The organism is Cupriavidus sp. (genome assembly GCF_057315035.1).
In genome coordinates this window covers 55,916-113,586 of record NZ_DBHKYV010000024.1, presented here as the reverse complement: position 1 = coordinate 113,586, position 57,671 = coordinate 55,916, and the positions used below count along the sequence as shown (strand labels likewise).

Below are 57,671 nucleotides of genomic sequence, written 5' to 3'. Positions count from 1 at the left end.
CCGCGCAGCCGGTATCCGTGACCAGATCCCAATGGTTCGCTTCCAGGCAGTGTTGCCGGATATGTGGGCGCTCATCGCCAGCGGACCAACCGTTCCAGTCGTGCTCGGCCGGTCGCCACTGGCTGGGCCGCTGACGCGCGTCGATGCGCAGGCATGGTACGGGCAGCGGCACGGGCTGGGGCGCCAGTGCGAGCAGGCTCATCAGATGCGCGACCAGTTCCAGGCGTTGCATGCCTTCCGCGCCGGCGGGCCAACTGCCGGCAGCGCGGGCCTGTGACAGGAACCAGTTGTCTTGCGCCGCCGCCGTCCAATGGTCGAAGGCCTCTGGCGGTTCGAGCCGTGCGGGACCCTGGCACAGCAGTCGCAGCATTGCTCCATGGCTGGCGCAGTCAAAATCCGCGCGGCAGACCGGGTCGATCAATACCACGCGCACCGCTTCGCCAGTCTCATGCAAGCGCCGGGCTACCTCGGCGGCCAGGAAGGTACCATAGGACCAGCCCAGCACGGTATATGGGCCGCGCGGCTGGATACGGCGCAAGGTTGCGAGATGGCGCCGTGCCAATGCACCTAGCGTGGCGGCAGAAAGGGCGCCTTCGGCGTCGAGCCCGTGGACGGTGTGACCGATGGCATGTGCCAGCGGCAGGTATGCGGCAACCCCACCGTCGGAGGCATGGCATGCGAACACGTTACCGGGACGCTCGCCGTGTGCCACCACATGGGTGTCCGCAGTCTCTCTGGACGCAGTTTCCGACATCGCGGCGCAGAAATCTGCCAGGCGCGGATGCTCGAAGATCTGCTGCAGCGTGGCCGGCGCCAGCCCCAGATGATTGATGCGGGCCACCATCCGCGTGGCGATCAGGCTGTCACCGCCGCTGCGGAAGAAGTCGGTATCGTCGTGTGCCGGTCCAGCCAGCAAGGTTTCCCACACCGCCCCTACCGCACGCACCAGCGCCGGATCGGCCATGGCATCGGTCCCCGGCGATTCCGCAAGGGCGGCCCCCGTTTTCGTGCCGGATTCCGAATGCACCGCAGGATCAGGTTCGGGCAGCCGCTCGCATTGCCGCCAGCGCAACGCCGGGAAGTCGGCAAACGCTGCGCGCAGGTGTGCCGACAAGTCGCTCATGTCGAGCCGTCCTGGCAGTTCCGCGCGCGCCAGTATCAGATGCTGGCGCCAGTCGGGGTTACCCGGTTCGGGCCATGTGAGCACCGTGGCCAGACCGGCGTCGTGCAGCGTTGTCGTCCATCCCGGCAGATCAAGCATCGGGTTGTTGTCGATGGCCCGGGCATCCTCGAGGCCGTTCAGCGTCTCCATGAAGCCGATACTGGCTCGCTGCAGGAAGCTGTCACGCGTGGTGGCCTCTACCAGGACAAGATGGCCGCCGGCCCGCAGCAGCCTGCGCAGGCGCTGCAGGCTACGGGTGGCATCGACTGCGTCATGGACCACATTGGCCGCGATGACGAGGTCGTAGCCTTGCGGTGGATGCACACTGAAATCGACCGGCCGGTTCAGGTCCAGGATGCCATATTGCATGGGGTGCGCATCGCCGAAGCGGCGACGCGCCTGGTCCAGGAACAGGCGCGAAACATCGGTGAAATGATAGAGGTCGATTTGCGCGCCCAGCGCAGGCATGAGCGCGCCGGTGGTGGCCCCGATGCCTGCGCCCACCTCGAGGATGCGCAAATCGTTGCGTCCGCTGCCGAGGCTGGCCACGACCACGCGCACGGCGTCGTTCAGCGCTGCGCTGACCGGATTGTCGCGATAGAACGCCTGCGCAACCAGGTCGTTATCTCCGAGCATCAACTCCAGCGCCGAAGCCCGGCCTGCGAGCAGCGCATCGTGAGTGGCCACGCAGCGGTCGAGGTATTGCGAGATGGTACGGAACCATGGCGCATCGGGTGTGGCGATTGGCGGCAATATCCGGGGAGAGGCTTGCGGCAGCGCGCGGAAGCGGCCGCCATCGAAGGCGAGGGTGCCATCGGCGCTCAGGCGTTCGAGCCACTGCCGCACCAGCCCGGCCCGCGACGGTGTGGCGCCGAGCCGCTCCATGACCGAGGCGAGGGTGTGTGCGTCGCCTGGGGCCATAAACAGGCCGTGGCGGTGCAGGGTTGCCACGATACCGGCGCGCGCGCGGTGTTCCAGCGCCTGCCACGCGCATTCATAGTCGGCCAGGGAGGCTCCATCGATCATGGGCAGTGCCGCGGTGTCGATGGCGGCATGCCGTGACGCCAACTCTGGCGGGGTATCGGACGCATCGCTGGCTACGATCCACGCAAGCGGGCATTGTCCGTCGGCGTTATCGCGGATTTCGGCGCGGCACACGCCGGCATGCCGGCGCAGGTGCGTCTCCACATCGCGCAGATCCAGTCCTGCGGGCCATGCTCCCGGCCAGCTACGCCGGGGCAGGGCCGTGGCATGCCGGTGCCATGCCACGGCAGGCAAGCCGTGTGGCGTGGACTGGCAATCGGGATGCGCGGCAATGGCGTGCAATGCTTGCATGTAGTCCGCGAACAGGTCCTCTGCCAGGCCGGGTGCCAGCACCTCGTCCATGCAATACCAGTGATAAACGAGGTCTCCGTTGATCTCCATTACCTGATGGTCGAGCCAGACCTGTGGGGTCTGTGTGGACACATGGACCGGTTCGCCCAGCCACTGCGACAGCGCCTGCCCGATGGGCTGTCCGTCCAGTGTCATGCCGAGCATGCTGGTAAATACCACCGGCATGGCAGGCTGGCGGTGGGGTGCGCCGGTGTCGGCATGCGTACGCACATAGCTGCGCAAGACCTCCACGCCATTGACGCCACGGTGCGCGAGCCGTTCCCATAGCGCTTCCTGGGTCTGCCCGATCAGGTCGCGCAGTGGGGTGTCGTTGTCGATATCGAAGTCGAGCAGGATCACCGATGTGAAATCACCGATCAGCCGGTTCACATCCGCATGCAACGGCTGGCGGTCGAAGAACGTCAGGTTCAGCGTGAAGTCGGGCCGGCGGCTGGCGCGTGCCAGCACACGGGCGAACACTGTGAGCAAGCCGGCCGACGGCGTGACGCCCCAACTGCGCCACAGTTCGCGCAACCGACTCCATGCGCGCGCGTCGATGCGTCCCTGGCGCGTCGTGACGTGCGGCGGACCATCGAGCACGGTATCAGCCAGCGGCAACTGCGGGGCGGGTGGCAATGTATGGATCACGCCCTGCCAGTAGCGCCACGATGCCTGCCATGCCGGCGTCGCGCGCTGGGCCTGTCCAGCCATGACATAGTCGCGAAAAGTCATGTCGAGCGGCTGCAGGGTTTCGCCCGCATAAGCCGCGGCCAGATCGTCCATCATCACCTTCAGGCTTTGCACATCGAACTGCAACAGATCGAGGTTCATGTGCAAACGCACACGACCGCCAGCCAGCCGCGTGACACGCACGTCGAACACCGGCCATTCACTGGCCGACGGCACCGCGCCGGCCATGCTCCGGCGGATATCCCGCAGGTTCCGGGCGCGTTCATTGGCTGAGCGGTCTTCCAGCGTCGCGATCTCAACGCGATATTGGGGTACCTCCGGCAGGACGCGCTGCATGCCGTCGGCGCCGACGACCGTGCGCAGCATGTCGTGCCGGGCGATCAATGCGTTCCATGCGTGTTCGAAGCGCGCAACGTCGAAACCGTCTGCGCCGGCGCCCCCTTCGACGGGACTGTCGAGATCCCATTCGAACAGCACGTGGCAAGCCATGCCGCCTTGCCCGATCAATCCGGTACGGCCGAGCCAATACGCGTGCTGGATTGGTGTGAGCGGGAATGGGGCATGCCGGTTGGCAAGGTCTGGCACCAGCGCCGGACTCGATGGCGCTTTGGCCGACAAGATGCCGGAGTCTGCTACCGCTTCGGCCAGCAGGATGCTCAGTCCCGCCAGTGTCATGTCGCGATATGCCCGCGCTGCGTCAAGGCGGATGCCGATGGCCCTTTGTACTGCGCCGCCGAGTTCGAGGAACTGTAGCGAATCGAGGCCCAGTTGTAGCAGGTCTTGCCGAGGTTGCAGTCGAGCGGGATCATCCATGCGCAGCTGTGCTGCAATGCGTTTGCGCAGCCACGCTTCAATGGCCAGCCGGTCGATGTCCCGCTGGCCGGTGATCGTTGGCGCCATGTCTTCGTCGCTACGCGCCTTGGCGTTGGCGACGCGGGAGCGCTGGTCCCGCATGGTGCCGTTGGCGGGCTCCAGTAACGGATGGGCGCCGGTCAGGCGCATGGCGATATGCGTAGCCGCGCCGCCGTTCATGGCCTGTTCCAGGTGCCAGCGGCCTTCCGCCGTTGTCAGTGTGCCCATGCCCGTGCGGGCCAGGCGCTGTTGCAGGCCCGGTTCGGCGGCGCGTCCGGTTTCACCCCATGCGCCCCAGACCAGCGAGATGATGGCCATGCCATTGCTGGAGTCGTTCAGGGCGTGCGGGGCGGGCGCCGCTTGCTCTGCCATGCCGTCGAGGTAGCCGCAGGCCAATGCATAGGCGCCCTGGCCAGGTGAGCCGAGCGTGGCGGCGGCAGACGAATAGAGCAGCAGGTAGCGGCCGCCGTGCGCTTGCAACGCGTCGCGCAGCGCGTCGGCACCGGCCGCCTTGACATCTGTCACCGCCGCGATGCGTGCCGGGGTCAGCTGCGCGAGCGGCGTATCGTCGATTACGGCGGCCGCGTGAATTGCGCCGATGATGCCGCCATCCGCATGCAGGGTGGCAATGCAACTGGCCACCTGCGCCGCATCGGCCGTATCGCAGGGCAGCCAGCGCAGCGTGCAGCCGTATTGTGCGGACAGACGCTCGCACCATGCGTTGCCATTGTCGTCGTGGTCGGACTCGCGCGGCGCAAGCATGGCGATGCGCGTTGCACCGTGCATGGCCAGCCACGCGCAGGCTACGCGACCCAGGCCGCCAAACGCCCCGGTGACCACATGCCAGCCCGTGCCGGATGCCCAGTCGGGCGCGAAGACGGTGGCGTGGGCCGGGGCCATTTCCAGCACCGGCGTGAACACCGTATCGTCGCGGACCACCACCCATTGTTCGCCGGCCGCTACAGCGGCGCGTCCCAGCGCCAGCGCACTCCCATCGTCAGTATCCGGTATGTCGATGACGGCCAGCGCGCGTTGTGGCTGCTCGGCGACAGCGACGCGCAGCAGCGCCCAGATGGCCTGATGCGCGGGCCAGACCGATTCGGTACCACGCGGCGCCCACGCGTTGCGTGTCACGATGGTCAGCGCACGACCGGCACAGTCGGTGCTACGGGCCAACATCGCGCGCAGCGGTTCGGCAAGTGTAGCCAGCGCGGAGGCTGGCACATCGATCGCGTCGACGAGGTACAGGTCTGCAACGTCGGCGCGTTCCACGGGCCGTGCAATCTCACGCCAGTTGCGCCGGAACCGGGTGTCGGGTGCGCACCGCGGCGGGGGCAGCGCTGCCCAGCGGTCATCGGCATCGGCGGCATCAGCAGCAGCAGCGGCGCGTGCCAGCACGATATGTTCGCTCATGGTCGCCGTAGCCGTACCATCCTCGGGCAGCCAGCATGTCTGCGCAAAGCCGGCTTCGCGGCATTGCGCAACCCATTGGTCGGTATCCAGGAACAGCTCGCCGCCACGCATGGCTTCGTCATGCAGCGGCGCTACCAGCGGACCGAATACGAAGTCGAACAGGCGCATTGGACGCGTGATCTCGCGCATCAGCAGATGGCCACCGGGGCGCAGTAGCGTGCCCAGCATTGCCAGGGTCCTTGCCACATCCTGCGTGGCGTGAATGACGTTGGCCGCCACGATCAGGTCGTACTGGCCCGCGTCGAATCCTTGTGCCGCTGCGTCCTTCTGCAGGTCGAGCTCGCGGTAGTCGACGAAGCCGAACCGGGCGAACTTGGTCTGCGCGCGCCGTGTAAACACGGCCGAGATGTCCGTGAACGTGTAGTGCACGCCGGCATGGGCGGCGAGTTTGTCTAGCAGCAGCGCGGTGGTGCCGCCTGTGCCACCGCCGACCTCCAGCACGCGGAACTCGCGCGCACGGTGCGCGCTCGCCAGACCAGCCGTCGTTGCGGCGGCGATCTGGTTGAAATAATGGCCAAAGCTGAGGTCGCGATAGAGTGCCTCCACGCCGGACTCGTCGGAGTCGGGGAAGATCACCGCCACGGGGTCCACATCGCCGCGCATGGCGCCGTAAAGCTGCCCGGCTGCCCGGGCTATGGTGTCGGCGATGACGTCATATCCTTCACAGCAAGCGCGCAGCGTTTGCAGCAACTGTTGCCGGTCCGCGTGAGGCATCGTGCCGCAGGCCACATATCGGCCGTCCGCGTCGCATCGATAGTAGCCATCGGCCACGCAACTCCTGAGCATGCGCGCCAGCAGTTGCCGGTACCTTGGCAACAGGCGGCCACGTCGCAGGATGTCGAGCAGCGTCACGCCGGCATCGATGTCGTTGCCCACGCACTCACGTACCATGGCATCGACGTATATGGCATGCAGAACCGTGGCGCAGTGTTCAAGCGTGGCCAGGCGTGCCAGATCCACCGAACTTGCTCCTGAGACCGCGGCCTGCCGGCCCGCCTTGAGGGCTGCATCGGTAGCGGCCCAGCCGTTGTTGCCGCCAGCGCCGGTATTGCTCCGCTTGCCATCGGAACCGCCGCCGTCAAACCAGTATCGTGCGGTATCGAATGGATATTGTGGCGCCGCGACGCGCGCGGCATCGCAGGGCAGCAGGCGCGACCATGGCAGCGTTGCACCGCCTGCGAACACGCTGCGTAACGCATCATCGAGCAGGTCGGCCGAGTCCTGCCCGCGTCGGGCGCTGGCGATCCATTGACAGGCGGGGATTTCGTCGCGGGGTGTGCGCGCAGTTTCTACGCGCTGCCCCATGCCGGTCAGTGGTGCGTCGGGGCCGAGCTCCAGGCATATCGTCACGCCGTCATCGAGCGCGCGGTCGAGCGACTGGTGATACAGCACCGGTTCACGTACATGGCGACGCCAGTAGTCCGGACGATTCAGGGTGTCGGTTTCGACCGTCTCGCCAAGCAGCGTGGACCACAGCACCACGCCGTTGCCGGGCCCGGCGCGCAGTGACCGCGCGGCATTCTCGAAAGTGTCGAGCATTGGATCGAGCAGGCCAGAATGGGCTGCACCGGGCACCGCGAGTCGTGCATGCCCGATACCATCGGTGTCCAGCGTCGATGCCAGTCGGTCGATGTTGGCAGCCATCCCGGTTAGCACGATATGCCGCGCCCCATTCCAGGCGGCCACCTCCACGGCGTGCGATGCAATATGGGGCGCAAGCGTGCCGTGGTCGGCAAACACGGCCAGCATCGCGCCCGCCGATGCGTGGACCTGCATCAGGCGCCCACGCGTTACCACCAGTGGCAGGATGTCCTCCGGTGCGTAGAAGCCCGCGACCACCGCAGCCGCATACTCGCCGACCGAATGGCCAAGCACGGCGTCAGGCTGCAGGCCCAGGTCTTGCCAGTGCGACGCCATTGCCAGTTCGAACGCGACGATGGCGGGCTGGGCGAAAGTCATGTCGGCCAACGCCGTGGCGGCCATTGGGTGGACGCCGTCCATCACGGCGCGCAACGGCAGCGGCAGGTGGGGATCACAGGCCGCGCAGCAGCGGTCCAGCATGCGTGTGAAGGCGCTGCTGTGCCGTGCCGGCGCGGCGCTCATGCCCGGCCATTGGGTGCCTTGGCCACCAAACAGCCATAACTGCCGGCCGCGTCCACGTCCGGTACGCAGCATGGCGTCGGAGCCGCCATTCGCGAATGCTTGTAACGCCGGCAGGGCCTGGTCGGATAGGCGCAAGGCCAGCCGGTATTCAAGATCGAGCGCGCGCCCATGCAATGCCGTGGCGGCCAGGCCGGCAGGCTTCGCGCCGGATTTCCACGTATCCGCGTAGGCGCCGGCGAGCTTGCGCAGCGCGGGTTCACTGGCCGCGCTCAGCAGCAGCGTCGGGTCATTGGGGTCATCGTCGGCAACGGTCCGCCTGGCCGGTACATGGGCCGATTGCACGATCACATGGCAATTGGTGCCACCGATGCCGAACGACGACACGCCGGCCGTGCGCACCGGGCGCGGCCATGGTTCGGGCCTGGTGACCACCGTAAAGGGTGAGTCGTCGATCCGTAGCGTCGGGTTCGGGGTCTGGAAGTTCAGGCTGGGTGGAATCGTGCCGTGATGGATGGCCAGGATGGTCTTGATCAGGCTGGCGATGCCCGCCGCGGTGTCGAGATGGCCGACGTTGCCTTTGACGGAACCGATGCGGCAGCGTGGCGCGTGCCGGTCGCGGCCGGCCAGCGCGCCGCGGAGTGCTTCGATCTCGATGGGGTCCCCCAGCGGCGTCGCGGTGCCATGGGCTTCGATCAGGTCGATATCGTCCGCATGGACGCCCGCCATGTTCATGGCTTCCTGCACGACCTCGCGCTGGCCAGCCACGGACGGTGCGGTAAAGCCGACCTTGCGATTGCCGTCGTTGTTGATGGCGCTGCCTCGCAGTACGGCGTATATGGTGTCTCCATCGTCGATGGCTTCGGCCAGACGGCGCAGCACCACGATGCCGAGTCCGTGCCCGGCATAGGTGCCTTGCGCCGCAGCGTCGAACGGCCGGCATTTGCCATCGGGAGAGAAGATCATGCCGGGCTGGTACAGGTAGCCGACGCCCATCGGAAACGACAACGCCACGCCACCGGCCAGGGCCATGTCGCATTCGCCGGCCTGCAGGCTGGCACAGGCCAGGTGCACGGCCACCAGCGAACTCGAGCACGCAGTCTGCACAGTCAGCGCCGGCCCGGTCAGACCGAGCTTGTGGGCGGTGCGGGTGGCAAGGTAATCCTTGTCATTGCCCAGTAGTGCCTGCATGCCGCGGACTTGCGATGGCCCCGCATCACGGAACATCGCCAGCGCCGGATAGGTGCTCAGGCGGCATGCGGCAAACACGCCGGTCCGGCAAAGCTCATTGCCGGGGGCATGGCCGGCATCCTCGAGCGCGTGCCAGGCAGCCTGCAGGAACAGCCGCTGCTGCGGGTCGAGCATTTCGGCGTCGGCACGCGAATAGCCAAACAGCGCCGCATCGAATTGATCCGGCGCATCGATCGGTGCAGCCATCGGGACGTAGCTCGGGTCGTCGATCTGGGCGGCATCGATGCCAGCGGCGTGCAGCGAATCGCGGTCGAAGGTGCGGCTGCATTCGACGCCGTCACGGAGGTTGCGCCAGAACGCAGCGGCGTCGGGCGATGCCGGAAAGCGGCAGGCCAGGCCGACTACGGCGATGGCGTTGCCTCGTATCGATAGTTCATGCTCCGCGTATTTCATCAGGATGGGTCTCCGAAAGGACAGCGGCTGCCGGAGTTGCTGCGCAAGCCAGGTGGGGAATAAGCCGGAAGATCGCCAGGCAACTTGCCAGTGCCAGTACAGCAAGCAGTGCCAGCACGCACCGGTAGCCGGTGAGATTGGCCAGTTGCAGCGCGCCAAGGGACATGCAGACGGCGACGGCGGCATCGATGGACTGGAACAGTGCATAGTCGGCGGCCGGGCGAGCCGGGCGCACCTGGTCCATCAGCACGCGGTAAACGACGACAAAGCCCGCGGCGGCCGCGAGATTGCCCAGTACGATCAGCACCTGCCAGCCCTCTACGCCGAGCATTGGATAAAGCAAGAATGCGATGGCAGGAATGGTGATTTGGCAAACACAGATCCATTGCAGCGCGGCACCGGGCGGCAAGCGCCGGGCCATCCAGCCGCCGGCAACAATGCCAAGCGCGCTGCCGCCGCTTGCAAAGAGCGCCAGCACGGCGCCGGTTTCCTGCAGGGACAGCCCAAGGTCGATCAGTAGCGGCGCTTCCAGCGCCATCATCGCGCGCATGGCCGGATAGGCGATGCCGGCCAAACATAGGGCTGGCCACAATGCGCGCAGCGTGCCGTGCAGTGCAGTGCTGGTCTCCGGCGGAGGCAGTGCGTGGCGGTGGGGCGTGCCGGAAAGCGGTCGGCAAAGTCGCAACGGCGGCAACAACAGCAGCAGCGACAGCATGCTCAGCGCCGCCAGCGCGGCCGTCCATCCACTGGCCTGGGCCACGGCCAGGAATAGCGGCGGGCAGGCCATATAGCCGATGTAGCTGCCGCCGACCTGTGCCATGCTGGCTAGCGGGCGTGCGGCCAGTTTGGTGGTGCCGATCACGATCCCATCGGCAAAGATGTCGTGCGTGGCCGAGATCGTAGCCAGTGCCAGCAGGGCTGCGACAACGTATACCGCGTATGCCGGCGTGCTGGCGGGAGTGAGCTGCCCGGTGACCAGCATGACTGCGGCCATCGCCAGTTGCAGCATGGCAAGGCTGCCGAGGTAACGGTTGCCGCGTAGTCCCACGGCATGCCGCTCGGCGGTTGCTGCCCATAGTCCCTTGAGTGCCCACGGCAGCATTGCCAGCGACAGGTAGCTCAAGGCGGCCAGGCTCCAGCCCTGTTGCCGGAAATAGGCGCCCGCGCCGCGCGCAATCAGCGCCGTCACCATGCCTTGGTGAATGTAGAAGCACCAGAACGGCACGCTCATGCCCCAGGCGGGATTCATCGCGTGGCTCCGTCATTGCCTGGGCCAGCATGGGTTGCCGGGAGGGTTGCCAGATGCGCCGCCAGCGCGCTCGGTGACGGATGGGAAAACAGGTCCGTCACCGCCAGCGGATAGCCGTCATCGTGCAGGCGTGTGTGCAACTGCACGAGATGCAGCGAACTGGCGCCGGCATCGAAGAAGCCGGTGCCGTCATCGATCGGATTGCCGACGATATCGCGGAACAAGGCTCGGATTCGCAACAAGGCTCCCCTGGTGCCGGTGCCGGCCGAAGGCTGTGTGGTGACGGTAGCGGCCGGGATTGGCGTATCGGGCGTATCGGGCGTAGCGGGGTGTGCGAGCGCCACCACGCGCGGAACCAGTTCGTCGAGTGGAAGCTGCCAGGCAGCCAGTGCCGCGTTCTCGTTGCTGGCCAGTCGGCGCAGCAGTGCTTCGTACTGTGCGAACATCGCGCGCAGGGCGGCCGGTGCGAACAGCGCTTCGACAACATCCCAGTTGAAGCACAGGTCGCCGTCCGATTCATACACCTGGTGATCGAGCCATACCTGGGGCGTCTGCGAGATACCCCAATTCGGCCGCAGCCAGGAACCCTGATGCAGGAAGCGACCACCGTCAAAGCCCAGCGCGCTGGTGAAGACGACGGGCATCGCGGCGGCAGGTGTGCCAGCTTCGCGAGCAATGTCGCGCATGACGCGGATGGCCCCGTAGTCGCGGTGGGTCAGGTCCTGCCACAGTTGCTCCTGCAGCCGTTGCGCGGTGGCCAGCCAACTGGCGTCAGGTAGCCACGCCAGCAGCATCAGCGAAGTAAAGTCGCCCAGCACGCGCTCGACATGAGGATGGACCGCCGGGCGGTCGAACAGCGTCAGGTTCAGCGTAAGCGCTGCGCGGGTACTCCACGCCGACAGCACGGCGCCGAAGGCACAGAGCAGCACCGCTGAAGGCGTCAGGCGCAAGGATGCCGCGCGCGATTTCAGCCGCTGCCAGTCAGCGGCCGCCAGCCGTGACGCGAGCCTTGTGAAACACGGTGGGTGAATTGCTGCCGGGTCGGCAAGCAGCGGCAATGCCGGTGCTCCGGGTAATACGGCGATCCGTTCGCGCCAGTAGCGCACCGACGTATCGGCTACCGGCCGGGCGTCGATCGCAAGCCGGCTCGCGCGGTAGCTGGTGTCGATCGGAGGCAGGCTGGCAGATGGATCGATGTATAGCTGTTCGAGTTCCGCCAGCAGGATCTGCATGCTCAGGCCGTCGAGCAGCAGGTTGTCAAGTGTCAGGTAGAGCCGCGTATGGCGGTGACCAGGGGTTTCGGCAAGTTGTATGTCGAAGACCGGCCAGTGGGTGGCGTCGAGGATCTGGCGCGACAGCCGTGTGCGCAAGGCCAGCGCATCGACGCTGTCCGGACCCGTGACAATATGGCGCGCGAGATGCAGTGGTGGAACCCGTTCCATCACCCGCAGTTGCCCGTCATACGCCACGGCGCGCAGCATGTCGTGGCGGCGTATCAGCGTATTCCAAGCTTGCTGCAGACGCTCGACATCAAGATCGATAATGTCGAACTCGACAAAGAAATGCGCCCCTACGCCACCGAGCGGGAAGCCGGGCTCGCGACCTGCCAGATAGGCTTGCTGCACATCGGTCAACGGAACCGGCAGGTAGCGATCGTTGGCGGCAGGCGCGCATGTATCGAGCGTCAGATCGCCGGTGGCAGGTGTAACAGGTGCGACAGGTGCGACAGGTGCAGTTGGGACCAGTGTCGCGGCAAACTCCGCGAGGGTCGGCGCGGTAAACAGGTCGGGCAGGGTGGCGCGGTAGCCGCGCCGCGCGAGTTCCCCAATCAGCCGCGTGGCCAGCAGGCTGTCGCCGCCGGATTCGAAGAAATGGCTGTCGCAATGTGGCGCCGGAAGGTTGAGCCATTGGGACCACAGCGCTGCCAGCACGCATTCGCGTTCACTGGCCGGGGGCTGCGTGACCGGATGGGTCGAAGCATCGGCATGGTTGGCCAGATCCGCCAATGCCTGGTGATCGACCTTGCCGTTCGCGGTCAGCGGCAGCGCATCGAGCCAGAGCAGGCGTTGCGGAACCATATATGCCGGTAGCATGTGCCGCAGTCGCTCGCGCAGTGCTTCCGCGTCTGGTGCATGGACGTTCCGCGGCGCGCGGAGCACGAAGCTGGCCACGCTGCCGTGATGCGCCACCTGTACGCAGGGCAAGGCCATATTGTTGAACAAGGTGTGCCAAGCCGAGGCCGGCAGTACCGCCGCTTCCTCTTCCAGCAATGCAGCGGTAATCAGGGCAAGCGCTGGCATCCTGCTTAGTTCCCGCACCTGCACCCACGCGCCCGGCGCGGCGAGTCGGACTGCGGACTGCAGCGCGTCCACGGGGTTGGCTTGACGGTGCAGCACATTGTTGAGTAGCACCACGTCGGCCTGATGACGACAGGCGGCGCTGGCCAGCGCGCCGGCCGGCAAGACCTGGACGTGTGGGTAGCCGCTCAACTGCGCGCGCTGCCGGAGCACGAAGTCGGGCGATGGGTCGGATATCGTGTACGCCAATTGCCGTGGCGTGAGCTGGCGCAGTAACTGTGCGGCCAGAAGTCCACCGCGTCCATGGGGTTCCATGAGCCGCACCGGTCGCCCAAGCGTGTGCGCCAGACGTGCAACAAGGGTTGCGCTTGCCATGATGGCGGCCTGTACATCGGCGCGTTGCAGCAGCAATGCTTCGGGCGTAAGCACCGGATGGTCGAGCAGTGCCTGTGGCATGACCCGTCCGGCGATGATGGCGTCGAGCGTATCGTGGAAGCCATCCAGTGCGGACGCGAGCGCATGGTCGGCCGGAGGTGCCTCCGCATCACGCAATGGGTACGGGTTCTCAGGTGCGGTGCGCAGCCAGTCGGTCCAGCGCGCCACCAATGGTGCAAACCGTGGGGCTACCCGAGGCTGTGCGGACCGTGCAAGATGGACACGCAGGAACATGGCCAAGCGCGCATCGTCGCTTGCATCGCATGCGGCCGATGTCGCCGATGTCGCCGATGTCGCCGATGTCGCCGATGCCTCCGGCGCCGGCAGGTGTGGTGGCGGTGTGTCGGCCTCGGGTAACGACGCCGGCTCGGCGGGCATTGCGGGGTCACATGGCATCGGCCGACCGGCGACCGCCGCGTCCGCGACAACGCATGCCGTGAGGCGCTTGTCGCGTTCTCCCAGTGCGATCGTGATGGCGCTGCGCACGCCGGGAATCGTCAGTAACGCCGCATCGATTTCGCCAAGCTCCACCCGGTGGCCGCCAAGCTTGACCTGGCGGTCGTGCCGCCCCAGGAATTCGAGCGTACCGTCGGGCCAGTAGCAGCCGAGGTCGCCAGTGCGATACCAGCGTTCGCCAGCCACTGCGACGAACTGCGCCTCTGTGCGCCGTGCATCGTTGTAATAGCCGGATGCCACACCGGCGCCGCCTATCCAGAGTTCGCCCGCCACCCAGTCGGGACAATCACGGCCTTCCTCGTCCACGACGCGGAATTTCTGGTTTGCCAGTGGCTGCCCATAGGGAATCGAGCGCCAGTGTGGAGGTAGCGTGCCGACTTCCTGCACATTCGACCAGATCGATGCTTCCGTGGCGCCGCCCATTGCCACCAGCAGGCCGTCGTGGCGCAGGCTTCGGTATCGGGCGGGCAGGTCGAGTCCGATCCAGTCACCGGACACCATGACGATGCGGAGTAGAGCCGGGTCTGTGCGCCCGACGCCCTCGGCATAGGTGAGCAGCATGTCGAATAGTGCCGGTACGCTGTTCCACAGCGTGATGCGATGGCGTGCGATGGCATCGCACCATGCGCCAGGATCGCGGCGCTGGCATTCGTCAACCAGTACCAGTGTGCCGCCGGCACCGAGCACACCGAAGATGTCGTAGACGGACAGGTCGAAATGCAGGGCGGACAGGCCCAGCATGCAGTCGCCGGGTCCCACCTCGTAGCGCCGGCTGATGTCGGCACAGGTATTGAGCGCGCCTGCGTGGGTGATCACCACGCCCTTGGGTGTGCCGGTGGACCCGCTGGTGAAGATCACATAGGCTGGCTGACTGGCGTCGCGCGCGGCGCCGGCCTCGCACGGTTCACCGCGCACCGCGGCTTGCCATGTCAATGCCAGTGCATCGGGCTCGACCGGGCGGCCTGCGCTGGCGCAGGTCAGTACGAGCCTGGCATGGGCATCGCTGCAGATGGCCTGGCGCCGCTGCATGGGCTGGTCGGCCGCTACCGGTACATACACCGCACCGGCATGCAGGATGCCGAGTGCCGACACGATCTGGCCGATACCCTTGTCCATGCAGATCGCGACATGGTCACCCGCGTGTACGCCATGGGCGCGCAACGTGCCGGCTAGTCGTTTCGCGAGCATGACCAGTTGGCTGTAGCTGACGACGTCATCGCCATGGATCAGCGCGATGGCGTCGGGCGTTGCGCTGGCGCGTGCAAAGACCGGATCGTGCAGGCAGCCCGCAGGCATCGGCGCCGCAGTCTGGTTGACGTTGCGGCGGATGTCGCGTTGGCGCGCGGGCATCGTGTCGGGCAGGGGACTTTGCCATGCGGAGGGAGGACCGTCGGCCATTGACTGCACCAGGGTCGTATAGCCATCGAACATGGCATCGACCAGCCCGGGCGGAAACAGCGCATCGTTGGCATCCCACTGCAGCACGGTCCGGCCGCCGTGCTCGTAGGCGAGATGATCGAGCCAGACCTGGGGCGTCTGGGAAATGCCCCAGTCAGGTTCGCCAAGCACCTGGTCCGGGTCGTGGCCGAACAGCGGGCGGCCGAGATTGCTCGTGAAAACGATCGGAGCGCCGTGCGGATGGCGATCACCCTTGCGCAGCGCGCGCAGGACTTCCACGCCTGACCACTGCCGATGCTCCCAGGCCTCGGTAAAGGCTGCCTGGTTGGCGCGGGCCATGGCGTCGAATGGCGCGCTGCCGGCTGCGAGGTCCAGCAGCACGATGTTGGTGAAATCCGCCACCATGGTGTCGACGGCCGGGTGCAACGGTTCCCGGTCGAACAACGTCAGGTTGAGCAACGCGCGCGAGGTGGCGCTCCAGCGTGCCAGGATCGTGGCAAACAGCGTGGCCAGTGCCATGGTCGGCGTGACGCCGCACGAGGTGGCGCCGGTGCGGAACCGCTCCCATATGGCAGGCGGGACCACGAACTGGCGTCGCGACATGCGCACCGGCGCGGTGTGGGCCATGTCCGCCGCCATTGGCAACGCGGGGGCGGGCGGCAGGTCGGGCAAGCGGGTCAGCCACCAGTCGCGCGCACGTTCGCGCGCGCTGGCCTGGGTATCCTGCCATTGGTGCAGGTAACTGCGGAAGTCGTAGTCGTCCGGCAGAGGCGGCAGGGTATGTCCGCCCGCCAGCGCCGCCAGTTCGGTGAAGATCTGCGTAAAGCTCGCCGCATCCGCCACCAGCAGGTCCAGGTTCACATGCAGACGGTGCCGGCCGCCAGGCAGCAGCGTGAGCTGGCAGTCGAAGGTGTCGCCGCGTTCCACGGCAAGCAGACGGTGACCTAGCCTGGTGCGCAAGGCATCGAGATGTCGCGCCACATCGGCATGCCCGGCACCACGCAGATCATGGACGGTCAATGCCTGCCACGCCGGTTCGGGTTGCCAGCGTTGCAGGCCCTCGGGCAGGAAACGCACGTGCAGCATCGGATGACGCCCGAGCAGCGTACGGATGGCTTGCTCCAGAGTTTCCGGCGCCAGGCCATTGCCACCCGTGAATTCCTGGTACAGGTGACAGCCAACGCCACCAGATGGCTGACTGGCATCGCGCCCGACAAGATATGCGTGCTGCACCGGCGTCAGCGTGAATGGTTGGCCATCGGTCATGCGCGGTAACGAGCCGGGACTGGCGTGGCCCGGACCTGCCGAGACCGTCTCGGCATCGGCGATTGCCAGCAGTTGTAGCCAGCCTGCCAGCGTGGGCGTGCGGTAGAGATCGCGCAGCCTTACCCGATAGCCGCGCGTACGCAGGCGGTTCACCCACGCCATCAGCTGCATCGAATCGATGCCAAGGCGCAGCAGGTTGTCGTCGTTACCTACCCGGGCGGGGTCGAGACGCAGATCGGTAGCCAGTGCCTGGTGCAGCCAGGCAGTCGTGTCGGCGCTCACGAAGTTCGGTGCGGGCAGGTTCATTATGGTTGGCAAAAGAGGTGGATGGAGCCGTGGCCTGTTCCTGCCGTCGCCAGAGGCATGCATAGCGGCCATCGGCGGCCAGCAGCTCGTGATGCTGACCACGTTCGACAATCCGCCCTTCGTGCAGCACCAGAATCTGGTCGACATGGCACAGGCTGTGCAACCTGTGGCCGACCATCACCACGGTGCGGTGGCGCAGGCTGGACAGATTGCGTGTGATCGCCGCATCGGTGGCGGGGTCGACGCTGGCCGTGGCTTCGTCGAGTAGCAGGATCGGGCTGTCCTTGAGCAACGCGCGGGTCAGCGACAGGCGTTGCCGTTCGCCGCCGGAGAGTGCGATGCCATCGGCACCGAGCACCGTGTCATAGCCCATTGGCAGTCTGGCGATAAACTCGTGTGCCTCTGCCAGCCGTGCCGCGGCCATGACAGACTCGCGTGTCGCATGGGGCGCGCCAAGGCGCAGGTTGTCGAGCACGCTGCCGGGAAACAGCACGACGTCCTGGAACATGACCGAAACCAGGCGGTGCAGATTGTCGGAGCCAATGTCGCGGAGGTCGGCGCCGCCAATCCGGATGGCACCACGGTCGATATCCCAGAAGCGGGCGAGCAGATGCAGCAGCGTGCTTTTGCCAGCGCCGCTGGCGCCCACGATTGCGGTGAGGCTGGCTTCCGGGAACACACACGAGATGTCAGCCAGCGATGTCGGCGCTGCTGGAGTTGTCGTAGCTGTTGCGGCATCGAGGTCGGCGTGGGCAAAGCCGACACGCTCCATCACGATGTCGAACCGCTGCGGCGCGATTGCCACGGCGGGCTCGTTCATCGGCGTCGCCTGCAGCAACGCCTCGATACGGGCCATGGCGCGCTGACCGAAGTGCAACAGCATTGCGGACAGGCCGATATCGTAGAGCTGGCGATACAGCGGCAGTGACAATACCGCGAACATCAGCAGTGTTTCACCGGTTAACCGATCCTGAACCACCAGCCATGCTGCCAGGATGGCGACTGCCACAAAGCCGCCTTCGGTGGCGGCACCGAAGGCCGCGATCCATGCGGCGGGACGTAACTCGAGCGCCAGCGTGTGCTGCAGGTGGCGGTCCAGCGCCTCGGCCAGGCGCCGCCAGCCATGGCCGAAGCGGCCGTTGTAGCGGTGCATGCGCAGACCGGCCAGATAACCGTGCAATTCCGCCTGCATCGCGCCGGTGCTGTCGAGCGCCTGTGCACCCGCGCGCGCGGCCATACGCTGCCCGCGGCGGAGGGCCAGCAGGGCCAATGGCAGCACCATGGCAGTTGCCAGTGCAAGCCATCCATCGATCCATGCAAGAAAGGCGAGCAGGAACATCATGGATGCCACGCCGCTTGCGAACACGCCCAGGCAATGTGCCCAGAGGTGTTCCACGGTTTCCATGTCGCTGTTCAGCCGAGCGCCGAGGTCGCCTTCGCGCGCATCGTGGAACCAGCCTAGCGGGAGTCGCAACAGATGGTCGGCCACGTGAAGCCGTGCGCCAGCCATCATCGCGTAGGTACCGGCGAAGATGCATTGCATCGACTGCGCACCGACTGCAATGCGAGCCATTGCCAACAGCACGAACGACGCGGCGATGACTGCGGTCGTATCCGGGACGAGGCGGCCGCGGATGACGTCGGCCAGCAACAGGTAGAGCAGTGGATAGGGTGCGGCGCTCAGCAGGCCGTCCAGCATTGCCAGCGCCAGTCCGACAGCGAGCCGCGGATCGCGCGTTGGTGACAGCCGGTATCCCGCGCGGAACAGTAGCGTGATCATCGGCGCGTCTCCCGCGCGACGGCGCCATGGCAGGACCAGAGCAGCCGGTAATGTTCGCAAGTTGCCAGCAAGGCGTCGTGCTGGCCGCAGCCGACGACGCGGCCGCCGTGGAGCACCACGATGTGGTCGGCATCCATGATCGTATGCAGCCGATGGGCGACAACGAGGACGGTACGGTTGGCGCGCAATGGTGCCAGTGCATGCTGCAGCAACGCTTCGTTTCCGGCATCGGCAAATGCGGTGGCTTCGTCGAGAATCAGGACCGGGGCGTCCTTCAGTAATGCCCGGGCGATTGCCAGGCGCTGGCGTTCGCCACCCGACAGCCGCGCGCCGCGCTCGCCAATCGGTGTATGCAAGCCAAGCGGCAGACCGGAGACAAGTGCCTGCGCCTGCGCGGTGCGCAGCGCGGCGCCGATCTCCTCCGACGTGGCGTGTGGGCGTGCGGGCAACAGGTTGTCGAGCACGGTGCCATGCATCAGTTCCACGTCCTGGGTCACCACCGCGATGCGTTCGAGCAACGCATCGAGCGGCCATTCGCACAGGCTGCGTCCGCCGAGCAGGACGTCGCCTTCCGAGGGATCGAATTCGCGGGCAGCCAGGCGCGCCAGCGTGGTCTTGCCCGCGCCGCTGGCACCCACGATGGCCGTCAGCTGGCCGGCTGGTGCCGTGAAGCTGATATCGGTGAGCGCCCGGCGGGCGCCATAGGCATGTCCGACATGGTGAAATTCGAGATGCAGCGGGCCGGTCGGCACGCATGCATCGGCTGGCGCAGTGAGAGGTGGTTCATCGAGCAGCGCGTTGATGCGTGCCAGTGCGTCCAGGCGTTGCCGTTGTTCGCCGATGACGAAGGTCAGCCGCAGCAACGGCATCAGGACTGCCGGTGCGACCAGCAGGAACAGCACGAAAGTCGCCACATCGAGCGTACCCTGGCCGATCCGCCAACTGCCAGCCACCGCCACGCTGAGCACTCCGGCGGACAGTGGCACGCTGAAGCAGCACCATGCCCATGCGCCCGAGCGTGCGATGCCCGCCACCCATTCCGCCGCGGCCCGGATCGGGTCTTGCAACGCGCCAAGGGTCCGGGTGGACAGGCCGAAGCTGCGCGCTACGTGGATGCCACGCACAAAGCTGCCGGTTTGCACGCTGATCCGTTGCTGCAACGCGGCCCAGTGCCGCAGGCGAGGGTAGCTCCGGTGCAACAGCATGGCTTGCGCCGCCAGCGCGACCGGTAGGGGTGCAAGCGCCGCTAATGCCAGTGGGGCATCGACGGCGAACAACCATGCCATGGCGACCACAGGAAGCACCGACGCGGCAGTCATGTCCGGCAGCAGGTGGGCAAGCAGGCCTTCCAGCATGCCAACGTCATCGGCAACGGTACGGCGCAAGCCGCTGGTCTGGTGACGATCGATCGTGCCGAGCGGTATATCGCCAAGATGCCGCGCCAACCGCAGCCGCAGCCGATGCATGGCATGTAGTGCACCAGCGTGTGCCGCGGCATGGCTGGCAGCCATCATTACCCAGCGTAGCGTGATGGCTGCCATGGCCGCGGTGGCCGTCATGGCCAGTGCGAGGGGCGGCGCTCCGACGCCTCCGGGTGTCGGAGACATTGGAGGCATTGGAGGCGTCGGAGGCAACAGTGACACAGCCATGCGGTACAGGCACCAGAGCGGCACCAGGCTAAGCGCGGCGGACGCCGCCGCGGCTGCCATGGCACCGGCCATCTGCCAGGGCGCCAGCCGGACCAGTGCGGCAAGTCCGAGTGGCGCAACCGATGGCTGTGCCCGACTCACAGGATGTCCCAGCGCATGTCGAGACCGACAATGCGTCCCATGTTGATGGCTGCAAGCGGGGTGGTGGGCCCTGCACGGAACGCCTGGGTGCGATAGATGCGGTCGAAGACATTGAGCGCATACGCGCCGATCTCCAAGCGCTTGTGCGGCCGCCACCCGATGCGAAGATCGACGACGGTGTACGACGGTTGCTGGAGCGTATTGGCAATGTCAAGGAACTGCGGTCCTGTCAGACGTACGGCCATGCCCGGGGTCACTGTTCCAATGGCGGTTGGCAGCGTGCCCTGCATGTTGAAATTGAGGCCGTAGCGCGGCACGTTGGGGACGAGGTTGCCCGACAACGCAAAGCCGTCGAACGAGCTGCCGGAGTTCTGGAATGCCGAACGATTGACATAGCCGCCGATGGAAACATTCAGGCGCGGATCAATTTGAGCCCGCACATCGAACTCGGCGCCATAGGCTCTCGCACGGCCAGCATTGCGCAACGTCTGCATGCCCATCGGCCCGGCATAAAGTTGCATGTCCTGCGTCTCGGTATCGAACAAGGCGCCGGTTGCACTCAGCCGGCCGCGATGAATGCGGCTGCCCAGTTCATAGCTGACCGAGCGCTCTGGACTGAAGGCATCGGTATCCATCGCGCCCCTGGGCGCCAGGTTGAAACCGCCGGGCTTGTAGCCCTGGGCCACGCGCGCATAGACGCGCCAGTCGTGCGCGAGCAGGTAGCCGGCCGACAACTGGCCGAGCACGCTGGTGCGGCTGTCTTGGTTCGTGGCCGTACTGCCGCCGGACTGTGTGACCTGCGTGTCAGCCTTGTCGTGCGATACGCGCACGCCGGCGCCGATGTCGATTGCACGCGTGACATGCCAGGTGCCGTCGGCATAGGCGGCAAGCGCGTCCTGCGAATTCTCCGACGAGGTTGCGCCAGGGTATGGACTGTAGGAGGACTCGCGCGCTAATGATGTGTGCTGGCGGTACAGGCCCACGACGCCATCCCACTGGCGCTGTTCCCCTTGCGTGGCCAGGCGGATTTCCTGGACATCCTGCCGCCAGCGCTCCGGAGAATTTACGACCCCCGGGCCGAACGCGAAGGTCCGTGAGAAGTGGAGGTTCTGCCATGCGGCAATGGCGGAGAGCGCCCAGCCGGTGCCGCGGTATGTCGTGCCGATCGATTCACTGTTGCTGCAACGGCGAATCTTTGGATCGGGAGTGCCCGGCGTTGCCACAATGGTCCGTTGGCGTAGCGCATCGAACGGGACGTAGACATCCTGGTAGGCGCTGGTGCATTCGCCCGAGAGTGCAAGATTGACTTCCCACGGCGCGCCTTCCGGCGCTAGCCGGAGCCGGGCCGCGCCGGCTTCGCTGCGGCTGCCGCCGAGGTTGTCGCTGCCGGTGGCCGGATTGAACAGGTTGCCGGGCTGGCTCTGGGTCAGCGCGGTGACGCTGCCAAACAGTCCGTTGGCCAGCTTGCCGTTGACCGCGGCTCTTGCGTTGTATCCGTCATGGCTCGCCACGCCGCCGCTGACGTAGGCCAACGGCGTGCCATCGGGCTTGTGGCTCGTGATGTTGAGGATGCCGCCCTGGGCGCTCTTGCCATACAGCGTGCCTTGCGGACCCTTGAGCAGTTCGACCTGCGCCACGTCGGCCAGCGCCTGGTAGGTGAATACCGGCAACTGCGGGATGCCGTCGACATAGACCGTCAGTGTCGGGCTATAGAAGTCCTGTGTCGTGACGCCGCGCACGGCAATGACCGGATAGAGCAGGCTGCCCCCCTGCGACATGTACACGCCCGGCAATACGCGATCGAGCTCGCTCGAGTTCCGTGCCTGCTGCGCTTCAAGATCGTGCTCGGCGACCACGGTTGCGGCGCCATCGAGACGGTCCAGCCGTACCCCGCGCTTTTCGGCACTGACCACCACTGCCGGCAACTGGCTTGTTTCCACGGAACCAGGCGAAGCCGCCAGCGCGCCACCGGCAATCGTTTGCTGGAACAGCAGCGCGGCCCCCGGGAACCCCAAATGCGAAAAATGCAGACCCTTCTTTTGTCTCATGCTGACCTGTTGTTCATGGTTTGTTTAAAGTCTTTGCAAGTTACTTTTCGGGCTTGCGCGGCGGGAGCACGATCCGGCAAGATGCAGCACGATCCTGCTGATGAGAATCATTTACGTTGCCAAGGTGTGAGCGTGACATCGACTGCATTCCGGGCCGTTTCCTACTCCGGCCGCTATACGGACCTTCCGCCTGATTTCGCGCGCTGCGTGCTGAACGCCGGCCTGCACGTGGCTGTGGTGGACGGCGTTCTGACGCACGAGGAGCGCCGCTGTACCTGGTTCGACCGCCATGTCTCGCTGGCACTGATGGTGGAGGGCGCGGGCCACTACCAGGTCGAGGGAGCCACCGACCCCTGCGAGTACCAGCCCGGCTCGTGCTATCTCAGTTGTGCCTGGGAAAAGGCGCGTGGGGACGATGTCTTTCCCGCGCATATCCGGCGCCGCATCGTGCTGCTGCAATACTGTGCGGACTGGCTGAGCCTGTTCGAGCGCGGCGGTTATCCTCATCCGGCGGGAGGCGTGTTTCATGGCCATCCGTGGCGGGCGGCATGGGTCGTGCGCATGCCGATGCCGGTGGAGCTCCGGCAACTGGCCGAGGATCTGCTTGCCCACGGGGCGCCAGAAGATCCACTGGCGCGCCTGAAAACGGAAAGCCGGGCGTTGGCCGCGCTGGTGACGCTGGCGGAGACATTGCAGGATGGCCATTCGCATGACCCGACGGCAGCCGACACCGCGCCGGCAGAGGGCGGCGAATCCCGCGCGCTCACGGGCCGGGAACGACGGCTGTTATGCACGGCACGCAGCTATATCCAGACACACTGTCTGGAGTCGATCAGCGTGACGGGTGTTGCGAATGCCGTCGGCCTTGGCGAGGCAGCGCTGCAGAACGGGTTTCGGGCACTGTTCGGTTCAACGGTCTATGACTACGTGCTCGAGCGCCGGCTGGCCGAGGCCGCGCGATTGCTGCGCGAGGGTGCGATGTCGATTGGCGATGTGGCGTGGCGCAGCGGTTTTTCCCACGCAAGCCACCTCGCAAGACATTTCCGACGGCGCTACGGCATGTCGCCGCGCGACTATCGCGTGCGATGACGTTTATGTGTTCAGTCGGCGGCCCGCAGCGTGTACAGCGCGTAGAACGGGACGCCGAGTATCAGCCGTGACAGTGGCCCAAGCACGGAGTAGGGCAGGCCGTAGCCTTCCATGACACGATACGTGCCAGCGGAACGGAGACGAGCGTGCGCTTCGGTCAGCTCGTGCCGGGTACGCGGTCCCCACCGGAACTCGGCATCGGTGTGGCGCACCGAAGGATGTTGCCGGGCACGGCCAGCGGCAAGCCAGCACATGGCATCGAACGCCAGCACCGATCCGGCAGGTGCGCGCTCGCCGAACGTGGTGAGGACCTGGCGTACCGTTGCGGGCCGCAGGTACATGAAGACCCCTTCGCTGAACAGGAATACCGGCTGCCCTTGCCGTGTCGATGGAAGTGCCAGTGCATCCCACCAGCCGGGATCGGCAAGGTCCAGCGAACGGGTAGCATGGCGCGCGTGCGTGTCAGGCACCAGGGTTCGGCGCAGGTCGAGCACTTCGGGAAGATCGGCGTCAGTCATGCGGACCTGGCCGTTGTCGAGCCACTGCAGGTAGTAACTGAGGCCGGCACCGAGGTTGACGATGTGGCCGTCGGGGCAAGCGGCAAGATACTCGGTGGCCAGTGCGCGGAAGCGACGGGTGCGAGCCAGCACGCCATAGGTGCTGTGCCGGTCTGCGACCCAGCGCTGTCCATCGTCACCGAGCGCCGCCAGCAGGCGCGGCGCATGGGCGTCCGCCACCGCCACCTGCGGAAACATGCTGTCGCCGAGCGCCCGCGCCGCCAGTGGAATGCGCAGTGTCGATGGCACCGCGGACAATGGTGAGTTTGACGGATCGGCATCGGCCAAGGACTCGATCTTGGGGTTCGGGTTGGTCATCAGGCTGGATCTCCGCTAGTCCCTTGCTGGATGGTGCGCATCATAAACAAGAATCATTATCATTTGATTTGATCCACCGCAGAATGCTGGCGTGATGGCCGTCCAGAACCAGCCATTACTGGCTATTCAGCATGGTTTGATGGCAAATTGCCGATAAACTGTTGGGCAAATGCCGCCCGCAGCCCCCGCGGGCTTCAAGAATTTCTGTGGAAGGAGAGCGCATTCATGGCACGCAAGCCCGAACCGGCCCGCACCGCCGACACCGTATCCGAGGCCGACACGGCGCGTACTGCGCCATTGGCCCGGGCTGCTGGCGTCAACATCGTGTCGTCGTCACACCTGGTGTCGGTACGTAGTCCGGAACTGTCCGAGTTCGAATTTGGCCTGAACACCGCCTACAACGCCTACAGCCGCTGGGTAGTGCGCTGCATGGGCGCGGCTGGCGTGCGCGACCTGACCTTTCTCGATGTGCTGGTGCTGCACCACGTGAACCACCGCGGCCGGGCCAAGCGGCTGGCCGACATCTGTTTCGTGCTGAACGTCGAAGACACCCATCTGGTCACGTATTCATTGAAGAAGCTCGTGGGCCTGGGGCTGGTTGCCGGCGAGCGTGTGGGCAAGGAAGCCACCTATGGCACGACCGCGGAAGGGGCCGAGGCGTGTGCGAAATACCGGGAGATCCGCGAACAGTGCCTGACGAGCAATTTCAGCGAAGGCAGTGACGAGAATAAGGAGATCGGCGAACTGGCGCGGCTGCTGCGCGTCCTGACCGGGCTTTACGAGCAGGCGGCGCGCTCGGCGACGTCGCTTTGAAGCCCCTGCCGGCAGGCGCCGGATGGGCGTTGGATGCGCCACCAGCGCGCCATCGACTCGCCCAGGACGCGGCGCTGGGTGTCGGCGGCGTCCGTTTTTCCTGCATCTGTCTGTGACAGCCTCATTGCGCAATGCAAAAAGAGGGCGCCAACAAGGTACAATAGCGGTTTCCCGCTAGCCGGCATTCCATTCAGCAGTGTCGGCGGCCGCCTGCCCCGACTCTCCTACGCCTCCTGACCGTACCGATCATGGCGCATTTCTCGTGCTTCCCCGGCGCTTTGGCGCTGTCCGCCTTTCGCCAGCAACGCCTGCTTGCCGCTCTCCAACAGATCGACGCCGATATTGAATCGGTGCACGGACAATTCGTGCACTTTGTCGACTCGAATACCCCGCTATCCGCCGAGGACCAGTCCCGCATCGGCGCCTTGCTGACCTATGGCGCGCCGTTTGCCGCCCAGGCCGAGGGTGACCGTTTCGTGGTGATTCCGCGCTTTGGCACGATCTCGCCGTGGGCCAGCAAGGCCACCGACATCGCGCACAACTGCGGGCTGACCCATGTGCATCGCATCGAGCGCGGTATCGAAATCACCGTGATCTGCAAGAAGGGCCTGTTGCGCGGCCGCAAGTCGCTGGACGCCGGCACGCGCGCTGCCGTGGCCGCGCACCTGTTCGACCGCATGACCGAGACCGTGATCGCCACGCGCGACGAGGCGGCGGGACTGTTCCAGGAACTGCCGGCCAAGCCGCTGCAGTTTATCGATATCTCGGCGGGCCGCAGCGCGCTGGCCGACGCCAATACGGCGATGGGCCTGGCGCTGTCCGATGACGAGATCGACTACCTGCTTGAAAACTACGGCAAGCTGGGCCGGCATCCGACCGACGTCGAACTGATGATGTTCGCGCAGGCCAACAGCGAGCACTGCCGCCACAAGATTTTCAACGCGACGTGGACCATCGACGGCGTGGCGCAGGACAAGTCGCTGTTTGCGATGATCCGCAATACGCACCAGTTGAATCCGCAAGGTTCGATCGTTGCGTACTCGGACAACTCGGCGGTGATGGAAGGCGATGTGGCGGAGCGCTGGTTCCCGCGTGGCGCGGACCATGCATATGGCCGTCATGAAGCGCTGACCCACACGCTGATGAAGGTGGAAACGCACAACCACCCGACCGCGATCTCGCCGTTTGCAGGCGCTTCGACCGGCGCCGGTGGTGAAATCCGCGATGAAGGCGCAACCGGCCGTGGCGCCAAGCCCAAGGCCGGCATGACCGGTTTCACGGTGTCGAACCTGATGCTGCCCGATGCGGTGGAGGCCTGGGAAAATGCACGTGATGCGGCGCAGCCGATGGCGCATCGCAATCCCGACGACAAGCCGCGCGTGACCGGCAAGCCCGACCGCATTGCGTCGCCGCTGCAGATCATGATCGATGGGCCGCTTGGCGGCGCCGCGTTCAATAACGAATTCGGCCGCGCCAACCTGGGCGGCTATTTCCGCGTCTACGAACAGAACGTGGGCGGCACCGTGCGCGGCTATCACAAGCCGATCATGATTGCCGGCGGCATCGGCAGTATCGATGCGAACCATACCCACAAGAACCCGCTGCCGGCCGGCACGCTGCTGATCCAGCTGGGCGGACCGGGCATGCGCATCGGCATGGGTGGCAGTGCCGCCAGTTCGATGGCCACGGGCACCAATACCGCGGATCTCGACTTTGACTCGGTACAGCGTGGCAACCCCGAAATGGAGCGTCGCGCGCAGGAAGTGATCAATGCCTGCTGGGAGCTCGGTGAGGACAACCCGATCCTGTCGATCCACGACGTGGGCGCGGGTGGTATCTCGAACGCATTCCCGGAACTGGTCGACGGCGCGAATCGCGGCGCCCGATTTGAACTGCGCCAGGTGCACCTGGAAGAATCGGGCCTGTCGCCCGCTGAAATCTGGTGCAACGAGTCGCAAGAACGTTATGTGCTGGCCATCGCCCCGAATGACCTGCCGCGCTTCCAGGCCATGTGCGAGCGCGAGCGCGCGCCGTTTGCCGTGGTGGGTCTTGCCACCGAGGAAAAGCAACTGCAACTGGTGGATGCCAGCGTCGACGCCGCGCTGAAGGAACACCATGCGGTCGACATGCCGATGGAGGTGCTGCTGGGCAAGCCGCCGCGCATGCATCGTGATGTGCAGCGCGTGGCGCAGGAGCTGCCGGCGGTCGATGTGACCGGTATTGCGCTGGAACAGGCTGTACGCGACGTGCTGCGCCATCCCACTGTGGCGAGCAAGTCGTTCCTGATCACGATTGGCGACCGTACTGTCGGCGGCATGAATGCCCGCGACCAGATGGTCGGTCCGTGGCAGGTGCCGGTGGCCGACGTGGCAGTGACCACGCTCGACTACAAGGGACGTGCCGGCGAGGCGATGACGATGGGCGAGCGCACGCCGCTGGCCGTGATCGACGCCGCGGCTTCGGGCCGCATGGCCATCGGTGAAGCGCTGACCAACCTGGCTGCCGCACCGGTCAAGGACCTGGGCAAGGTCAAGCTGTCGGCCAACTGGATGGCTGCTTGCGGCGTGGCTGGCGAGGACGCCAGGCTGTATGACACCGTGCATGCCGTGGGCATGGAACTGTGCCCGGCACTCGGTATCAGCATCCCGGTGGGCAAGGATTCGCTGTCGATGCGCACCAAGTGGTCGGATGCCGATGGTGCCAAGGAAGTGGTGGCGCCGGTTTCGCTGATCATCTCGGCTTTTGCGGCCGTGGATGACGTCAACCGGACGCTGACGCCGCAACTGCGCACCGATCTGGGCGACAGCGTGCTGATCGCGATCGACCTGGGTCGTGCGAAGAACCGCATGGGTGGCAGCATCCTGGCGCAGGTGACGCAGCAGGTGGGCGACAGTGCGCCGGACGTCGACAATCCGGACGATCTGAAGAACTTCTTCAACGTGATCCAGCGCCTGAACCGCGAGGGCAAGCTGCTGGCCTATCACGACCGTTCCGATGGTGGCTTCATGGCTGCCGTGGCGGAAATGGCGTTCGCTGGCCATACCGGCGTGGCGCTGAACGTCGACATGCTGACGCTCGATCCGACGCAGGAACAGGACTACGGCGACGCCAAGAACTGGGCGCAGCAGGTTGCGGAGCGCCGCAATGACCAGACGCTGCGCGCGCTGTTCTCGGAAGAACTCGGCGCCGTGATCCAGGTACGTGCCGAAGAACGCGATGCCGTATTTGCCGTGCTTCGTGAAGCAGGCCTGTCCGCATGCAGCCACGTGATCGGCAAGCCGAGCGCGAACGATCAGATCGAGATCTATCGCGATGCGAAGCGTGTCTTTGGTGCGTCGCGTACGGAATTGCAGCGCACCTGGACCGAAGTCAGCTGGCGCATTGCACGCCTGCGTGACAACCCGGCCTGTGCCGACAGCGAGTTCGAACGCGTGGCCGATACCGAAGACCCAGGCATCAGCCCGGTACTGACGTTCGATCCCGCACAGGATATCGCGGCACCGTTTATCGCTACCGGCAACCGTCCGCGCGTGGCGATCCTGCGTGAGCAGGGTGTCAACTCGCAGATCGAAATGGCCTACAGCATGGACCTGGCCGGTTTCGATACGGTCGACGTGCACATGAGCGACCTGATTGCTGGCCGCGCCAGCCTGGCTGATTTCAAGGGTTTTGTCGCCTGCGGCGGCTTCAGCTATGGCGACGTGCTCGGCGCTGGTGAAGGCTGGGCCAAGACGATCCTGTTCAACGGCCAGATGGCCGAGCAGTTCGCTGCGTTCTTCAACCGTCAGGACACGTTTGCGCTGGGCGTCTGCAATGGTTGCCAGATGATGAGCAACCTCGCCCCGATCATCCCGGGCGCGGGCACATGGCCGAAGTTCACGCGTAACCAGTCGGAGCAGTACGAAGCGCGCTTCGTGACTGTGGAAGTGCAGCAGTCTCCGTCGATCTTCTTCGCCGGCATGGAAGGCAGCCGTATTCCGATCGCCGTGGCACACGGCGAAGGGTTTGCGGACTTCTCGCAGCAGGGCGATATTGGCAAGGTCGACGTGGCGCTGCGTTTCGTCGACAACCGCGGCGCGGTGACGCAGGCCTATCCGCTGAACCCGAATGGTTCGCCGGACGGAATCACTTCGGTAACGACGGTCGACGGCCGCTTTACTGCGCTGATGCCGCACCCGGAGCGCGTATTCCGCACGGCTACCATGAGCTGGGCGCCTGACGCGTGGAAGGATATCGCTGACGGTGGCAGCCCATGGATGCGCATGTTCCGCAATGCGCGCAAGTGGGTTGGTTAAGCATTTCCAAGCCCCTGGCATCAAACGAAAAAACGCCTGCAATTTGCAGGCGTTTTTTTGTTGGCTCCGTTAGGACGTGACCTGCAACTGATAAATGCCATAGGCATAGATGATCACGGCCAGGGGCAGGAACGTTCCAAGCGTGTAGTTCATTACCTTGGCCTGAAAGTCGTAGTCTTCGACAAACCTGATCAGGAAATTCTTCATGATTTTCTCCGGTTGGTTGTAAGGGGAGGGACATCAGTCAGGCAGTCGTAGCCTGGAATGCAATGTAGAAATGGGCCAGGCAATAGCAGGTGGCACTTGCGCAGCTCAGCCCAATGGACCAACCCAGTATCCAGTTGGGTTGGCCTTTCTTGCGACGATTGGGATATGCGTCAATGGTGCCGAGAAGCACCATCACTGACGCGGCCACGACGAATGCGCCATGCAAGGTCAGGAACATCCATATCCATTGCCGGTTGCCAATGCCTTGTTCCACCCACGATGCCAGGAGGTAGCAAGCACCCGTATTGAGGGGAATGGCGGACCAGAGCAATTGGCCGTTTTCGACAGCGCGCCGGACGATGCCGTGGCTGCGGTCGCGATAGAAGTAGGGCAGCTTTGCCATCGGCAGAAGTGCCAATGGTGCCAGCAACGGTATTGCTACGTTGAATACAAACCAGCCAATCAGTTCGATTGCCTTGGCCATGGGTTCCTCGCCAATGTTCAGGTCACGCAGTGCATGAGGGCAAACCGTCATGCCAGCAACGCAATGAGCCTAAGCGCCGGAAACACACCTGCCAAGATTGAAATTGTGAACTTTTCGTGCCTTATGTAGTGACCTTGCGGTAGGTCATGAGAATCGTCTCAGGCGACGGCGGCAGCGCGAATTTCGGGCTGGTTTTCGGCAGCCTGGCCGGCCTGCAGCGGCCGTGTCCGATGTTGGGCGCTCCACGGCAGGTACCGCGAATAGAGCAGCCGCATGCGGTCCGCACCCGGTGGCACGGGAATCTCGCCGCGCACCTCCATGAAGGCCACGGTGGCCTGCAGGATTTTCGATTGCGCATAGCGATCGCGTACGGGCAGATGAGGGTGAAGCTCGCGCCAGCGCATGCCGGTGCACTCGACATGCGGCATGCCAAGCGCGCAGTAAACAACGCCGCTCGAGTAAAGGTGCCACATTTGCCAGTATCCGCTCGTTACGCCCATGCTGTTGGCTCTCCCGTGGATCGGACCCATGATGTCGCCATGATGGCGACGAAGCCGCCGTCGAGGCGAATGGGTTAGATATTACTGAGAGAGGCAGGCAGAGGGAACCGGTAGAGTGCGCCAGAGTGTGGCAGAGCGCGCTTAGCTGCGCACAGAAACGAAAAACCGGCGCATGGGCGCCGGTTTTCTTTGCGTCAGGGCAACAAACGCGGGGCAGATTACTGGATCTTTGCCTTGTCCTTGAGCGACTTCATCATCGCCTGGAACTGCTCGCGCTGCCATGCCTGGTCACCCATCAGCATTTGCTGCAGCTGCGGCTTCACTTCCTCGAACGTCGGGATCTTGGCGTCGCGGGTGTCCACGAGCTCGATGATGTGCCAGCCAAACTGGGACTTGACCGGCGTATCGGTCATTTGCCCCTTCTTGAGGCCGGTCATGGCGGCCGAGAATTCAGGCACGTAGCTGCTGCTGTTGGCCCAGTCCAGGTCGCCACCGTTGGCTGCCGAGCCGGTGTCCTTCGACGAGGCCTTGGCCACGTCCTCGAACTTGGCGCCGGCCTTGATCTTGGCGATCAGTGCCTTGGCGTCGGCTTCCTTTTCCACGAGGATGTGGCGGGCATGGTATTCCTTGCCATTGCCGAACTGGCCCTTGATCTTGTCGTATTGCTTGCGCAGTTCGTCGTCGCTGGCGCCATGCGTGCGGACGTAGTCTTCGAACACCGCGCCGGCCAGCACGTTCAGCCGGGCCTGCTCCAGTTGCTCCTGAATGTCGTCACGCTGGATGATGCCGCGCTTGTTGGCTTCCTGCAGCAGCAGTTCACGGTCGATCAGCATCGTGCGGGCACGGTCACGCAACTCGGTAGAGGCGGGTTGGCCGGTGCCGGCGATCAGCTTGTCCACCTTGGCCGACGGGATGGGCTTGCCATTCACAACGGCGGCGTTCTGGGCGAATGCGGGCAGGCTGCCGGCAGCAAGCACAGCCGCCAGGCTGAACGAGAGGACGGTGGTCTTCATGGAGTCAGGTCTGAGAGTTGCGGGTAGCGTCGCGTGATGCTTCGCGGGATTGATATTCTTGGTCGGTGTATGCGCTGACGGCCAGCGCATGGATTTGCGAGGGGAACAGATCGCGCAGCGCATCATACACCATACGATGGCGGGTCACGCGCGAATGGCCGGCGAACCTGTCGCTGACGATCAGGACGTTATAGTGCCCCCCTCCGGAGGCTGCGCCGGCGTGGCCGGCGTGGGCCGCGCTGTCGTCATGCACGTTCAGGCGGGTCGGGGACAACGCTGCGCGCAGCAATGCCTCGATGGTGGCGGGATCTGCTGCCATCCGGATTCCTTGTAGGTCGGTTTGCGGTTTGCGTCGGAAACGTCGGGAGATGCGCGGGTGCCGGCCGGCTTACTCGGACCGGCCTTCCTGCGACGGCGTTTCCTGGATATGGCGCGATAGCCAGATGCTCTGCACCACAATGAACACGATCATCAGGCCCATGCTGCCGAACAGCTTGAAATTGACCCATGCATCGGTGGAGAACTGATAGGCCACATACAGGTTCAATACCCCCATCACGGCAAAGAACGCGGCCCAGGCGGCGTTGAGCTTGCCCCACATCGGGTCGGGCAGCGTTACCTGCTTCTCCATCATGGCGCGGATCAGGTTCTTGCGCCAGCCGATGACCGAGCCGATCAGCGTGACCGCGAAGAGCCAGTAGAGCACCGTGGGCTTCCACTTGATGAAGGTTTCGTTGTGCAGCACGATCGTCGCGCCGCCAAACACGCCGATGATCAGCAGGCTGACCCATTGCATCGGCTCCACCTTGCCATGGCGGAAGCGCACCCAGGCAATCTGGAGCACGGTGGCCCCGATGGCCACTGCCGTGGCCGGATAGATGCCGAACAGCTTGAAGGCGACGAAAAACAGGATGACCGGGAACAGGTCGAACAGAAATTTCATGCGGACGAAGTCAGATTGGCGAACCAGGCTGGTACCTGGTTCGCTGGCGATCCGCCAATGCGGATCGGACATGGCCTCCGGGGTGCGGGTGGCGTCACCCGCGCTCAGCCGGATCGCGCTCGTCGAATTCTAACGCAGCCGAGTTGATGCAATAGCGCAAACCGGTTGGCGCGGGTCCATCCTCGAAGACGTGACCCAGATGGCTGCCGCATTCCTTGCAGCGGACTTCCACGCGTGTCATGCCATGGCTCTGGTCGACATGTTCGGCAATCACTTCGCCGTTGATGGGCCGGAAATAGCTCGGCCAGCCGCAGCCGGCATCGAATTTGGTGGCCGACTCGAACAGCGGTGTGCCACAGCCGACGCAATGGTAGATGCCCTGGTCCCAGTGGTCCCAGTAGCGCCCCGTGAACGGACGCTCGGTGGCCGCCTCGCGCGTGACGCGGTATTCGATATCGGACAGCTGCTCACGCCATTCGGCGTCGGTCTTGGTCGTGGTCATCTTGTTTCCTTTTCCTTGGCAAGAATCCAGTCCCGGTCAGGACGAACAGCTGACTTCCAGGCCCGCGGCCCAATCGGGCGGCAGTGCGGCGTAGTGTTGCGCCTCCGGTTGCTCGTCGAACGGCTTCGACAATACGGACAGAAGACGGTCCACTTCAGAGAAATCCTTGTCGCGCGCGGCCCGGATCGCTGTTTCGGCCAGATGGTTGCGTAGCACGTATTTGGGGTTGACCTGAAGCATTGCAACCCGGCGTGCGCCATCGTCGGATTGCTCGGACTGCAGCCGGGCCCGGTACTCCGCAGCCCAGGCATCCCACGCGGCGCGGTCGAGGAACAGGTCGCGTACCGGTGCATCTTGGGAGCCGTCTTGCGAACCAACCTGAGCCAGGTTGCGCCAGAACAGCGTGTAATCCACGCGATTGGCATGCAGCACACGGAACAGGCTGGTCATCAGCGCCTCGTCCTGCTCGTGTTCACTGCGCAGGCCTAGCTTGGCGCGGTAGTGGCGGAAGAACGCCGCCGCATAGCGGTCACGGAACGGGTCGAGTGCCTCGCGTGCGGCCTCGACGGCAGTTTCCTTTGCCACTTCCTTCGCCGCTTCGGTGTCGTCGGCCGTGGTCTCGCGCCACAACGGCAGCAGTGCCTGGGCCAGGCAATGCAGGTTCCAGAAGGCAATCTGCGGCTGCTGGCTGTAGGCGTAGCGGCCTTGCTGGTCGGAGTGGTTGCAGATGTGGTTGGCGTCGAATGCGTCGAGGAAACCGAACGGGCCGTAGTCGATGGTCAGGCCCAGGATCGACATGTTGTCGGTATTCATCACGCCATGGCAAAACCCCACGGCCTGCCAGTGTGCGACCATGTCGGCCGTCAGCAACGACACCTCGCGCAGCAATGCCTGGTACGGACTGGACGCGTCACGACACGCAGGATAGAAGCGGTCGATCACGAAATCGGCGAGTTGCCGCAGCGAGGCATGGTCCTCGCGCGCGGCAAAATGCTCGAAATGGCCGAAGCGGACAAAGCTCGGTGCCAGGCGCGTCACCACGGCCGAGGTCTCGATGGTTTCACGGCGTACCGGCGCGTCGGAGCCAACGATCGACATGGCGCGCGTGGTCGGTACGCCGAGCGCATACATGGCTTCCGAGCACAGGTATTCGCGGATCGACGACCGCAGTACCGCGCGCCCGTCGGCCATGCGCGAATACGGCGTCAGGCCGGCGCCCTTGAGCTGGATCTCCCACGGGCCGTCGGGCATTTGCGCTTCCGCCAGGCGAATGGCGCGGCCGTCGCCGAGTTGACCGGCCCATACGCCGAACTGGTGGCCCGAGTAAACCGTGGCAAGCGGGTCAGCCCAGTCCGGCACGGTGTTGCCAATGAACGTGTCGAGGAAGGCGGGATCCCGTGAGGCATCGCGTAGCCCCGCGTCATCCCAGCCCAGCAGTGCTGCCGCGGCCGGCGCCACGCTGACCAGATAGGGGGACGGCAATGGCGTGGGCGCCAGCCGCGTGAAGAAGCGCTCGCCGAGCGCGGCAATGCCGGGCGCCGTGTCGAACGGTACGGCAAAGGCGCTGCGCGGCAGCGCGTCGTTGGATTCAGTGGGCATACAGGCCGTGCATGGTGCTAGGGGAAAACGACATATTGAGACACATCAGGGCTCGCAGTATTGTACTTGCACCGGTTTTCCCCTGTCGGCCAAGGGTTGTCCGCTGCGCGCAGACCAGACAAAAAGCGACGCAAATGGTGGACATCAATCCCGTGCATGACCGGGTTCGCGTGTGGGTATTTGAGAGAGAGCCCGGCACGCATCTAGTCCACAACTTCAACAACAGGTTTCTTCATTTTTTGTCGATGCTTTGCTGTGTGGGGTCAGTCGGCCAAAAATAAGAACGGTTGTTCGTTTTTTTCTGCGGAAACAACCATACTGGAGACCGTTTCATGGCATTGATGGGTCAAATGATGGGCGCACCGTTGCTCATTTCGTCGATCATCAAGCACGCTGCGCGCTACTACAGCAGCACCGAAATCGTCTCGCGACGAACCGAAGGCGACCTGCATCGCTATACCTACCGTGACTGTGAACTGCGTGCCCGCAAACTGGCGCAGGCATTGGGCGCGTTGGGCGTGGCGCAGGGAGAGCGGGTGGGGACGCTGGCCTGGAACGGTTATCGCCATCTCGAGATCTATTACGGCGTGTCCGGCATGGGCGCGGTCTGTCACACCATCAATCCGCGCCTGTTTCCGGAGCAGATTGCCTATATCGTCAATCACGCCGAAGACCAGTACATCTTCTTCGATGCCACCTTCCTGCCGCTGGTGGAAGGCGTGGCGCCGCACTGCCCGAATGTGAAGGGCTGGGTGATGATGAGCGACCGCGCGCATATGCCGGCGCAATCGAAGGTCGAGCTGCTTTGCTACGAGGACCTGATCGACGCGCAGGACGGTAACTACGAATGGCCGGAATTCGACGAGAACCTGGCGTCGAGCCTCTGCTATACGTCGGGCACTACTGGCAATCCGAAGGGCGCACTGTACTCGCATCGCTCCACCGTGCTGCATTCGTATGCGTCGGCGCTGCCCGATGCACTGGGATGCTCGGCGAAGGACGTGATCCTGCCCGTGGTGCCGATGTTCCACGTCAACGCCTGGGGTTTGCCATATTCGGTACCGCTGGTCGGCGCAAAGCTGGTGTTCCCGGGTGCGAAGCTCGACGGCGCGTCGGTCTACGAACTGTTCGAGCAGGAAGGCGTCACCTTTTCGGCGGGCGTGCCGACCGTGTGGCTGGGCCTGTTGCAGCATGTGCAATCGAACAAGCTCAAGTTCTCCACGTTCCACCGCACCGTAATTGGCGGCTCGGCTGCGCCGCCGGCAATGATCCGCGCGCTGGAAGCGCTCGACGTGGAAGTCATCCATGCCTGGGGCATGACCGAGATGTCGCCGCTGGGCACGTCGTGCAAGCTGCTCGCGCGCCATCTGGACCTGCCCGAGGATGCCCGCCACAAGATCCTGGAGAAGCAGGGCCGCGTGATCTACGGCGTGGACATGAAAATTGTTGACGGCGAGGGCCAGGAACTGCCATGGGATGGCAAGGCCTTTGGCGATCTGCTGGTACGCGGGCCGTGGGTGATCGACCGCTACTTCCGCAATGACAGCAACCCGCTGGTGGATGGTTGGTTCCCGACCGGTGATGTGGCCACGATCGACGAGGAAGGCTACATGCAGATCACGGACCGCAGCAAGGACGTGATCAAGTCCGGCGGTGAATGGATCTCGTCGATCGATATCGAGAACGTGGCCGCCGCGCACCCCGCGGTGCATATGGCCGCGTGTATCTCGGCCTATCACCCCAAGTGGGACGAACGCCCGCTGCTGGTGGTGGTCCGCCGCCCTGGCATGGAGGTCACGCGCGAGGAACTGCTTGGCTTCTTCGAGGGCAAGGTCGCCAAATGGTGGATCCCCGACGACGTGGCATTCGTGACCGAGATTCCGCTGACGGCCACCGGCAAGATGCAGAAACTCAAGCTGCGCGAGCAGTTCAAGGACTACAAGCTGCCAGCCGGCTAAGGCCATGCGCCCGGCACCCCATCCCTGACAGGGCAGCAGGCTTTTGCGATGCACTACCAACGGGCAGTGCATCGCAGATGCGGCCGCACGCGCGAGGAGGCACGCGCGGCCGCCATTCGCCAAAATCACAATAACTGAAGGAGACAGGCATGACCAAGTTGCGTCCGCTGGTAACCGGTATGGCTGCAGTTGTTGCACTGGGTTCCGCATTGGCTTCGGGAGTGGCGGCAGCCGACACGGTGAAGATCGCCTTCATCGATCCGCTGTCGGGGCTGATGGCCCCGGTGGGGCAGAACCAGCTCAAGAGCTGGCAATACGTGGCCGATGTGGCCAACCAGAAGAATTGGGCCGGCGCGCACAAGTTCGAGGTGGTGGGTTTCGACAACAAGCTCAGCCCGCAGGAAAGCCTGACCATCCTCAAGCAGGCGGTGGACCAGAATATCCGCTACATCGTGCAGGGCAATGGCTCGTCGGTCGGCCTGGCGCTGGAAGATGCGGTGGCCAAGCACAACGAGCGCAATCCGGGCAAGGAGATCGTCTACCTGAACTATGCGGCGGTGGACCCGGACATGACCAACAGCAAGTGCAACTACTGGCATTTCCGGCTCGACGCGAACTCGGACATGAAGATGGAGGCCCTGACCACCTACCTGGCCAAGGATCCCAACGTCAAGAAGGTCTACCTGATCAACCAGAATTACTCGTTCGGCCACCAGGTGGCTCGCGCGGCCAAGGACTACCTGAAGCGCAAGCGGCCCGATATCCAGATCGTGGGCGAGGACCTGCATCCGCTGGCGCAGGTCAAGGACTTCGCCCCTTATGCGGCCAAGATCAAGGCGTCGGGCGCCGATACGGTGATCAGCGGCAACTGGGGCAGTGACCTGGCGCTACTGATCAAGGCGGGCAAGGATGCCAGCCTGCCGGTCAACTATTACACCTACTACGCTGCCACCACCGGGGTGCCGACGGCCATGGGCGCGGCCGGTGCCGAGCACGTCAAGTACGTGGGTTACTACAACCCGAACAATCCGGGCTTCAAGGGTGGGGACATCGTCGAAGGCTACAAGAAGAAGTACAACGACGATTTCTACGTAATGGCTTCGTATACCGGTATCGCCATGCTGGCCAAGGCCATCAAGGACTCGGGTTCGACGGACCCGGTCAAGGTAGCCAAGGCACTGGAAGGCATCAAGGTGGAGAGCATGAACGGCACCGTCGAGATGCGCAACACCGACCACCAGGCCCAGCAACCGCTGGTGGTGGCCACCTGGACCAAGGTCAACGGCAAGGACATCAAGTTCGACCAGGAAAACACCGGCTATGGCTGGAAGTCCAATGCGGTGCTGGACCAGTTCGTGGCCGCGCAGCCCACGTCGTGCCAGATGAAGCGGCCTAACTGAGCATGGCTGCACTGGGCATGATCGGGTAGGCAGGAAAGGGTTCCCGCCAGCGCGGGAACCCCGGACAATATGGCTTTTGCCGGGCCAGGCCCCGGCTCCGGGAACAGGCCCTGAGGACTTGCCGTGGAATTCTTTGTCATCTCGCTACTGAACGGCATCAGTTACGGACTGCTGCTGTTCATGCTGTCATCGGGGCTCACGCTGATCTTCAGCATGATGGGCGTGCTCAATTTCGCGCACGCCAGCTTCTACATGCTCGGCGCGTACTTTGCCTACACCCTTGCTTCCAAATTCGGCTTCTGGCCTGCGCTGATCCTGGCGCCATTGCTGGTGGCTGGCGCGGGAGCGCTGGTGGAGCGCTTTGGCCTGCGTACCGTCCACAAGTATGGCCACGTAGCCGAACTGCTATTCACGTTTGGGCTCGCCTATCTGATCGAGGAGGGCGTCAAGCTCGTGTGGGGCCTGGCGGCGGTGCCGTACCGGATTCCGGCGGAACTCGACGGGCCGTTGTTCACCGTGTTCACCTCATCGTTCCCGAAATATCGCGCATTCATGATGCTGGTGTCGCTGGGCATGCTGGTGGCGATCTACCTGGTGCTGACGCGCACGCGCATCGGCCTCGTCATTCAGGCTGCGCTGACCCACCCGGAAATGGTCGAGGCGCTGGGCCACAACGTGCCGCGCGTATTCATGCTGGTGTTCGGCGGTGGTGCCGCGCTGGCCGGGCTGGCCGGCGTGATTGGCGGCAATGCGTTTATTACCGAGCCATCGATGGCGGCGGCGGTCGGGTCGATTGTCTTCGTGGTGGCGGTGGTTGGCGGCATGGGGTCGCTGGTCGGCGCGTTCGTGGCCTCGATCCTGATTGGCGTGCTGCAGACCTTTGCGGTCACCATCGACGCATCGTTGGCTGGCCTGTTCAACAGTTTCGGCCTGATGGTCAGCGATGCCACGCCGTTCAGTTCGGTATGGAAGCTCACCGTGGCGCAGGTGGCGCCGGTGCTGCCGTACCTGCTGCTGGTGGTGATGCTGATTTTCCGCCCGCGCGGGCTCATGGGCACCCGGGAGAGCTGAGCGATGGAGTCGACGACGATGCAACAAAGCTCGGGACCGGTCGTGACGGGCCGAACGCTGCGCTACAGCCCGCTGAACCTGGCGCGGTGGATCATCTGGAGCACCACGGCATTGCTGATGCTGGTGATGCCGATGATCTTTACCGGCGGCTTTGCGGTCACGCTGATGTCGCAGATGGGCATCATGATCATTTTCGCGCTGTCCTACAACATGCTGCTGGGCCAGACCGGCATGTTGTCGTTCGGGCATGCCGTATATGCGGGCCTGGGCGCCTTTATCGCCGTGCACGTGCTGAACATGGTCGGGGCGGGCAAGGTGTGGCTGCCGGTGTCGATGCTGCCGCTGGTGGGCGGGCTGGCGGGGGCGTTCTTTGGCGTGCTGTTCGGCTATGTGACCACGAAGAAGTCGGGAACCACGTTCGCGATGATCACGATGGGCATCGGCGAGATGGTCTTCGCAAGCTCGCTGATGTTCCCTGATTTCTTCGGCGGCGAGGGTGGCATCTCGACCAACCGCGTGGTGGGTGACCCGTTCCTTGGCATCACGTTCGGTCCCGGCCGGCAGGTCTACTACCTGATCGCGATCTGGTGCTTCCTGTCGATGGTGGCCATGTATGCGTGGACGCAGACGCCGCTGGGCCGCATTGCCAACGCCGTGCGCGACAACCCCGAACGCGTGGAATTCATCGGCTACAACACGCAGCGCGTGCGCTATCTGGTGCTGATCCTCTCGGCGTTCTTTGCCGGTATCGCGGGCGCGCTGTCGGCCATCAACTTCGAGATCGTCTCGGCGGAAAACGTCAGCGCGGTGCGTTCGGGCGGCGTACTGCTGGCGGCGTTCATCGGTGGCGCGGGCGTGTTCTTCGGGCCCGTGATCGGTGCGATCGTCTTTACGCTGTTCGCAGTGGCACTGTCCGATCTCACCAAGGCGTGGCTGCTCTACCTGGGACTGTTCTTCGTGATGATGGTGATGTTCGTGCCGGGCGGTATTGCCAGCCTGTTGCTGATGCAACTGCCGCTGGTAGCAAAGAAGAAGCTGGGGCGCATGCTGCCGTCGTACGCACAGGCCGGCATGGCGGGCCTGGTACTGCTGGCCGCGATGATCCTGACGGTCGAGATGGTCTACAAGGTACAGGTCGATAGCGCCAATGGCACCGGCATGACGCTGCTGGGCATCGGCTTCGACGCCGGCACGCTGCCGCCGTGGGTCGTGGCGGCAGTCTTGTGGGCGCTGGGCTATGCCGCGTGGCGCTGGGCTGGCGGCAAGGTCCGTGCGGAACTGGACGCGATCCAGGCGGAAGCGGGAGGACTGGCATGACGGCCGCACTGGAACTTTCGGATGTCCGCAAACGGTTCGGGCAGACCGAGATCATTCGCGGTGTGACGCTTTCGATTGGCAAGGGCGAGCGTCACGCGCTGATCGGCCCCAATGGCGCGGGCAAGTCGACCACTTTCAACCTGATCTCGGGCCGCTTTTCACCGACATCGGGCACGGTGAAGCTCAATGGGCAAAGCATTGCAGGCTTGCAGCCCTTCGAGATCAACCGGCTGGGTCTGTCGCGCAGCTTCCAGATCACCAATATCTTTCATCGGCTATCGGTGTTCGAGAACCTGCGTTGTGCCGTGCTCTGGTCGCTGGGGTACAAGTACTCGTTCTGGCACCGGCTGGCAGGGTTGCGCGATGCAAAGGAGCGCGCCGACGAAGTGCTGGAACTGATCGGCATGCAGCATCGGCGCAATACGCAGGCGGGCCTGTTGACCTATGCCGAGCAGCGCGCGCTGGAAATCGGCATCACGATTGCCGGAGGTGCCGAGGTGATCCTGCTGGACGAGCCTACCGCCGGCATGAGCCGCTCGGAATCGGACCATGCGGTAGAGCTGATCCGCAAGGTCACGGTGGGCAAGACGCTGGTGATGGTGGAGCACGACATGAGCGTGGTATTTGGCCTGGCCGACCGTATCTCGGTGCTGGTCTATGGTGAGGTGATCGCCACCGACACCCCCGAGGCGATTCGCAACAACCGCCGCGTCAAGGAGGCCTACCTGGGCACCACGCTCGACGAGCCCGAGCTGGAAGGAGCGCACGGATGAGCAAGCCCATGCTGGAAGTCGCCGGCCTGCATGCCTACTATGGCAAGAGCCATATCCTGCATGGCGTGGATGCCCATATCGACGAGGGCGAGATCGTGGCGCTGCTGGGCCGCAATGGCGTGGGACGCTCGACCATGGCCAAGGCCATCCTGGGCATGGTCAAGGCCGAAGGTTCGGTGAAGTTCCGCGGAGAGGAAATCCTGGGACGCCGCACGTTCGAGATTGCCCATGCCGGGATCGGCTACGTCCCCGAGAACCGCGACATCTTCCCGACGCTGACCGTACGCCAGAACCTGTTGCTCGGCGAAAAGCGCAACCCGCGCCAGCAGAAGCCGCGCTGGAGCGTGGAGGACATGTATCGCATGTTCCCGCGCCTCAAGGAACGCGAGAATACATCCGCGGGCGTGCTGTCGGGTGGCGAGCAGCAGATGCTGACGCTATGCCGCACGCTGATGGGCGACCCCGACCTGATCCTGATCGACGAACCCACCGAGGGACTGGCGCCGATGATCGTGACGCTGGTCGGAGATTTCCTGAAGACGCTCAAGGAGCGCGGCGTGTCCGTGCTGCTGATCGAGCAGAAGCTGGCCATCGCGCTCGATATCTCGCAGCGGGTCTACGTGATGGGGCATGGGCATATCGTGTTCGAGGGATCGCCGACGGATCTCAAGGCCAATGTGCAGATCCGCAAGGAGTGGCTGGAGGTCTGACCGCCAGTCACGCGCTCGCGCTCGCGCTCGATTTCCGGCCCTTGCGCCGGAAACTTTCACACTTTCGCAGGAGTCGGTTGCCATTGCGCGACGACTCCTGCCGCGTCCTGCAGATTTAACACATTGACACTTGGCGCCTGCCGCCACCGGGCCTAGCATCGGTTGCATTGTCGAAGTGCCTCAGCGTTGTGCTGAGCGCGGTATATCGATGCAACCCATGTCAACGCGCCATGCACGATGTCATCGAACTTTTCGGCTGGTTTGTCTTCAACGTCGCGATACCTTTGTTCGCGCCGTTCGCGCTGCTGCCATTGGTGCTACTCTCGCATCCCGTTTGTTCCTGTCGCGAGAGCATTTTCCGACTAGCGGTCAAGGATGGACAATTGCTATGGGCGGTCATTCCGATGAGCGCAGGCGGCTGCTACATGCTGGCATCGGCGCTTGACGTGCCGGGAGCATACCTGCAAGGCATGTGGGTGATGTTGGCCTTGCACGTCATATTGATCGTGGCTGCGTCCGTACTCGTCACGATTGCCACCACGAATGCGTATTGGTACACCGCGCAGAGGCAATCACGACGTGGGCCCACGACCCGTATTCCACTTGTATCGACCGTTGTGTCGCTAGCAAGTGGCGGTCTCCATTTCGTTGGGTACGTTTGGCTGGTGCGCCCGATCGCGGCAACCTGAATCGTTTGCTGGAAATTCCCATCACTCACAGGAATCAACAGGGATCAACATGAAGAAACTTGCTGTCGCCTTCGTCAACAACCTTGACCTGGTTGAGAGGGTCATGGAGCGCATAGTGTTCGGGATTGGAATCTGCGCAGCCATAGTGGCCGTCTGGCTAACCTATGGCGGCATCACGGGAAAGTTGGGCTAATGCGGATGCGGAGACTGCCAGCAGCGGGGGCAGCGGGGCAGTCACCCCTTCTTTACCAGATCAAATGGCATATCCTCATAGGCAATGATCCGTGTCTTGCGCACGATCCGGTAGCCAAGCCACAGTGCCAGGAATACCGGCACACCGATATAGGTGGCCACGATTTCATGCCAGCGGCCCGGAATGTCGGTAAAGGCCTGGTAGTTCTGCCCGGCCACGATCACCAGGCAAAGCACGCCGGCGAAGATCGGGCCGAACGGGTAGAGCGGCGAGCGGTAAGCCAGGTCGGTGACCTTGTAGCCCTGCGCGATCAGCCCCTTGCGGAAGCGGTAGTGGCTGATGGCGATGCCGAACCAGGCAAAGAAGCCCGTCATGGCCGAGGTGTTCAGCAGCCAGAGGTAGACCGCCTTGTCGCCGAATAGCGAACTGAAGAAGCAGAGGGCGCCGATTGCCGTGGTGACGAGCAGCGCGTTGAACGGTACGCCGTTGCGCGTCAGCTTGCCGAGCGCCCTTGGCGCGCGTCCGCTCACGGCCAGGCCGTAGAGGATACGCGTCGATACATACATGCTCGACGTGCCGGCCGACAGCAGCGCGGTCAGCACCACGGCGTTCATAAGGCCCGCGGCGAACGCCAGGCCGGCGTGGCGGAACACCAGCGCGAACGGACTCACGCCAACGTCGGTCACGTCATTGCGCAGCAGGCTCGGATCGGTATAGGGGATCAGCACGCCGATGATCAGGATGGCCACGACGTAGAACAGCAGGATGCGCCAGAAGGTCTGGCGAATCGCGCGCGGGATCGTGCGAGCAGGTTCGGTCGCTTCGCCCGCGGCCACACCGACGGTCTCGGTGCCCTGGAACGAGAAGCCTGCAATCATCGCCACCGCGAACATGCCGGGCAGGCCGCCAACGAACGGGGCTTCGCCAATCGTGAAGTTGTGCCAGCCCGATTGCGGGCCACCCTTGAGGATGCCAAAGATCATCAGCACGCCGACGCCGAGGAACACGATGACCGTAATGACCTTGATCAATGCAAACCAGTATTCGGCTTCGCCGAAGCCGCGCACCGAGAAGGCGTTGAGCGCGAACATCAGGGTCAGGAATGCCGCGCTCCAGTACATGCCAGGCACGCCGGGGAACCAGTACTGCATCACCAGTTGCGCGGCGGTCAGTTCCACGGCGATCGTCACGGCCAGGCTGAACCAGTAGTTCCAGCCCAGCGCAAAGCCAAAGCCTTCTTCGACGTAGAGCGCGCTATAGGTGACGAACGACCCGGCCACGGGCATATGCACGGCCAGCTCGCCGAGGCTGGTCATCAGGCAATAGACCATCAGGCCGATCAGGCAGTAGGCCAGCAGTGCACCACCGGGACCCGACTGGGCGATCGATGCGCCCGAGGCGACGAACAGGCCGGTGCCAATGGCACCGCCCAGGGCAATCATGGTGAGATGGCGCGCCTTGAGCTTGCGGTGCAGGTCGTCGTGCTCGACCACCGGATGCTGATGGGCGTGTTGATGGGGGTGCTGATGAGGATGCGGTTGGGTAGACATCAGGGTGGCTGAGATCGTTGGGACGGTCGCCTGCATGGATAAGCCTTGTGGGCCGAAGGAGCCGGCATCCTCCCGAAAAACGAAAGGCGCGAGTCTACCGTGTCTTTTTTAGTGGATTGGAGGCCGGCGTCAAATAAATACGTGTGTCATCGCAGATTGTTAAGACAAGTGATGCAGGCGGCATAAGCGGACGTTTCCGGCGGGTGGGTTTACGGGTTCCTACTTAGGGAATCCAACCCCGCACAGGCTCAACATGAACGGGGGAAAAAGCTCGCATGAAGGCCGCGCATGACGCGACCGCCATGGCTGAAAAATGAAATTGAACGACCGTGCTATTTTGTGTATGCTTGTTCCGCTTTCAGGCCACATGGCTTGTGGCGCAAGGGATTGCGGGGCATGAATCGGCTTGGTCGATGAATCGGTCGACAAATCCACCCGCAGTCCTGGCAGTACCAAAATTCGAGAATTCGAATCCCGAGACAACCCATGAGCCGCTAAAACAACCAGGGCTCGCAATCACCAAAGGAACCGTATGACAGCGCAGTATCAGGTTCAGGACGGCGTAGCCGTCATCACGCTCGACAATCCCCCCGTCAACGGGCTCGGTCACAGTACCCGCCTGGGCATCGTCGAAGGCTTGACCCGTGCGCTGGACGATGCTGCCGTCAAGGCCGTCGTCATTACCGGTGCTGGCAAGGCGTTCTCGGGCGGCGCCGATATCCGTGAATTCAATACTCCCAAGGCCACGCAGGAACCCACGCTGCATTCGGTGATCCGTGCGCTGGAAGCGTCGACCAAGCCGGTCGTGGCCGGCATCCATTCCGTCGCCATGGGTGGCGGCCTGGAACTGGCCCTGGGCTGTAACTACCGCGTGGCCGCCAAGGGCGCCCAGATCGCGCTGCCCGAAGTCAAGCTGGGCCTGCTGCCCGGCGCCGGTGGCACGCAACGCCTGCCGCGCCTGGTTGGCCTGGAGCATGCGCTGAACATGATCGTGTCCGGCACGGCCATTCCTTCGGAAAAATTTGCCGGCTCGAAGCTGTTCGACGAGATCGTCGACGGCGACGTGCTGCCTGCCGCGGTCAAGTTCGCCCAGAACGTTGCCGCCGCTCCCGGACCGTACCCGAAGGTGCGTGACCTCAAGGTGCGTCACGAAAATGCCGAAGGCTTCCTGGCCTTTGCCCGCAATACCGTGGCCGCCGTGGCCAAGAATTTCCCGGCGCCGTCGAAGTGCGTGGACGCCGTGGCAGCATCGCTGAAGCCGTTCGAACAAGGCCTGAAGGAAGAGCGCGAAGGCTTCATGTTCCTGGTGGGTACCCCGGAATCGCGCGCGCTGCGCCATGCGTTCTTCGGCGAGCGTGCCGCCAGCAAGATCCCCGACGTGTCCAGCGATACCCCGGTCCGCAAGATCGAGCGCGTCGCGGTGATCGGCGCCGGCACCATGGGCGGCGGCATCACGATGAACTTCCTGAACGCCGGCATCCCGGTGACCATGCTGGAGATGAAGCAGGAAGCGCTGGAACGTGGCGTGGCCACGATCCGCAAGAACTACGAGAACAGCGCCAAGAAGGGCAAGCTGACCCAGGAGAAGGTCGAACAGCGCATGGGCCTGCTGACCCCGACCATGTCCTATGACGAGATCAAGGATGCGGACCTGGTCATCGAGGCCGTGTTCGAGGAAATGGGCGTCAAGGAAACGGTCTTCAAGAAGCTTGACGAAGTGATGAAGGACGGCGCGATCCTGGCCTCCAACACCTCCACGCTCGACGTCAACAAGATTGCGTCGTTCACCAAGCGCCCGCAGGACGTGGTCGGCATGCACTTCTTCAGCCCGGCCAATGTGATGAAGCTGCTGGAAGTGGTGCGCGGCGAGAAGACCGGCAAGGACGTGCTGGCCACCGTCATGCAGATCGGCAAGAAGATCAAGAAGACGGCTGTGGTGTCGGGCGTCTGCGACGGCTTTATCGGCAACCGCATGATCGAGCAGTACAGCCGCCAGGCCGGCTATCTGCTGGATGAAGGTGCGCTGCCGGAGCAGGTGGACCGCGCTATCGAGAAGTTCGGCTTTGCGATGGGTCCGTTCCGCATGGGCGACCTGGCTGGCAACGACATCGGCTGGGCGATCCGCAAGCGCCGCGCCGTGGACAAGCCGGACATCCAGTACTCGAAGACCGCCGACAAGCTCTGCGAACTGGGCCGCTTCGGCCAGAAGACCGGTGCCGGCTGGTACGACTACAAGGCGGGCGACCGCAAGCCGTACCCGAACCAGCAGGTCAACGACATGATTGTCGAGCATTCGAAGGAACTCGGTATCACGCGCCGCAAGATCTCCGACGAGGAGATCGTCGAACGCCTGGTGTTCGCGCTGGTCAACGAAGGTGCGAAGATCCTGGAAGAAGGCATTGCCTCGAAGGCGTCGGACATCGACATGGTGTACCTGACCGGCTACGGCTTCCCGCTGTTCCGCGGCGGCCCGATGCTGTACGCGGACCAGGTTGGCCTGTTCAACGTGGCCCAGTCCATGAAGCGCTATGCCAAGGGTTACCACGGCGAAGCGTGGAAGGTGGCCCCGCTGCTGCAGAAGCTGGCCGACGAGGGCAAGGGCTTCAACGGCTAAGACATCACGGCGTGATTGACAAAGGGTAACGGAAGGATAGAGGAATCATGGCCTACGGCGCGCAGGATTGCCTGCTGGTGCTCGACGTGCAATACGACTTCATGCCTGGTGGCGCGCTGGCCGTGCCGCATGGCGACGAAGTCGTGCCCGTGATCAACCGGTTGGCGCAGGCGTTCGAGCACGTGGTGTTGACGCAGGACTGGCATCCGGCCGGGCATGTGTCGTTCGCCACGAGCCATGCCGGCTCCGCGCCGTTCCAGACCACCACGTTGCCGTACGGCGAGCAGGTGCTGTGGCCCGACCACTGCGTGCAGGACACACCAGGTGCCGCGCTTCATGCGGACCTGCACGTGCCCCACGCCCGGTTGCTGATCCGCAAGGGTCACCATGCCGAGGTGGACAGCTACAGCGCATTCCTGGAGGCAGACCGTACGACGAAGACCGGGCTGGCTGGCTACCTGCGCGAGCAGGGTGTCCGGCGCGTGGTCTGCGTGGGTCTGGCGACGGATTACTGCGTGGCCTGGAGCGCGCTCGATGCGCGTGCCGCGGGCTTCGAGGCGGTGGTTGTGGAAGATGCCTGCCGCGCGATCGACCTGGATGGGTCGCTCGCGCTGGCATGGCAGGACCTGGCCGAGGCCGGGGTCCGGCGCATGACCTCCGACGCGGTACTGGCCGAGGGCGGCATCCACAACCCCTGGCTCCCTGAGTCCTGAACCCTGACGTTCACGCCAAACATACCGAATACATTCTCGCAAGAGACATCAAGATACCGAGGAGCAACACATGAACGAGGCAGTCATCGTATCCACGGCCCGCACCGGGCTGGCCAAGAGCTGGAAGGGCGCTTTCAACATGACCCATGGCGCGACGCTCGGCGGCCACGCCGTCCAGCACGCCATCGCGCGCGCGAAGATCGAAGCGGGCGAAGTGGAAGACGTACTGATGGGCTGTGCCAACCCTGAAGGTGCCACCGGCGCCAACATCGCACGCCAGATCGCGCTGCGCGCCGGTTGCCCGGTGACCGTTCCCGGCGCCACCGTGAACCGCTTCTGCTCGTCGGGCCTGCAGACCATCGCCATGGCCGCGCAACGCGTGATCGCCGACGAAGGCGACATCTTCGTGGCCGGTGGCGTGGAGTCGATCTCGTGCGTGCAGCAAGAGACCAACCGCCACATGATCCAGGAAAGCTGGCTGACCAAGAACAAGCCGGAAATCTATTGGAGCATGCTGCAGACCGCCGAGAACGTGGCCAAGCGCTACAACATCTCGAAGGACCGCCAGGACGAGTACGGCGTGCAGAGCCAGTTGCGCGCTGCCGCGGCACAGGAAGCCGGCAAGTTCAAGGACGAGATCGTGGCGATGACGGTGCTCGCCGGCGTGGCCGACAAGGCCACTGGCCAGCTGATGACCAAGGAAGTCACGATCGACGCCGACGAGGGTATTCGCGCCGACACCACGCTGGAAGGTGTGTCGAAGATCCGCACCGCAATGCCCGGCGGCGTGATCACTGCCGGCAATGCGTCGCAGTTCTCGGACGGCGCGTCGGCTGCGGTGGTGATGAATGCACGCGTGGCGGCGGCCAAGGGCCTGCAGCCGCTGGGCGTGTTCCGCGGCTTTGCCGTGGCCGGCTGCGAACCCGATGAGATGGGTATCGGTCCGGTGTTCGCGGTGCCGAAGCTGCTGAAGAAGGCCGGTCTGAAGGTTGATGACATCGGCCTGTGGGAACTTAACGAGGCGTTTGCCGTGCAGGTGCTGTACTGCGCCGACAAGCTCGGCATCCCGATGGACCGTCTGAACGTCAACGGCGGCGCCATCGCGGTGGGCCACCCGTACGGCGTGTCGGGCGCGCGTCTGGTTGGCCACGCGCTGATCGAAGGCAAGCGCCGTGGCGTCAAGTACGTGGTGGTGACGATGTGCATCGGCGGCGGCCAGGGTGCCGCCGGCCTGTTCGAAGTGCTGTAAGGCGCGTCGTCTGCTGACTGTTGATGTTGTCTCCCCTCTCCCATGAAATGGGAGAGGGGCCGGGGGAGAGGGCAGGCGCCTCACAATGCGACTTGTCGCCAATTGAACTGCTGACCCTCTCCCCCAACCCCTCTCCCGCGTGCGGGAGAGGGGAGCTTTCCTATCGCTTACCGAAGGCCAAGCCTGCCCTTCGTTTCAGCCCGGAGCCTCGTATTCCATGTCGCTGATTCTTTCCCGTCGTGATCTTAATTTCGTACTGTACGAATGGCTCAATGCCGAGACACTGACCCAGATTCCCCGTTTTGCAGACCATTCGCGCGAGACGTTCGACGCCGCGCTCGACACCTGCGAGAAAATCGCCACCGACCTGTTCGCGCCGCATAACAAGAAGAGCGACGCGCACGAGCCGCATTTCGATGGCGAGACCGTCACGATCATTCCGGAGGTCAAGGCTGCGCTGAAGGCATTCTGCGAGGCTGGCCTGATGGCCGCGGGCCAGGACTACGAATATGGCGGCATGCAACTGCCCGTCACGCTGGAAAAGGCCGCGTTCGCATATTTCAAGGCGGCCAATGTCGGCACGAGTTCCTACCCGTTCCTGACCATCGGCAATTCGAACCTGCTGCTGACGCACGGCACGCCGGCGCAGATCGACACGTTCGTGCGTCCCGAACTGGAAGGGCGCTTCTTTGGCACCATGTGCCTGTCCGAGCCACAGGCCGGATCGTCGCTGTCGGACATCACCACGCGCGCCGACTACGAAGGCGAATCGCCGCTAGGCGCGCAGTATCGGCTGCGTGGCAACAAGATGTGGATCTCGGCGGGCGAGCACGAACTGTCCGACAATATCGTCCACCTCGTACTGGCCAAGATCCCGGGGCCCGATGGCAAGCTGATTCCGGGCGTGAAGGGTATCTCGCTGTTCATCGTGCCGAAATACCTCGTCAACGACGATGGTTCGTGCGGCGAGCACAATGACGTGGTGCTGGCCGGCCTGAATCACAAGATGGGCTATCGCGGCACCACGAACTGCCTGCTGAACTTTGGCGAAGGCATGAAGTATCGGCCGCAAGGCAAGGCCGGCGCCATTGGCTATCTGGTCGGCGAGCCGCACAAGGGCCTGTCCTGCATGTTCCACATGATGAACGAGGCTCGCATTGGCGTGGGCCTCGGCGCGGTGGCGCTCGGGTATACCGGCTATCTGCATGCGCTGGACTACGCGCGCAACCGTCCGCAAGGGCGTCCGGTCGGCCCGCAGGGCAAGGACCCGGCCACGCCGCAGGTCAAGCTGGTCGAGCACGCCGATGTGCGCCGTATGTTGCTGGCACAGAAGAGCTATGTCGAAGGCGGCCTGGCGCTGAACCTGTACTGCGCGCGGCTGGTGGACGACGAGCACGCGGCCAGGGCGGCTGGCGATGCGGACCGGCAGCGTGAGCTGTCGCTGTTGCTCGACATCCTGACGCCGATCGCCAAGAGCTGGCCGTCGCAATGGTGCCTGGAAGCCAACAGCCTGGCCATCCAGGTACATGGCGGCTACGGCTACACGCGTGAATACAACGTCGAGCAGTTCTACCGCGACAACCGCCTGAATCCGATCCACGAAGGCACGCACGGCATCCAGGGCCTGGACCTGCTGGGCCGCAAGGTCGTGATGCAGGACGGCGCGGCATTCCAGAACGTGGGCAAGCGCGTGCAGGCCACCTGCGCGCAGGCCGTTGCCAGTGGCGACAAGGTGCTTGCCGAACAGGCCCGCGCGCTCGGCGCGGCGGCGGCGCGGCTGGCCGAGGTCACCCGCACGCTCTGGTCGGCTGGCGATCCGAACGTGACGCTGGCCAATGCTTCGGTCTACCTGGAGGCGTTCGGCCATGTCGTGGTGGCGTGGATCTGGCTGGAGCAGGCGCTGGTGGCGCAGGCGGCGCTGGGTACGGCCAAGGGCGAGGATGCCGATTTCTATCGCGGCAAGCTGGCCGCGGCAGCGTACTTCTTCCGCTTTGAATTGCCGAAGATCTATCCGCAGCTCGATCTGCTCGCATCGCTGGACCGCACCACGCTCGACATGCAGGACGCCTGGTTCTGACCGGTCGGCCCGAATACAAGATAACGGAGACAATATGCATACCATCCAGCAACTGTTCGACCTCAAGGGTCGCACCGCGCTGATCACGGGCGGTTCGCGCGGGCTGGGCCTGCAGATCGCCGAGGCGCTGGGCGAGCAGGGCGCCCGCGTGGTGCTGTCGGCGCGCAAGGCCGACGAACTGGAATCGGCGCAGGCCCACCTCAAGGCGCGCGGTATCGAGGCGCAGTGGATTGCCGCCGATGGATCGCGCGACGACGAGATCGCACGGCTTGCCGATGAAACGCTGGCCACGCTCGGACACGTGGATATCCTCGTCAACAATGCGGGCGCCACGTGGGGTGCACCGGCCGAGGACCATCCGATCGAGGCCTGGGACAAGGTCATGAACCTGAATATCCGCGGGCTGTTCCTGCTGTCGCAGAAGATCGGCAAGCTGTCGATGATCCCGCGCCGCCATGGCCGCATCATCAATGTGGCGTCCATCGCGGGCCTGGCCGGCAACCCGCCGGGGTCGATGGAAACGATCGCGTACAACACGTCGAAAGGTGCCGTGATCAATTTCACGCGCACGCTGGCCGCCGAATGGGGCGAGCACAATATCACCGTCAATGCGCTGGCCCCGGGTTTTTTCCCGTCGAAGATGACCAAGGGTTCGCTGGACCGGCTCGGCGTGGACAAGATGTGCGAAGGCGTGCCGTTGCGCCGGCTGGGCGACGACGAAGACCTCAAGGGCGCCGCGCTGCTGTTCGCGTCCGACGCCGGCAAGCACATCACGGGGCAGGTGCTGGCCGTTGACGGAGGCGTCAGCGCGGTTTGAACCTGCTGAAGGCATAGGCATAATGCAGGCCACCAGATTCCAGGCGCCCCAATCATGACCCAACGTCAACTCCAAATCCCTTTTCTCGCCGATCTTGGCGTGATGTGCAACTACATGGAAGGCGGCCGCAGCGAGATCGAGCTCGATCTGCAGCAGCGGCACCAGAACAGCTGGGACATGGCGCACGGCGGCGTGATCATGACGCTGCTCGACGTGGCCATGGCCATTGCGGGCCGCTCATCCGATAGCGACGGCCGAGGCGTGGTCACCATCGAGATGAAGACCAGCTTCATGGCGCCGGGGCGCGGCAAGCTGACCGCGCGCGGGCAGACCGTGCATCGTACGTCGACGATGGTGTTCTGCGAGGGCGAGATCGTCGATGCCGACGGCAAGATCGTTTCCCGGGCGTCCGGCACTTTCAAGTACATCAAGCGCATGCCGCCCAAGCGGGACACCGGCGCGGCCGATTCGGGCGCGGACGGCTGATCCCGTCGCGCCTCTCATTCCATAGTCCTATCTGCAACGAGCGAAGGAACCGAATATGTCGAAGCAAACCTACAAGCGCATCGTCCTGGCCTCGCGCCCCACGGCAGCCGTGACCCCTGAAAACTTCCGCCTCGAGGAAGTGGCTATCCCCGAGCTGGCCGAAGGGCAGGTGATGGTGCGCAACCATTTCCTGTCGCTGGACCCGTATATGCGCGGACGCATGGGTGAAGGCAAGTCGTACGCCGATCCCCAGCCGCTGAACGAAGTGATGATCGGCGGCACCGTGGGTGAAGTCATCGCCAGCAAGAATCCGAAATGGAATGTGGGCGACAAGGTCGTCGGCATGTTCGGCTGGCAGGAAATCGGCGTGACCGACGGCAGCGGCATGCAGAAGGTCGACACCACCCATATTCCGCTGTCGGCCTACCTCGGCTCGGTGGGCATGCCCGGCGTGACGGCCTGGTACGGCCTGAACAAGATCATTGCGCCCAAGGCCGGCGAGACCATCGTGGTCAGCGCGGCATCGGGTGCGGTGGGGAGCGTGGTTGGCCAGTTGGCCAAGCTGGCAGGCTGCTACGTGGTGGGCGTGGCCGGCGGCAAGGACAAGTGCGACTACGTGACCAATGAACTGGGCTTCGACGCTTGCGTCGACTACAAGGCGGCCAAGGACGCGAAGGAACTGTACGCGATGGTCAAGGCGGTGACGCCGAAGGGCGTCGACGGCTACTTCGAGAACGTGGGTGGCGATATCCTCGATGTGGTGCTGTCGCGCCTGAATCCGTTCGCGCGCATCGCCGTATGCGGCCTGATCGCGGGCTATGACGGCCAGGACATGCCGCTGCGCAACCCGCGCGCCATCCTGGTATCGCGCTGCAAGATCGAGGGCTTCATCGTGTCCGAGCACATGGACGTCTGGCCGCAGGCGCTCAGGGAACTGGGCGGCTACGTTGCGCAGGGCAAGCTCAAGTTCCGCGAGAGCGTGGCCGAAGGCCTGGCCGGTGCGCCCGAAGCATTCATGGGCCTGCTCAAGGGCAAGAACTTCGGCAAGCAGCTCGTGAAACTCGTGTAACGACCGACGGGGGCCCCACGCCCCCCATCCCCACAAAAGAAGAAAGAAGAGAACAGGAGACAGTCATGAACGCACCTCAATCCCCGGCGGACAACGATGACATGGCTGCTGGCCTGTCCGAAGAGGTCAAGGCCCGCTACCGCAATTTGCCGCGTCCGCCGAAGTTCGATACGCCGGCACAGGAGCGGCTGCATCGCAAGCAGCGGCTGGCGGCGGCGTTCCGGCTGTTCTCCAAGTTCGGTTTCGACGAGGGCGTGGCCGGCCATATCACGGCCCGCGACCCCGAGTTCACCGACACATTCTGGGTCAATCCGTTTGGCGTCCATTTCAGCCAGGTCAAGACGTCGAACCTGATCCGTTGCGACCATCATGGCAATGTGGTGGAGGGCGATTATCCGGTTAACGCGGCCGCGTTTGCGATCCATTCGCGGGTCCACCAGACCCGTGGCGATGCCGTGGCCGCGGCCCATTCGCACAGCACGTACGGTCGCGCATGGTCCACGCTGGGCCGCAAGCTGGACCCACTGACGCAGGATGTCTGCGCGTTCTACGACGACCATGCACTCTATGACGACTTTGGCGGCGTGGTGGTGGAACTCGACGAAGGGCAGCGCATTGCCGATGCGCTGGGTGCCAACAAGGCCGCGATCCTGCAGAACCATGGCTTGCTGACCGTCGGCAAGACCGTGGACGAGGCCGCATGGTGGTTCATCACGATGGAGCGTTCTTGCCAGGTGCAGATCCTGGCGGAATCGGCGGCTGCGCGTACCGGCCAGGCGCCGAAAACCATCGGCGACGCGGCCGCGCGGCAGGCCTATTCAATCGTGGGCACCGCGCAGGCTGGCTGGTTCCAGTTCCAGCCGCTTTATGCACGAATCGTTAAAGAACAGCCGGATCTGCTCGATTAAGGAAGGGTTGATCCTTTTCTGAGAGGCAAGCATGCCCGACATCATCCTTCATCAATACGCAACCTCACCGTTTTCAGAGAAAGTACGGCTTGTGCTGGGCGCCAAGGGCCTGTCCTGGTGCGCGGTGGAAATTCCGCCGATCATGCCCAAGCCCGATGTCACGGCGCTGACCGGCGGCTATCGGCGTACGCCGGTGATGCAGATTGGTGCCGATATCTACTGCGATACGGCACTGATCTGCGACGTTCTCGATCGGCTGGCGCCAAATCCGCCGCTGTACCCGGCCATGCAGTCGGCGCAGGCCCGGCTGATGGCCGCGTGGATCGACAGCGCGTTGTTTACGGCAACGGTCACGTATACGATGCAGCCGGCCGGCGTACAGACCATGCTGGCACATCTGTCGCCGGGCCAGATCCAGGCGTTCATGGCAGACCGCAAGGCCATGCGTGGCGATACCAATGCGCTGCGCATGCCGTTGCCCGAAGCCGCGGCAACACTGCATGAAACCTTCGAGCGGCTGCAGCAACAGTTTGCCGCGGGCGTCCAGCATGTGGCGGGGCCCGAACTGTCGGTCGCCGATTTCTCGCTTTTCCATTGCATCTGGTTTATCCGCCGGGCCGCGCCACTTGCTGCGCTGCTCGATGGCTATCCGCTGGTCAAGAGCTGGTTCGCGCGGATGCAGGCCTACGGGCACGGCAAGCTGCGTGTCATTCCATCGGAGTCGGCGATTGCCGATGCCTACAACAACGACCCGCTGCCGCATGATCCGACGATCCTGCCCGGCGGTGGCTTTGCGGCCGGCGATGCGGTAACCGTGACGCCGACCGACTACGCAAAAGACCCTGTGGCCGGCGTGCTGCTGACGCTGACCGAGCACGTGGTCACGATCCGCCGGCAGGATTCGCGTGCCGGCGCGGTCAACGTGCATTTTCCAAGGCAGAACTACCACGTGCAGGCAGCGTAGTTTGGATTTTCTCCCCTCTCCCATGTAGTGGGAGAGGGGAGCCAAAAAGCAAAAACATACAACCGAGGAGACAACCATGAAGCAGTTCGAAGGCAAGGTGGCAGTCATTACCGGTGGCGCATCGGGATTCGGCAAGGAATTCGCGCGCATCGGTGCCCAGCTTGGCATGAAGCTTGTATTGGCCGACGTCCAGGAAGACGTGCTCGACACCACGGTCGCGGAATTCAAGGCGCAGGGCACCCAGGTCATCGGCCTGCGCACCGATGTATCGAAGGCCGAGCAGGTCCAGGCATTGGCCGATGCCGCGATGACCGCCTTCGGCGAGGTCAATCTCGTGTTCAACAACGCGGGCGTGGGTGCCGGTGGACTGCTCTGGGAGAACACCGAGAAAGACTGGGACTGGGTGCTGGGCGTCAACCTGTATGGCGTGGTGCACGGCGTGCGGATCTTCACGCCGCTAATGCTTGAGGCTGCGCGGAAGGACCCGTCGTTCCAGGGCCATATCGTCAATACGGCATCGATGGCCGGCCTGCTGAATCCGCCGGCCATGGGTGTCTACAACGTGTCGAAGCACGCGGTGGTGGCGCTGTCCGAGACGCTGTACCAGGACCTGAGCCTGGTCACCGAACAGGTGCGGTGCTCGGTACTGTGCCCCTACTTCGTGCCAACCGGTATCAGCCAGTCGCAGCGCAACAGGCCGGCTGGCCTGACCAATGATGCACCGCCCACACGTTCGCAGATGGTGTCACAGGCATTGTCGGACAAGGCAGTGAATTCGGGCAAGGTCACGGCCGCCGACGTGGCGCAACTGACGTTCGATGCCATCCGGGACGAAAGCTTCTATATTTATTCCCACCCGCAGGCACTGGTGCCGGTGCAGCATCGCATGGAGGATATTCTCGCGCAACGCAATCCTGGCGATCCGTTTGCCGAGAAGCCCGAAGTCCGCGCCAGCCTGGTTGCCGCACTGCGCGGTTGACCTGGCCACTTTCTTGCATCGTCGACCAGGAGACCAGTGATGGCAGAAATGGCCAGGGAGACCTTGATGACCACACCCGCCGTGATTCACCACCTGCAGTTCGCCAACCTGCCCAACGGCACGCGGCTGCATTACGGCAGTGCGGGCGAGCCGGGCAAGCCGTTGATCCTGTTTGTGCACGGCTTTCCGGAGTTCTGGTACGCGTGGGAACGCCAGCTTGCCGAATTCGGCCATACCCACTTTGCGGTGGCGCCGGACCTGCGTGGCTTCAACCTGTCGAGCAAGCCGAAAGAGGCCGAGGCGTACAGGCCCAAGCACCTGGTCGAGGACCTCGTGCAATTCATTCGAGTGCTTGGCTACGAGCGCTGCACGATCGTGGCGCACGATTGGGGTGGGGCGGTGTGCTGGAACCTTGCCGCGCAGTATCCCGACCTGATTGAGCGCTTCGTCATTATCAATTCGCCGCATCCCTATCTGTTCGCGCGCGCGCTGTCGGCGGACCCGGTGCAGCAGCAGGCGTCGGCATATATGAACTGGCTGCGCAAGCCCGGTGCGGAACAGGCGCTGGCGGCGAATGATTTTGCGTTGCTGGAGAAAATGCTGACTGGCGAAGCCGGAGCCCTGCCGGCCTGGTTCGCCGGCGAGACCCGCGCCAAGTATCACGCGGCGTGGTCGGAGCCCGGCGATGATGGGTCGCACCCGCTGACCGGTGGCTTGAATTACTACCGCGCCACACCAATGCACCCGCCGGCCTCGGGCGAGACTGCGCCGGACATCTCGCGGCTTGACCCGGCAATGTTCGTGATCCGGGTGCCTACGCTGGTGATCTGGGGCGAGAATGACCGGGCGTTGCCGAAGTCGCTGGTCAGTGGACTGGACGAGTTCGTGCCGGACCTGCGGCTGGAGCGGATTCCCGAAGGTACGCACTGGGTCATCCACGAGCAGCCGGAGCGGATCAACCTGTTGATCCACAGTGTGCTGCCCTGAAAAGAAATGGCGCCGCAAGGCGCCATTTCTTTGTCACCGGCCAACCAGCGGCCAGCCGGCGGCCGTCCTTCAGCTCAGCCGCTGGCGATATAGCTTGAAATTCTCATCGTCGAAGCACACGAACGTGACCTGCTCGATGGACGGCGCCTTGGCCAGTGCCTCGCGTACGGCGGCAATGGCGATGTCGACCGCCCGTTCACGCGGAAAGCCGTAGACACCGGTACTGATATTCGGGAATGCCACCGTGCGCAGTTTGTGCTCCCCCGCCAGCCGGATACTGTTGCGATAGGCGCTGGCCAGTAGCGCATCCTCATTCTTTGAGCCACCGTGCCAGACCGGTCCGACCGCGTGTATGACATAGGGGGCCGCCAACAGGCCGCCAGTCGTGATTACCGCTTCGCCGGTGGGGCAGCCGCCTTGCGCATCGTGGATCGCGCGGCACGCGGTCCTGATTGCGGGACCGCCCGCGCCATGAATTGCCCCGTCCACGCCGCCGCCGCCCAGCAG

At 64.2% G+C, this 57,671-nt stretch carries 39 protein-coding genes (2 of these 39 running past the window's edge); 22 read left to right on the top strand and 17 right to left on the bottom strand.

The window, feature by feature from the left end; all coding sequences use genetic code 11:
* The 6 genes in view from ACO550_RS24995 to ACO550_RS24970 are tightly spaced (each overlapping or abutting the next) and all read right to left on the bottom strand, a layout consistent with a single transcriptional unit that may run on beyond the window.
* Positions 1 to 9,295 carry the 5' portion of a polyketide synthase gene (locus ACO550_RS24995; protein ID WP_315596509.1) on the bottom strand. It extends 56 nt beyond the left edge of the window, so the window shows 9,295 of its 9,351 coding nt (coding positions 1-9,295); it begins with the start codon at positions 9,293 to 9,295; its stop codon lies beyond the left edge, outside the window.
* Positions 9,276 to 10,544, bottom strand: coding sequence for an MFS transporter (locus ACO550_RS24990; RefSeq protein ID WP_315596510.1), 1,269 nt, complete (start codon positions 10,542 to 10,544; stop codon positions 9,276 to 9,278). Before ACO550_RS24990 ends, ACO550_RS24995 begins: the two co-directional genes overlap by 20 nt.
* Positions 10,541 to 16,702: a non-ribosomal peptide synthetase gene (locus ACO550_RS24985; RefSeq protein ID WP_315596511.1), complete on the bottom strand. Its 6,162-nt coding sequence runs from the start codon at positions 16,700 to 16,702 to the stop codon at positions 10,541 to 10,543. The genes ACO550_RS24990 and ACO550_RS24985 overlap by 4 nt, the downstream gene beginning before the upstream one ends.
* Positions 16,602 to 18,482, bottom strand: coding sequence for an ATP-binding cassette domain-containing protein (locus ACO550_RS24980; protein WP_315596512.1), 1,881 nt, complete (start codon positions 18,480 to 18,482; stop codon positions 16,602 to 16,604). Before ACO550_RS24980 ends, ACO550_RS24985 begins: the two co-directional genes overlap by 101 nt.
* On the bottom strand, positions 18,479 to 20,272 hold the full coding sequence (locus ACO550_RS24975) for an ABC transporter ATP-binding protein (protein ID WP_315596513.1): 1,794 nt from the start codon (positions 20,270 to 20,272) through the stop codon (positions 18,479 to 18,481). The genes ACO550_RS24980 and ACO550_RS24975 overlap by 4 nt, the downstream gene beginning before the upstream one ends.
* Positions 20,269 to 22,320 (bottom strand): TonB-dependent siderophore receptor, encoded by a 2,052-nt coding sequence (locus ACO550_RS24970; RefSeq protein ID WP_315596514.1) that lies wholly within the window; start codon positions 22,318 to 22,320, stop codon positions 20,269 to 20,271. The genes ACO550_RS24975 and ACO550_RS24970 overlap by 4 nt, the downstream gene beginning before the upstream one ends.
* A gap of 132 nt (positions 22,321 to 22,452) precedes the next feature.
* Between ACO550_RS24970 and ACO550_RS24965 the strand changes: the two genes are divergently transcribed.
* On the top strand, positions 22,453 to 23,409 hold the full coding sequence (locus ACO550_RS24965) for a helix-turn-helix domain-containing protein (RefSeq protein WP_315596515.1): 957 nt from the start codon (positions 22,453 to 22,455) through the stop codon (positions 23,407 to 23,409).
* 11 nt (positions 23,410 to 23,420) lie between these two features.
* Here the strand turns inward: ACO550_RS24965 and ACO550_RS24960 are convergent, their stop codons facing one another.
* Positions 23,421 to 24,284 carry a class I SAM-dependent methyltransferase gene (locus tag ACO550_RS24960; protein ID WP_315596516.1) on the bottom strand — a complete coding sequence of 288 codons (864 nt, stop codon included), beginning with the start codon at positions 24,282 to 24,284 and terminating at the stop codon, positions 23,421 to 23,423.
* A 225-nt stretch (positions 24,285 to 24,509) separates the two neighbouring features.
* On the opposite strand from ACO550_RS24960, the gene ACO550_RS24955 reads away from it, so the two are divergent.
* Together ACO550_RS24955 and purL are read left to right on the top strand one after the other, a co-directional pair.
* Positions 24,510 to 25,097, top strand: a complete 588-nt coding sequence (locus ACO550_RS24955; protein WP_315596517.1) for a winged helix DNA-binding protein — start codon at positions 24,510 to 24,512, stop codon at positions 25,095 to 25,097.
* A 248-nt stretch (positions 25,098 to 25,345) separates the two neighbouring features.
* Positions 25,346 to 29,392 carry a phosphoribosylformylglycinamidine synthase gene (gene purL / locus ACO550_RS24950; RefSeq protein ID WP_315596518.1) on the top strand — a complete coding sequence of 1,349 codons (4,047 nt, stop codon included), beginning with the start codon at positions 25,346 to 25,348 and terminating at the stop codon, positions 29,390 to 29,392.
* A gap of 69 nt (positions 29,393 to 29,461) precedes the next feature.
* Here purL and ACO550_RS24945 read toward each other — a convergent pair whose 3' ends face one another.
* The 8 genes from ACO550_RS24945 to ACO550_RS24910 form a co-directional block, all read right to left on the bottom strand.
* Complete coding sequence (locus ACO550_RS24945; RefSeq protein WP_315596519.1) at positions 29,462 to 29,599, bottom strand: hypothetical protein; 138 nt, start codon at positions 29,597 to 29,599, stop codon at positions 29,462 to 29,464.
* Positions 29,600 to 29,636: 37 nt separating this feature from the next.
* Positions 29,637 to 30,083, bottom strand: a complete 447-nt coding sequence (locus ACO550_RS24940) for a hypothetical protein (protein WP_315596520.1) — start codon at positions 30,081 to 30,083, stop codon at positions 29,637 to 29,639.
* Between the two features lie 158 nt (positions 30,084 to 30,241).
* A complete protein-coding gene (locus tag ACO550_RS24935) occupies positions 30,242 to 30,613 on the bottom strand; it encodes a hypothetical protein (RefSeq protein ID WP_315596521.1) in 372 nt (123 codons plus the stop codon).
* Between the two features lie 188 nt (positions 30,614 to 30,801).
* Complete coding sequence (locus ACO550_RS24930; RefSeq protein ID WP_315596522.1) at positions 30,802 to 31,596, bottom strand: peptidylprolyl isomerase; 795 nt, start codon at positions 31,594 to 31,596, stop codon at positions 30,802 to 30,804.
* Between the two features lie 4 nt (positions 31,597 to 31,600).
* Positions 31,601 to 31,915, bottom strand: coding sequence for a BolA/IbaG family iron-sulfur metabolism protein (locus ACO550_RS24925; RefSeq protein ID WP_315596523.1), 315 nt, complete (start codon positions 31,913 to 31,915; stop codon positions 31,601 to 31,603).
* Between the two features lie 69 nt (positions 31,916 to 31,984).
* Entirely contained in the window at positions 31,985 to 32,539 is a 555-nt protein-coding gene (locus ACO550_RS24920) for a septation protein A (RefSeq protein ID WP_315596548.1), read from the bottom strand.
* Positions 32,540 to 32,633: 94 nt separating this feature from the next.
* The gene (gene msrB, locus ACO550_RS24915) at positions 32,634 to 33,041 is read right to left on the bottom strand and encodes a peptide-methionine (R)-S-oxide reductase MsrB (protein ID WP_315596524.1); all 408 of its coding nucleotides are present in this window, start codon (positions 33,039 to 33,041) and stop codon (positions 32,634 to 32,636) included.
* A gap of 36 nt (positions 33,042 to 33,077) precedes the next feature.
* The gene (locus tag ACO550_RS24910; RefSeq protein ID WP_315596525.1) at positions 33,078 to 34,640 is read right to left on the bottom strand and encodes a protein adenylyltransferase SelO; all 1,563 of its coding nucleotides are present in this window, start codon (positions 34,638 to 34,640) and stop codon (positions 33,078 to 33,080) included.
* A gap of 332 nt (positions 34,641 to 34,972) precedes the next feature.
* Here ACO550_RS24910 and ACO550_RS24905 point away from each other — a divergent pair, with 332 nt between their 5' ends.
* From ACO550_RS24905 to ACO550_RS24870, 8 genes are all read left to right on the top strand, one after another.
* Positions 34,973 to 36,598 (top strand): 3-(methylthio)propionyl-CoA ligase, encoded by a 1,626-nt coding sequence (locus ACO550_RS24905; RefSeq protein ID WP_315596526.1) that lies wholly within the window; start codon positions 34,973 to 34,975, stop codon positions 36,596 to 36,598.
* A gap of 149 nt (positions 36,599 to 36,747) precedes the next feature.
* Positions 36,748 to 37,998 carry an ABC transporter substrate-binding protein gene (locus ACO550_RS24900; protein ID WP_315596527.1) on the top strand — a complete coding sequence of 417 codons (1,251 nt, stop codon included), beginning with the start codon at positions 36,748 to 36,750 and terminating at the stop codon, positions 37,996 to 37,998.
* Between the two features lie 123 nt (positions 37,999 to 38,121).
* On the top strand, positions 38,122 to 39,069 hold the full coding sequence (locus ACO550_RS24895; protein WP_315596528.1) for an ABC transporter permease subunit: 948 nt from the start codon (positions 38,122 to 38,124) through the stop codon (positions 39,067 to 39,069).
* Positions 39,070 to 39,072: 3 nt separating this feature from the next.
* Positions 39,073 to 40,386 carry a branched-chain amino acid ABC transporter permease gene (locus ACO550_RS24890; protein ID WP_315596529.1) on the top strand — a complete coding sequence of 438 codons (1,314 nt, stop codon included), beginning with the start codon at positions 39,073 to 39,075 and terminating at the stop codon, positions 40,384 to 40,386.
* On the top strand, positions 40,383 to 41,159 hold the full coding sequence (locus tag ACO550_RS24885) for an ABC transporter ATP-binding protein (RefSeq protein ID WP_315596530.1): 777 nt from the start codon (positions 40,383 to 40,385) through the stop codon (positions 41,157 to 41,159). The genes ACO550_RS24890 and ACO550_RS24885 overlap by 4 nt, the downstream gene beginning before the upstream one ends.
* Complete coding sequence (locus ACO550_RS24880) at positions 41,156 to 41,869, top strand: ATP-binding cassette domain-containing protein (RefSeq protein WP_315596531.1); 714 nt, start codon at positions 41,156 to 41,158, stop codon at positions 41,867 to 41,869. Before ACO550_RS24885 ends, ACO550_RS24880 begins: the two co-directional genes overlap by 4 nt.
* Positions 41,870 to 42,099: 230 nt before the next feature.
* Positions 42,100 to 42,558, top strand: a complete 459-nt coding sequence (locus tag ACO550_RS24875) for a hypothetical protein (RefSeq protein ID WP_315596532.1) — start codon at positions 42,100 to 42,102, stop codon at positions 42,556 to 42,558.
* Positions 42,559 to 42,607: 49 nt separating this feature from the next.
* Complete coding sequence (locus tag ACO550_RS24870; RefSeq protein ID WP_315596533.1) at positions 42,608 to 42,751, top strand: hypothetical protein; 144 nt, start codon at positions 42,608 to 42,610, stop codon at positions 42,749 to 42,751.
* A 41-nt stretch (positions 42,752 to 42,792) separates the two neighbouring features.
* On the opposite strand, the gene ACO550_RS24865 is transcribed toward ACO550_RS24870, so the two are convergent.
* Positions 42,793 to 44,301, bottom strand: a complete 1,509-nt coding sequence (locus ACO550_RS24865) for an amino acid permease (RefSeq protein WP_485994991.1) — start codon at positions 44,299 to 44,301, stop codon at positions 42,793 to 42,795.
* 532 nt (positions 44,302 to 44,833) lie between these two features.
* On the opposite strand from ACO550_RS24865, the gene ACO550_RS24860 reads away from it, so the two are divergent.
* The 11 genes from ACO550_RS24860 (at position 44,834) to ACO550_RS24810 (ending at position 57,164) form a co-directional block, all read left to right on the top strand.
* Positions 44,834 to 46,915 (top strand): 3-hydroxyacyl-CoA dehydrogenase NAD-binding domain-containing protein, encoded by a 2,082-nt coding sequence (locus tag ACO550_RS24860; protein ID WP_315596534.1) that lies wholly within the window; start codon positions 44,834 to 44,836, stop codon positions 46,913 to 46,915.
* A 47-nt stretch (positions 46,916 to 46,962) separates the two neighbouring features.
* Positions 46,963 to 47,628, top strand: coding sequence for a bifunctional nicotinamidase/pyrazinamidase (gene pncA / locus ACO550_RS24855; protein ID WP_315596535.1), 666 nt, complete (start codon positions 46,963 to 46,965; stop codon positions 47,626 to 47,628).
* A gap of 70 nt (positions 47,629 to 47,698) precedes the next feature.
* Positions 47,699 to 48,877 (top strand): acetyl-CoA C-acyltransferase, encoded by a 1,179-nt coding sequence (locus ACO550_RS24850; RefSeq protein ID WP_315596536.1) that lies wholly within the window; start codon positions 47,699 to 47,701, stop codon positions 48,875 to 48,877.
* Between the two features lie 217 nt (positions 48,878 to 49,094).
* Complete coding sequence (locus ACO550_RS24845; RefSeq protein WP_315596537.1) at positions 49,095 to 50,954, top strand: acyl-CoA dehydrogenase C-terminal domain-containing protein; 1,860 nt, start codon at positions 49,095 to 49,097, stop codon at positions 50,952 to 50,954.
* Between the two features lie 34 nt (positions 50,955 to 50,988).
* Entirely contained in the window at positions 50,989 to 51,771 is a 783-nt protein-coding gene (locus tag ACO550_RS24840; protein WP_315596538.1) for an SDR family oxidoreductase, read from the top strand.
* A 54-nt stretch (positions 51,772 to 51,825) separates the two neighbouring features.
* Complete coding sequence (locus ACO550_RS24835) at positions 51,826 to 52,257, top strand: hotdog fold thioesterase (RefSeq protein WP_315596539.1); 432 nt, start codon at positions 51,826 to 51,828, stop codon at positions 52,255 to 52,257.
* 55 nt (positions 52,258 to 52,312) lie between these two features.
* Complete coding sequence (locus ACO550_RS24830) at positions 52,313 to 53,326, top strand: zinc-binding dehydrogenase (RefSeq protein ID WP_315596540.1); 1,014 nt, start codon at positions 52,313 to 52,315, stop codon at positions 53,324 to 53,326.
* Between the two features lie 65 nt (positions 53,327 to 53,391).
* Complete coding sequence (locus ACO550_RS24825) at positions 53,392 to 54,234, top strand: class II aldolase/adducin family protein (RefSeq protein ID WP_315596541.1); 843 nt, start codon at positions 53,392 to 53,394, stop codon at positions 54,232 to 54,234.
* A 31-nt stretch (positions 54,235 to 54,265) separates the two neighbouring features.
* Entirely contained in the window at positions 54,266 to 55,198 is a 933-nt protein-coding gene (locus ACO550_RS24820) for a glutathione S-transferase N-terminal domain-containing protein (RefSeq protein WP_315596542.1), read from the top strand.
* Positions 55,199 to 55,274: 76 nt separating this feature from the next.
* Positions 55,275 to 56,177, top strand: a complete 903-nt coding sequence (locus ACO550_RS24815) for an SDR family NAD(P)-dependent oxidoreductase (protein WP_315596543.1) — start codon at positions 55,275 to 55,277, stop codon at positions 56,175 to 56,177.
* Positions 56,178 to 56,243: 66 nt separating this feature from the next.
* A complete protein-coding gene (locus tag ACO550_RS24810) occupies positions 56,244 to 57,164 on the top strand; it encodes an alpha/beta fold hydrolase (RefSeq protein ID WP_315596544.1) in 921 nt (306 codons plus the stop codon).
* A gap of 69 nt (positions 57,165 to 57,233) precedes the next feature.
* Here ACO550_RS24810 and ACO550_RS24805 read toward each other — a convergent pair whose 3' ends face one another.
* Positions 57,234 to 57,671 carry the 3' portion of an O-acetyl-ADP-ribose deacetylase gene (locus ACO550_RS24805; RefSeq protein WP_315596545.1) on the bottom strand. Its footprint extends 84 nt past the window's final position, so only the last 438 of its 522 coding nucleotides appear in the window; its start codon lies off the right edge, out of view; it ends in the stop codon at positions 57,234 to 57,236.

What these genes read in the sequence shown, in the direction of transcription:
- ACO550_RS24990 (WP_315596510.1), bottom strand. Translation starts at nt 10,544, where the DNA reads ATGAATCCCGCCTGGGGCATGAGCGTGCCGTTCTGGTGCTTCTACATT.
- ACO550_RS24985 (WP_315596511.1), bottom strand. Translation starts at nt 16,702, where the DNA reads ATGAACCTGCCCGCACCGAACTTCGTGAGCGCCGACACGACTGCCTGG.
- ACO550_RS24980 (WP_315596512.1), bottom strand. Translation starts at nt 18,482, where the DNA reads ATGATCACGCTACTGTTCCGCGCGGGATACCGGCTGTCACCAACGCGC.
- ACO550_RS24970 (WP_315596514.1), bottom strand. Translation starts at nt 22,320, where the DNA reads ATGAGACAAAAGAAGGGTCTGCATTTTTCGCATTTGGGGTTCCCGGGG.
- ACO550_RS24960 (WP_315596516.1), bottom strand. Translation starts at nt 24,284, where the DNA reads ATGACCAACCCGAACCCCAAGATCGAGTCCTTGGCCGATGCCGATCCG.
- ACO550_RS24955 (WP_315596517.1), top strand. Translation starts at nt 24,510, where the DNA reads ATGGCACGCAAGCCCGAACCGGCCCGCACCGCCGACACCGTATCCGAG.
- purL (WP_315596518.1), top strand. Translation starts at nt 25,346, where the DNA reads ATGGCGCATTTCTCGTGCTTCCCCGGCGCTTTGGCGCTGTCCGCCTTT.
- ACO550_RS24945 (WP_315596519.1), bottom strand. Translation starts at nt 29,599, where the DNA reads ATGAAGAATTTCCTGATCAGGTTTGTCGAAGACTACGACTTTCAGGCC.
- ACO550_RS24940 (WP_315596520.1), bottom strand. Translation starts at nt 30,083, where the DNA reads ATGGCCAAGGCAATCGAACTGATTGGCTGGTTTGTATTCAACGTAGCA.
- ACO550_RS24935 (WP_315596521.1), bottom strand. Translation starts at nt 30,613, where the DNA reads ATGGGTCCGATCCACGGGAGAGCCAACAGCATGGGCGTAACGAGCGGA.
- ACO550_RS24930 (WP_315596522.1), bottom strand. Translation starts at nt 31,596, where the DNA reads ATGAAGACCACCGTCCTCTCGTTCAGCCTGGCGGCTGTGCTTGCTGCC.
- ACO550_RS24925 (WP_315596523.1), bottom strand. Translation starts at nt 31,915, where the DNA reads ATGGCAGCAGATCCCGCCACCATCGAGGCATTGCTGCGCGCAGCGTTG.
- ACO550_RS24920 (WP_315596548.1), bottom strand. Translation starts at nt 32,539, where the DNA reads ATGAAATTTCTGTTCGACCTGTTCCCGGTCATCCTGTTTTTCGTCGCC.
- msrB (WP_315596524.1), bottom strand. Translation starts at nt 33,041, where the DNA reads ATGACCACGACCAAGACCGACGCCGAATGGCGTGAGCAGCTGTCCGAT.
- ACO550_RS24910 (WP_315596525.1), bottom strand. Translation starts at nt 34,640, where the DNA reads ATGCCCACTGAATCCAACGACGCGCTGCCGCGCAGCGCCTTTGCCGTA.
- ACO550_RS24905 (WP_315596526.1), top strand. Translation starts at nt 34,973, where the DNA reads ATGGCATTGATGGGTCAAATGATGGGCGCACCGTTGCTCATTTCGTCG.
- ACO550_RS24900 (WP_315596527.1), top strand. Translation starts at nt 36,748, where the DNA reads ATGACCAAGTTGCGTCCGCTGGTAACCGGTATGGCTGCAGTTGTTGCA.
- ACO550_RS24890 (WP_315596529.1), top strand. Translation starts at nt 39,073, where the DNA reads ATGGAGTCGACGACGATGCAACAAAGCTCGGGACCGGTCGTGACGGGC.
- ACO550_RS24885 (WP_315596530.1), top strand. Translation starts at nt 40,383, where the DNA reads ATGACGGCCGCACTGGAACTTTCGGATGTCCGCAAACGGTTCGGGCAG.
- ACO550_RS24880 (WP_315596531.1), top strand. Translation starts at nt 41,156, where the DNA reads ATGAGCAAGCCCATGCTGGAAGTCGCCGGCCTGCATGCCTACTATGGC.
- ACO550_RS24875 (WP_315596532.1), top strand. Translation starts at nt 42,100, where the DNA reads ATGCACGATGTCATCGAACTTTTCGGCTGGTTTGTCTTCAACGTCGCG.
- ACO550_RS24870 (WP_315596533.1), top strand. Translation starts at nt 42,608, where the DNA reads ATGAAGAAACTTGCTGTCGCCTTCGTCAACAACCTTGACCTGGTTGAG.
- ACO550_RS24865 (WP_485994991.1), bottom strand. Translation starts at nt 44,301, where the DNA reads ATGTCTACCCAACCGCATCCTCATCAGCACCCCCATCAACACGCCCAT.
- ACO550_RS24860 (WP_315596534.1), top strand. Translation starts at nt 44,834, where the DNA reads ATGACAGCGCAGTATCAGGTTCAGGACGGCGTAGCCGTCATCACGCTC.
- pncA (WP_315596535.1), top strand. Translation starts at nt 46,963, where the DNA reads ATGGCCTACGGCGCGCAGGATTGCCTGCTGGTGCTCGACGTGCAATAC.
- ACO550_RS24850 (WP_315596536.1), top strand. Translation starts at nt 47,699, where the DNA reads ATGAACGAGGCAGTCATCGTATCCACGGCCCGCACCGGGCTGGCCAAG.
- ACO550_RS24845 (WP_315596537.1), top strand. Translation starts at nt 49,095, where the DNA reads ATGTCGCTGATTCTTTCCCGTCGTGATCTTAATTTCGTACTGTACGAA.
- ACO550_RS24840 (WP_315596538.1), top strand. Translation starts at nt 50,989, where the DNA reads ATGCATACCATCCAGCAACTGTTCGACCTCAAGGGTCGCACCGCGCTG.
- ACO550_RS24835 (WP_315596539.1), top strand. Translation starts at nt 51,826, where the DNA reads ATGACCCAACGTCAACTCCAAATCCCTTTTCTCGCCGATCTTGGCGTG.
- ACO550_RS24830 (WP_315596540.1), top strand. Translation starts at nt 52,313, where the DNA reads ATGTCGAAGCAAACCTACAAGCGCATCGTCCTGGCCTCGCGCCCCACG.
- ACO550_RS24825 (WP_315596541.1), top strand. Translation starts at nt 53,392, where the DNA reads ATGAACGCACCTCAATCCCCGGCGGACAACGATGACATGGCTGCTGGC.
- ACO550_RS24820 (WP_315596542.1), top strand. Translation starts at nt 54,266, where the DNA reads ATGCCCGACATCATCCTTCATCAATACGCAACCTCACCGTTTTCAGAG.
- ACO550_RS24815 (WP_315596543.1), top strand. Translation starts at nt 55,275, where the DNA reads ATGAAGCAGTTCGAAGGCAAGGTGGCAGTCATTACCGGTGGCGCATCG.
- ACO550_RS24810 (WP_315596544.1), top strand. Translation starts at nt 56,244, where the DNA reads ATGACCACACCCGCCGTGATTCACCACCTGCAGTTCGCCAACCTGCCC.